This is a genomic window from Amycolatopsis tucumanensis, from assembly GCF_021654135.1.
In the GTDB taxonomy this organism is placed as follows: domain Bacteria; phylum Actinomycetota; class Actinomycetes; order Mycobacteriales; family Pseudonocardiaceae; genus Amycolatopsis_E; species Amycolatopsis_E tucumanensis.
Window position 1 is genome coordinate 1 of sequence record NZ_JAKGSD010000046.1, and the last position, 56,694, is coordinate 56,694.

At 72.6% G+C, this 56,694-nt stretch carries 53 protein-coding genes (1 of these 53 only partly in view); 35 read left to right on the plus strand and 18 right to left on the minus strand.

From position 1 onward, the window contains the following. Positions 1-71: 71 nt before the first annotated feature. Positions 72-863 (minus strand): serine hydrolase, encoded by a 792-nt coding sequence (locus L2C96_RS33070; RefSeq protein ID WP_237338988.1) that lies wholly within the window; start codon positions 861-863, stop codon positions 72-74. A 102-nt stretch (positions 864-965) separates the two neighbouring features. On the opposite strand from L2C96_RS33070, the gene L2C96_RS33075 reads away from it, so the two are divergent. From L2C96_RS33075 to L2C96_RS33090, 4 genes are all read left to right on the plus strand, one after another. Continuing rightward, complete coding sequence (locus L2C96_RS33075; RefSeq protein WP_237338989.1) at positions 966-1,640, plus strand: response regulator; 675 nt, start codon at positions 966-968, stop codon at positions 1,638-1,640. Beyond that, the gene (locus L2C96_RS33080; RefSeq protein ID WP_237338990.1) at positions 1,637-3,043 is read left to right on the plus strand and encodes an ATP-binding protein; all 1,407 of its coding nucleotides are present in this window, start codon (positions 1,637-1,639) and stop codon (positions 3,041-3,043) included. Before L2C96_RS33075 ends, L2C96_RS33080 begins: the two co-directional genes overlap by 4 nt. Next, complete coding sequence (locus tag L2C96_RS33085; protein ID WP_237338991.1) at positions 3,037-3,573, plus strand: GerMN domain-containing protein; 537 nt, start codon at positions 3,037-3,039, stop codon at positions 3,571-3,573. The genes L2C96_RS33080 and L2C96_RS33085 overlap by 7 nt, the downstream gene beginning before the upstream one ends. A gap of 152 nt (positions 3,574-3,725) precedes the next feature. Continuing rightward, positions 3,726-4,754 (plus strand): glucosyl-3-phosphoglycerate synthase, encoded by a 1,029-nt coding sequence (locus L2C96_RS33090; protein ID WP_051123659.1) that lies wholly within the window; start codon positions 3,726-3,728, stop codon positions 4,752-4,754. 4 nt (positions 4,755-4,758) lie between these two features. Here L2C96_RS33090 and L2C96_RS33095 read toward each other — a convergent pair whose 3' ends face one another. Together L2C96_RS33095 and L2C96_RS33100 are read right to left on the minus strand one after the other, a co-directional pair. Continuing rightward, positions 4,759-5,460, minus strand: coding sequence for a 2OG-Fe(II) oxygenase (locus L2C96_RS33095; RefSeq protein WP_237338992.1), 702 nt, complete (start codon positions 5,458-5,460; stop codon positions 4,759-4,761). Positions 5,461-5,503: 43 nt separating this feature from the next. After that, positions 5,504-5,941: a PPOX class F420-dependent oxidoreductase gene (locus L2C96_RS33100; RefSeq protein WP_020422326.1), complete on the minus strand. Its 438-nt coding sequence runs from the start codon at positions 5,939-5,941 to the stop codon at positions 5,504-5,506. Positions 5,942-5,975: 34 nt separating this feature from the next. Between L2C96_RS33100 and L2C96_RS33105 the strand changes: the two genes are divergently transcribed. From L2C96_RS33105 to L2C96_RS33120, 4 genes are read left to right on the plus strand one after another with little or no spacing between them, the layout of a single operon-like run. After that, on the plus strand, positions 5,976-6,437 hold the full coding sequence (locus tag L2C96_RS33105) for a MarR family winged helix-turn-helix transcriptional regulator (protein ID WP_237338993.1): 462 nt from the start codon (positions 5,976-5,978) through the stop codon (positions 6,435-6,437). A 14-nt stretch (positions 6,438-6,451) separates the two neighbouring features. Next, a complete protein-coding gene (locus L2C96_RS33110) occupies positions 6,452-7,927 on the plus strand; it encodes a hypothetical protein (RefSeq protein ID WP_237338994.1) in 1,476 nt (491 codons plus the stop codon). Then, positions 7,924-8,724: a hypothetical protein gene (locus L2C96_RS33115; RefSeq protein WP_020422323.1), complete on the plus strand. Its 801-nt coding sequence runs from the start codon at positions 7,924-7,926 to the stop codon at positions 8,722-8,724. The genes L2C96_RS33110 and L2C96_RS33115 overlap by 4 nt, the downstream gene beginning before the upstream one ends. A 10-nt stretch (positions 8,725-8,734) precedes the next feature. Further along, complete coding sequence (locus tag L2C96_RS33120) at positions 8,735-13,174, plus strand: hypothetical protein (RefSeq protein WP_237338995.1); 4,440 nt, start codon at positions 8,735-8,737, stop codon at positions 13,172-13,174. 82 nt (positions 13,175-13,256) lie between these two features. Here the strand turns inward: L2C96_RS33120 and L2C96_RS33125 are convergent, their stop codons facing one another. Next, positions 13,257-13,742, minus strand: coding sequence for a YybH family protein (locus L2C96_RS33125; RefSeq protein WP_237338996.1), 486 nt, complete (start codon positions 13,740-13,742; stop codon positions 13,257-13,259). 42 nt (positions 13,743-13,784) lie between these two features. Here L2C96_RS33125 and L2C96_RS33130 point away from each other — a divergent pair, with 42 nt between their 5' ends. After that, the gene (locus L2C96_RS33130; protein ID WP_027928726.1) at positions 13,785-14,132 is read left to right on the plus strand and encodes an ArsR/SmtB family transcription factor; all 348 of its coding nucleotides are present in this window, start codon (positions 13,785-13,787) and stop codon (positions 14,130-14,132) included. Here L2C96_RS33130 and L2C96_RS33135 read toward each other — a convergent pair. Then, positions 14,113-14,757: a LysE family translocator gene (locus tag L2C96_RS33135; RefSeq protein WP_237338997.1), complete on the minus strand. Its 645-nt coding sequence runs from the start codon at positions 14,755-14,757 to the stop codon at positions 14,113-14,115. The two genes, L2C96_RS33130 and L2C96_RS33135, sit on opposite strands and share 20 nt — an antisense overlap. Before the next feature lie 73 nt (positions 14,758-14,830). On the opposite strand from L2C96_RS33135, the gene L2C96_RS33140 reads away from it, so the two are divergent. The 7 genes from L2C96_RS33140 (at position 14,831) to L2C96_RS33170 (ending at position 20,424) form a co-directional block, all read left to right on the plus strand. After that, positions 14,831-15,334 (plus strand): DUF6069 family protein, encoded by a 504-nt coding sequence (locus tag L2C96_RS33140; RefSeq protein ID WP_020421301.1) that lies wholly within the window; start codon positions 14,831-14,833, stop codon positions 15,332-15,334. A gap of 32 nt (positions 15,335-15,366) precedes the next feature. After that, positions 15,367-16,533 carry a winged helix DNA-binding domain-containing protein gene (locus tag L2C96_RS33145; RefSeq protein WP_237338998.1) on the plus strand — a complete coding sequence of 389 codons (1,167 nt, stop codon included), beginning with the start codon at positions 15,367-15,369 and terminating at the stop codon, positions 16,531-16,533. Positions 16,534-16,680: 147 nt separating this feature from the next. Continuing rightward, positions 16,681-17,685, plus strand: coding sequence for a type I glyceraldehyde-3-phosphate dehydrogenase (gap, locus tag L2C96_RS33150; protein WP_027936337.1), 1,005 nt, complete (start codon positions 16,681-16,683; stop codon positions 17,683-17,685). Positions 17,686-17,689: 4 nt separating this feature from the next. Next, the gene (locus L2C96_RS33155; RefSeq protein ID WP_020421298.1) at positions 17,690-18,928 is read left to right on the plus strand and encodes a phosphoglycerate kinase; all 1,239 of its coding nucleotides are present in this window, start codon (positions 17,690-17,692) and stop codon (positions 18,926-18,928) included. Then, entirely contained in the window at positions 18,928-19,713 is a 786-nt protein-coding gene (gene tpiA, locus L2C96_RS33160) for a triose-phosphate isomerase (RefSeq protein ID WP_020421297.1), read from the plus strand. Before L2C96_RS33155 ends, tpiA begins: the two co-directional genes overlap by 1 nt. A 75-nt stretch (positions 19,714-19,788) precedes the next feature. After that, positions 19,789-20,019, plus strand: coding sequence for a preprotein translocase subunit SecG (gene secG / locus L2C96_RS33165; RefSeq protein WP_017983033.1), 231 nt, complete (start codon positions 19,789-19,791; stop codon positions 20,017-20,019). Positions 20,020-20,082: 63 nt separating this feature from the next. Continuing rightward, a complete protein-coding gene (locus L2C96_RS33170) occupies positions 20,083-20,424 on the plus strand; it encodes an RNA polymerase-binding protein RbpA (RefSeq protein WP_026153205.1) in 342 nt (113 codons plus the stop codon). A gap of 315 nt (positions 20,425-20,739) precedes the next feature. Here L2C96_RS33170 and L2C96_RS33175 read toward each other — a convergent pair whose 3' ends face one another. From L2C96_RS33175 to tkt, 7 genes are all read right to left on the minus strand, one after another. Then, positions 20,740-21,933: a sensor histidine kinase gene (locus L2C96_RS33175; protein WP_237338999.1), complete on the minus strand. Its 1,194-nt coding sequence runs from the start codon at positions 21,931-21,933 to the stop codon at positions 20,740-20,742. 186 nt (positions 21,934-22,119) lie between these two features. Next, positions 22,120-22,899, minus strand: coding sequence for a 6-phosphogluconolactonase (gene pgl / locus L2C96_RS33180; protein ID WP_020421295.1), 780 nt, complete (start codon positions 22,897-22,899; stop codon positions 22,120-22,122). Then, positions 22,899-23,885, minus strand: coding sequence for a glucose-6-phosphate dehydrogenase assembly protein OpcA (opcA, locus tag L2C96_RS33185; RefSeq protein ID WP_020421294.1), 987 nt, complete (start codon positions 23,883-23,885; stop codon positions 22,899-22,901). The genes pgl and opcA overlap by 1 nt, the downstream gene beginning before the upstream one ends. Next, positions 23,882-25,414, minus strand: a complete 1,533-nt coding sequence (zwf, locus tag L2C96_RS33190; protein WP_020421293.1) for a glucose-6-phosphate dehydrogenase — start codon at positions 25,412-25,414, stop codon at positions 23,882-23,884. Before zwf ends, opcA begins: the two co-directional genes overlap by 4 nt. Next, entirely contained in the window at positions 25,411-26,964 is a 1,554-nt protein-coding gene (locus L2C96_RS33195; RefSeq protein ID WP_237339020.1) for a phosphoglucose isomerase-related protein, read from the minus strand. Before L2C96_RS33195 ends, zwf begins: the two co-directional genes overlap by 4 nt. Before the next feature lie 67 nt (positions 26,965-27,031). Next, positions 27,032-28,141, minus strand: a complete 1,110-nt coding sequence (gene tal, locus L2C96_RS33200; RefSeq protein WP_237339000.1) for a transaldolase — start codon at positions 28,139-28,141, stop codon at positions 27,032-27,034. Positions 28,142-28,164: 23 nt separating this feature from the next. Continuing rightward, positions 28,165-30,270 (minus strand): transketolase, encoded by a 2,106-nt coding sequence (gene tkt, locus L2C96_RS33205; RefSeq protein ID WP_020421290.1) that lies wholly within the window; start codon positions 30,268-30,270, stop codon positions 28,165-28,167. 297 nt (positions 30,271-30,567) lie between these two features. Here tkt and L2C96_RS33210 point away from each other — a divergent pair, with 297 nt between their 5' ends. From L2C96_RS33210 to L2C96_RS33235, 6 genes are all read left to right on the plus strand, one after another. Then, complete coding sequence (locus L2C96_RS33210; protein WP_027936336.1) at positions 30,568-31,545, plus strand: heme o synthase; 978 nt, start codon at positions 30,568-30,570, stop codon at positions 31,543-31,545. Between the two features lie 87 nt (positions 31,546-31,632). Then, the gene (locus L2C96_RS33215; RefSeq protein WP_237339021.1) at positions 31,633-33,921 is read left to right on the plus strand and encodes an AAA family ATPase; all 2,289 of its coding nucleotides are present in this window, start codon (positions 31,633-31,635) and stop codon (positions 33,919-33,921) included. Positions 33,922-33,930: 9 nt separating this feature from the next. Next, positions 33,931-34,518, plus strand: coding sequence for an FKBP-type peptidyl-prolyl cis-trans isomerase (locus tag L2C96_RS33220; protein WP_020421287.1), 588 nt, complete (start codon positions 33,931-33,933; stop codon positions 34,516-34,518). Positions 34,519-34,620: 102 nt separating this feature from the next. Next, a complete protein-coding gene (locus tag L2C96_RS33225; protein WP_020421286.1) occupies positions 34,621-35,382 on the plus strand; it encodes an SDR family NAD(P)-dependent oxidoreductase in 762 nt (253 codons plus the stop codon). 42 nt (positions 35,383-35,424) lie between these two features. After that, complete coding sequence (locus L2C96_RS33230) at positions 35,425-36,402, plus strand: DMT family transporter (RefSeq protein WP_020421285.1); 978 nt, start codon at positions 35,425-35,427, stop codon at positions 36,400-36,402. Between the two features lie 146 nt (positions 36,403-36,548). After that, on the plus strand, positions 36,549-37,199 hold the full coding sequence (locus tag L2C96_RS33235; protein WP_020421284.1) for a DUF3159 domain-containing protein: 651 nt from the start codon (positions 36,549-36,551) through the stop codon (positions 37,197-37,199). 522 nt (positions 37,200-37,721) lie between these two features. On the opposite strand, the gene L2C96_RS33240 is transcribed toward L2C96_RS33235, so the two are convergent. Next, positions 37,722-38,174 carry a winged helix-turn-helix transcriptional regulator gene (locus tag L2C96_RS33240; RefSeq protein WP_237339001.1) on the minus strand — a complete coding sequence of 151 codons (453 nt, stop codon included), beginning with the start codon at positions 38,172-38,174 and terminating at the stop codon, positions 37,722-37,724. 101 nt (positions 38,175-38,275) lie between these two features. Between L2C96_RS33240 and L2C96_RS33245 the strand changes: the two genes are divergently transcribed. Both L2C96_RS33245 and L2C96_RS33250 read left to right on the plus strand, forming a co-directional pair. Then, positions 38,276-38,854 carry a dihydrofolate reductase family protein gene (locus tag L2C96_RS33245; protein ID WP_237339022.1) on the plus strand — a complete coding sequence of 193 codons (579 nt, stop codon included), beginning with the start codon at positions 38,276-38,278 and terminating at the stop codon, positions 38,852-38,854. A gap of 75 nt (positions 38,855-38,929) precedes the next feature. Further along, the gene (locus L2C96_RS33250) at positions 38,930-40,891 is read left to right on the plus strand and encodes a bifunctional phosphatase PAP2/O-acyltransferase family protein (protein ID WP_237339002.1); all 1,962 of its coding nucleotides are present in this window, start codon (positions 38,930-38,932) and stop codon (positions 40,889-40,891) included. 4 nt (positions 40,892-40,895) lie between these two features. Here L2C96_RS33250 and L2C96_RS33255 read toward each other — a convergent pair whose 3' ends face one another. Then, entirely contained in the window at positions 40,896-42,113 is a 1,218-nt protein-coding gene (locus L2C96_RS33255; RefSeq protein WP_235716248.1) for a PucR family transcriptional regulator, read from the minus strand. Positions 42,114-42,249: 136 nt separating this feature from the next. Between L2C96_RS33255 and hpnC the strand changes: the two genes are divergently transcribed. From hpnC to hpnH, 7 genes are read left to right on the plus strand one after another with little or no spacing between them, the layout of a single operon-like run. Beyond that, positions 42,250-43,146, plus strand: coding sequence for a squalene synthase HpnC (gene hpnC, locus L2C96_RS33260; RefSeq protein ID WP_084506185.1), 897 nt, complete (start codon positions 42,250-42,252; stop codon positions 43,144-43,146). Further along, positions 43,143-44,003, plus strand: a complete 861-nt coding sequence (gene hpnD, locus L2C96_RS33265; protein WP_237339003.1) for a presqualene diphosphate synthase HpnD — start codon at positions 43,143-43,145, stop codon at positions 44,001-44,003. Before hpnC ends, hpnD begins: the two co-directional genes overlap by 4 nt. After that, positions 44,000-45,355, plus strand: a complete 1,356-nt coding sequence (gene hpnE, locus L2C96_RS33270) for a hydroxysqualene dehydroxylase HpnE (RefSeq protein ID WP_237339004.1) — start codon at positions 44,000-44,002, stop codon at positions 45,353-45,355. The genes hpnD and hpnE overlap by 4 nt, the downstream gene beginning before the upstream one ends. After that, positions 45,352-46,362, plus strand: coding sequence for a polyprenyl synthetase family protein (locus tag L2C96_RS33275; RefSeq protein WP_020421277.1), 1,011 nt, complete (start codon positions 45,352-45,354; stop codon positions 46,360-46,362). Before hpnE ends, L2C96_RS33275 begins: the two co-directional genes overlap by 4 nt. Then, positions 46,363-48,264, plus strand: a complete 1,902-nt coding sequence (gene shc / locus L2C96_RS33280) for a squalene--hopene cyclase (protein ID WP_237339005.1) — start codon at positions 46,363-46,365, stop codon at positions 48,262-48,264. Further along, positions 48,261-49,733 carry a 4-hydroxy-3-methylbut-2-enyl diphosphate reductase gene (gene ispH / locus L2C96_RS33285; RefSeq protein WP_237339006.1) on the plus strand — a complete coding sequence of 491 codons (1,473 nt, stop codon included), beginning with the start codon at positions 48,261-48,263 and terminating at the stop codon, positions 49,731-49,733. Before shc ends, ispH begins: the two co-directional genes overlap by 4 nt. A 3-nt stretch (positions 49,734-49,736) precedes the next feature. Beyond that, positions 49,737-50,741, plus strand: a complete 1,005-nt coding sequence (hpnH, locus tag L2C96_RS33290; RefSeq protein ID WP_020421274.1) for an adenosyl-hopene transferase HpnH — start codon at positions 49,737-49,739, stop codon at positions 50,739-50,741. A 37-nt stretch (positions 50,742-50,778) separates the two neighbouring features. Here hpnH and L2C96_RS33295 read toward each other — a convergent pair whose 3' ends face one another. Beyond that, a complete protein-coding gene (locus L2C96_RS33295) occupies positions 50,779-51,180 on the minus strand; it encodes a hypothetical protein (RefSeq protein WP_237339007.1) in 402 nt (133 codons plus the stop codon). 49 nt (positions 51,181-51,229) lie between these two features. Continuing rightward, positions 51,230-51,877, minus strand: coding sequence for an ArsR/SmtB family transcription factor (locus L2C96_RS33300; protein WP_237339008.1), 648 nt, complete (start codon positions 51,875-51,877; stop codon positions 51,230-51,232). A 90-nt stretch (positions 51,878-51,967) separates the two neighbouring features. Here L2C96_RS33300 and L2C96_RS33305 point away from each other — a divergent pair, with 90 nt between their 5' ends. The 3 genes from L2C96_RS33305 to L2C96_RS33315 are packed head-to-tail and all read left to right on the plus strand — an operon-like array spanning position 51,968 to position 54,834. Then, the gene (locus L2C96_RS33305; protein ID WP_237339009.1) at positions 51,968-52,258 is read left to right on the plus strand and encodes a hypothetical protein; all 291 of its coding nucleotides are present in this window, start codon (positions 51,968-51,970) and stop codon (positions 52,256-52,258) included. 6 nt (positions 52,259-52,264) lie between these two features. Next, complete coding sequence (locus L2C96_RS33310; protein WP_237339010.1) at positions 52,265-53,620, plus strand: MBL fold metallo-hydrolase; 1,356 nt, start codon at positions 52,265-52,267, stop codon at positions 53,618-53,620. Further along, the gene (locus L2C96_RS33315; RefSeq protein ID WP_237339011.1) at positions 53,617-54,834 is read left to right on the plus strand and encodes an MFS transporter; all 1,218 of its coding nucleotides are present in this window, start codon (positions 53,617-53,619) and stop codon (positions 54,832-54,834) included. Before L2C96_RS33310 ends, L2C96_RS33315 begins: the two co-directional genes overlap by 4 nt. Here L2C96_RS33315 and L2C96_RS33320 read toward each other — a convergent pair whose 3' ends face one another. Then, complete coding sequence (locus tag L2C96_RS33320) at positions 54,835-55,806, minus strand: quinone oxidoreductase family protein (RefSeq protein WP_237339012.1); 972 nt, start codon at positions 55,804-55,806, stop codon at positions 54,835-54,837. A 78-nt stretch (positions 55,807-55,884) separates the two neighbouring features. Here L2C96_RS33320 and L2C96_RS33325 point away from each other — a divergent pair, with 78 nt between their 5' ends. Beyond that, a complete protein-coding gene (locus L2C96_RS33325) occupies positions 55,885-56,190 on the plus strand; it encodes a hypothetical protein (protein WP_237339013.1) in 306 nt (101 codons plus the stop codon). A gap of 3 nt (positions 56,191-56,193) precedes the next feature. On the opposite strand, the gene L2C96_RS33330 is transcribed toward L2C96_RS33325, so the two are convergent. Continuing rightward, positions 56,194-56,694, minus strand: the 3' portion of a protein-coding gene (locus L2C96_RS33330) for an acyl-CoA desaturase (protein WP_020421266.1). Its footprint extends 414 nt past the window's final position; 501 of the gene's 915 nt are visible here — the last part of the coding sequence; its start codon lies off the right edge, out of view; the stop codon is at positions 56,194-56,196.

A 56,694-nucleotide genomic window follows, 5' to 3' on the forward strand; every position in this document is an offset into this window, starting at 1 on the left:
TGGATCGGGGGCGGGGGAGGTCTGGTTGGGGTAGTCGGCTGCTTTGCGTTGCCGGCTTGCCGTTTTGTTTGTCAGTTCAACAGATCTTCGATTGTCGCTGTTGTCTCGGTGACTTCTCGCATTGCGGTTTCCAGCGCCGTTCCCCCTGGCCGGTGGCTCAGCACCACCACGACATACCGGTCCCCGGTTCCGACCACGCCGCTGGTGTGCGCGTCGACCCCACCACGGCCTGCCGCCCAGCCCTGTTTGATCGCCCACGGCCTGCCCGGTAGCGCGTCCGGGATGCCGAAGTACTGGTCGACCCCGTCAGCCGCCACCTGGTGCGCGTCCCGGAGCGGGTCGAGTATCAGTTGCCGCTCGCGGGACGGCATGGCCAGCACCGCCCGGTAGATCTTGACCACGTCATCGGCCGACAGGAGTGTGTCGCCCCAGCGGCCTGGGTCCGTGGGGGGCTCGGTGGCCGTCAGACCGAGCGAGGTCGCCGTGCGGCGGACGATGTCGGGGCCGCCGCCGGACTCCCACAGCTGGTTGGCGATCGCATCGTCGCTGTACGACAGCATTCTCGTCACCCGCGGGCTCGGCCGGTCGGGCGTCACGTGCCCGCGCTGCACCAGGTCGACCGCGATCAGCAGCTTCACCAGCGACGCCGACCGGTAACGCGTGTCGGCGCCCTCCTGGCGCAGCGGGCGGTTCTGCTTGCGGTCGTAGACGACAACGCTCGTCGCCGCGGAGTCGGCCGGTACCGGCTCGGCGGCGCTGCCGCGGAGGGCGAGCGCGGCGCCGAGGGCCAGTGCGATCACGACGACGGCGACGACGAGGACGACGATCGGGCCACGGCGGAGTGGCCTGGTCTGCACGGACATGGTGATCAGCCTCGGCCGCGGATGTCCCCGTCCCGTCGTCGTCGTGTCATGGTTTTGCTACAGAGTCGCGGGAGTTGGTGAAACGCCGCCATAATCGGCCGAGTGCCGACATTGCTGTTGATCGAGGACGACCCGGCGGTCCGGGAGGGACTGTGCCTTGGCCTGCGCCGGCACGGTCACGACGTCGAACCGGCCGCGGACGGGGAAGCCGGCCTGCGGCTGCTCGACGCCCGCCGCCCGGACCTCGTGCTGCTCGACCTGATGCTCCCCGGCATCGACGGGTTCGAGGTGTGCCGCCGCATCCGCGCCACCGGCCCGGTCCCGATCATCATGCTCACCGCCCGCGGCGACGACATCGACGTGGTCGGCGGGCTCGAAGCCGGCGCCGACGACTACGTGGTCAAACCCGTGCAACCCCGCGTCCTCGACGCGCGCATCAAGGCGGTCCTGCGCCGCGGCGGCGCGGCAGGCCAGGCCCGCGAACAACACGGCGCCCTCACCATCGACCGCGCCGCCTGCGAGGTCACCAAGAACGGTGAACCCGTCCACCTCACCCCCACCGAACTGCGGCTGCTGCTCGAACTGTCCCGCGTGCCCGGCCGCGTGCTCAGCCGCCAGCAACTGCTCGAACTGGTGTGGGAACACGACTACCTCGGCGACTCGCGGCTCGTCGACGCGTGCGTGCAGCGGCTGCGGGCGAAACTGGAAGACCAGCCCGCGGCGCCGGTGTACGTCCGCACCGTGCGCGGCTTCGGCTACCGGTTCGGTCCACTGTGATCAGACGGCTTCTCGCGCGGCTGCGCGGAATCCGGGCGCGGCTGGTGCTGATCATCAGTCTCGTCGCGGTGCTGGCGACCGTCGGCGCGACCGGCGCCAACTACGTCACCGCGCGGCGCACCGTGCTCGCCGCCACCCAGGACCAGGTGATGGCCAAGCTGCGCGACGACGTGGACGCCATCGCCCCCACCCTCCGGATGCCGCCCGACGTGGCGACCCTCAACCAGCTCGTGCGGTCGGTCCCGTCGGCCGCCGTCGCCCGCTACGGCTCCCTGTCCTCGGATGTCCGCGGGTCGATGGGGCTGGTGCCGCCCGAACTGGTGGCCCGCGTGGGCGCCGAGCAGCGGCTGATGTTCCAGCGCATCGACATCGGCAGGCCCGAACTCGTGGTCGGCATGCCCGTCATGACCGTCGACACCGGGTTCAACCGCGTCCCGTCCGGGCTGGAGGTGTACGGGTTGTTCTCGCTGAGCGCCGAACAACAGCAGATCAGCGAGTTCGCGCTCAACGGGTGGCGCACCGCGGCCGTCGCGGTGCCGCTGGCGGTAGTCCTGGCGTGGCTGGCCGCCGGCGCGGTGCTGCGACCGGTGCGCCGCCTGCGGGACGGCGCCCGCCAGCTCGCCCACGGCCGGCTGTCCACCCGCCTGCCCGAGCGCGGCGGGGACGAACTGGCCGAACTGGCGCGCACGTTCAACGAATCCGCCGCGAGCCTGGAGAAGTCGGTGGGGGAGCTGCGCCGCATGGAGGCCGACGCGCGCCGGTTCGTCGCCGACGTGTCGCACGAGCTGCGCACCCCGCTCGCCGCGATGACCGCCGTGACCGAAGTGCTCGACGAGGAGGGGGCGCGCCTGCAGGGCGACGCCGCCACGGCCACCCGGCTGGTGAGCGAGGAAACCCGCAAGCTGACCCGGCTCGTCGACGACCTCATCGAGATCTCCCGCTTCGACAACGGCCGTGCCCGCATGGACCGGCGCGAGGCCGACCTCGGCGAGCTGATCGCCGCGAGCCTGCGCACGCGGCAGTGGACCGAGCGCGTCGAGGCCGATCTGCCGCCCGGCATCATCGCCGCGGTGGACGCGCGGCGCTTCGACGTCATCGTGGCGAACCTGGTCGGCAACGCGCTGCGGCACGGCGAGCCGCCGGTGCGGGTGCGGCTGTCCGCGTCGGGCGCGGACGCCGTCGTCGAGGTCACCGACCACGGGCCGGGCCTGCCCGACGACGTGCTCCCGCACGTGTTCGCCCGGTTCTACAAGGCCGACACCGCGCGATCGCGGTCGGAGGGGAGCGGACTGGGGTTGTCCATCGCGGAGAAGAACGCCGGACTGCACGGCGGCACGATCGAGGCCGGCAACGACCCGGGCGGCGGCGCCCGGTTCGTGCTGCGGGTGCCGGGGCGGTGGTGACCGTGCGCTGGACCTGGCTGTTGCTCGTGCTGGTGCTCGCCGGCTGCGGGGTGCGCCCCACCGATCCGGTTTCCGCGGGCGATCCGCCGGTCGGGGCCGCGCCGGGGCCGATCCTGTTCTTCCTCAAGGCGGGCAAGCTCGCGCCCGTCGTCCGGCAGACCGGTCACCTCGGCACGGTGCCCGACGCGGTCACCCTCCTCCTGGCCGGGCCGAACCCGCAGGAGGCCGCCGCCGGTTACGCCACCATGCTCCCCGCCGGCGCGCTCGGCGCCTCGGTCGGGGCGCTGGACCAGGGGGTCGTCTCGGTGAGCCTCAGCGCGCCGCTGGAAACCCTGCCCGAACTGGCGAAGGACCAGATCGTGTGCACGGTGACCGCGGTGCACGCCCAGACCGGCGCGCGGGCGGCCAACCTGCTCGTGCGGCTGACCGGGCCGCCCAGCGCCACGCAGGTGGACGGCTACCCCACGGTCACCGCGCGACCCGAGACGCAAGCCCCCGCGCAGGGCCGGTCCTGTCCGCTGCTGCACTGAAGTTCAAACGCGACGGATGTGCAAGGTGTGTTACGACCGCCCGTTGCCGGGTACGAACTCGTAACCTGCCGGTTTCATCCCGGAGCGATCGGCGAAACCCGTCTGCCGAAGCATCGATCACGCCGATGTCCGGTTCGGGGAAGGGGATGCGCATGCGAGGCTTCAGGGCGAGGAAGGTGGCGGCGCCGCAGGTGTCCGCCGACGTCGGCTCCTGGCTGCCCCGGCGCAGCAGCCAGGCGGGTGACTGGCCGGTGGCCGATCTGGTCGCCGCCAAGGGGGACACGACGGTCAGCGTGGTGATCCCGGCCAGGGACGAGGAGGCGACGGTCGGCGACATCGTGCGCACGATCCGCCGCGACCTCGTCGAGCGCCACCAGCTGGTCGACGAGGTCATGGTCGTCGACTCGCGTTCGCAGGACGCGACCGCCCGGGTGGCCGCGGAAGCGGGCGCGACGGTGGTGGCCCAGGATTCGGTCCTGTCCGCCCTGCCCGGGCTGCAGGGCAAGGGGGAGGCCCTGTGGAAGGGGCTGGCGGCTTCCACCGGGGACATCGTCGTGTTCGTCGACGGCGATCTGTACGACTTCACCAGCGACTACGTGACCGGCCTGCTCGGCCCGCTGCTGACCGACGACTCCATCGCCTACGTCAAGGGCTTCTACCACCGGCCGCTGGTCGGGGCGGTGAGCACCGACGCCGACGGCGGCGGCCGCGTCACCGAGCTGGTTGCGCGCCCGCTGCTCAACCTCTACTGGCCCGAACTGGCCGGGTTCGTGCAGCCGCTGGCAGGCGAGTACGCCGGGCGGCGCGAGGTGCTGGAACGGGTGCCGTTCGTGGCGAACTACGGCGTCGAGGTCGGGCACCTGATCGACATCCTGGAGACCTACGGGCTGGACGCGCTCGCGCAGGTCGACCTCGGCAAACGCACCCACCGGCACCAGAACACGCAGGCGCTGGGGCGCATGTCCGGCCAGATCATGCTGACCGTGTTCGACCGGCTGGAACGCTACGGCCGCTTGGTCTCGGCCGAACCGCCCGCGACGATGCTCGCGCAGTTCCGCCGGGGCGAGTCCGGGCACGGTGTCGACCGCGAGCTGGTGGTCACCGACCTGGCGTGCGAGCAGCGCCCGCCGCTGGCGACGCTGCGCGCGGCGGACGGCTCGGGGCTGCGGGAGATCGCCTGACGCCTCACGTGGCGTCGTGGAAGACCAGGCCCAGGGTGTGGCGGATGCCGGTGCGGACGGTGCTCACACCGTGCCGCACCGGCGCCGCCGACCAGCCGCGGGTGGACCGCACCGGCCGGTCCCGCGTGGTGAAGATCAGCGCGTGGCCCTGCGGCAGCTGGGTCACCGTGCCGCGTGACTGCGCGCGCGGCCGCTGCTCGACCAGCAGGAACTCGCCACCGGTGTGGTCGGTGCCGGGCGCGTCGAGCCCGATCACCACCTGCAGCGGGAACACCAGCTCGCCGTAGAGGTCGCGGTGCAGCGCGTTCCAGTCGCCGGCGCCGTAGCGCAGCAAGATCGGCGTCGGGCGGACCTGGCCCGCCCGGTGGCACCGGTCGAGCCAGGTCTCCAGGTCGTCCGGCCACGGCGCGTCCCACCCCAGCTTCGCCGCCCAGTCCCGCGCGATCGGCAGCAGGTGCGGGTAGAACGCCGCGCGCAGGCGGGCGACCGGATCCGGCAGCGGGTAGGCGAAGTAGCGGTACTGGCCGGAACCGAACCGGAACCGCGCCATGTCGATCGTCGACCGGAAGCGGCCCACGTCGTCGTACAGCGCCGACAGCTCCCGGCACTTCCGCGCGCTCAGGAGCGGCGGGGTGAGGGCGCAGCCGGTGTCGTTCAGTTCTGCCGTGAGGGCGGGCCAGTCGAAGCCCGCGACGTCCGAGATCACCCCGCCCAGTCTGCGCGCCCGGACGGCCGCGGGCTGGCGGAAATCAGTCGGCGAGACCGCCGTACGCGATCACCTTCGTGATGCGCGCCCGGACCAGCAGCTCGCCGGGCACGGCGTTGCGCTTGCCGAACTCGTCCGCCCGGTCCTCGCCCATGTAGCGCGCGCCGATGCGGGTGGACCAGTGCAGCATCTCGTCCAGGTCCTCGTGCAGCGTCGCCTCGGCGGTGAACTGGACGAACGCGAACGGCGGCTCCTGGTCGTCCACGCACAGCGACAACCGCGGATCCCGCCGCAGCGCCCGCCCCTTCACCGACTCCGCGCCGGTGTTGAAGATCAGCTCGTCGGCGCCGTCGCCGGTGCCGACGACGAACCAGATGGGGGTCACGTGCGGGCTGCCGTCGGCGCGTGTGACGCCCAGCTTCCCGGTGCGCGTGCCGGTGGAGGCGAACTCCAGCCACTCGTCCCTGCTCAGTGCGTGCATGGGGCGACCTTAGCGACGTGGGATCATGACGGGCATGGCGAGCGACGCACCGACCGCCGACGAGGCCGTCCGCACCATGCTGCTGCTCCTGCCGCGGCTGGTCGGCCGCGCCAAGAAGCTGCCGGTGCCGGAGCGGCTGCGTGACTTCAACCTCGCCCCGCGGCACCTGTCGCTGCTGTCCTACCTGCTGTTCGACGGGCCGATGACGGTCAACGAGCTGGCCGCGCGGCTCGAAGTCGCGCCCACCACCGTCAGCCTGATGGTCGGCGACCTCAGCCGCCGCGGGATCCTCGACCGCACCGAGGACGAGAGCGACCGGCGCCGCACGATCGTCAGCATCGCCGCGACCTACCGCGCCGAGGTCGAGGGCTGGCTCGCCGCCGGCGCTCGCGCCTGGCGCACCGCCTTCGATCCGCTCACCCCCGAGCAGCGGCGCCTGGTGATCGACACGCTGCGCACCTACGAGCGTGAAGTCGAGCGGGAGCGGACCCCCTAGTAGTCTGGCGCGCTGTGCGTGACTCGGACCTGATCAGCGGGGGGCTGGTGGACGAGGGCCTGGCCCGGCGGCTCAAGGCGCTCGCCTGCACCGCGCCCCTGCACGACCTGGACGCGCGCAAGTCCAAGCTCGACTGGGCCGACGCCACGGTCTACCAGATGGCCGAGATCGCGTTGCACACGATCGACCTGGTCACCATCGCGATGGACTTCGACACCGGCGCCAACCACGACGACGTCGTCCGGCGCCTGCAGCCGTTCATCGCCGCGCAGGCCCCGCGCCGCCCGGCCGAGGAGCACCTGCGCGTCGCCCGCTGGGTGCTGGACAACCTGATCAACGTCGGCACCACCGACCGCGGATTCCGCCGCGTCTACGGCAGCCTCGACGCGAACGGCACCTACCGGCGCCGCGCGTTCGACTTCAAACTGCTCGTCGAGCTGGCCGCGCCCGACGGTGAGGTGTACCTGCGCGCCAGCGACGAGGCGATCAACGTGCTGGTCGGCGCGCTGGACACCGACGTGGAGTCCGCGCAGATCGCGGCCGAGGTCAAGCTGGAGAACCTGATCAGCCGCGGCCGCCTCGCCGACGCCAAGCTCGCCGCCGAGCAGGCCCGCTACCGCACCGTCCAGTACGGCGAGACGCTGCGCGCCAAACTGGACGCCACCCGCCGCGACGTGCGGGCGGTGGACTGGGACCGCGAGATGCCCGAGCTGCTGGACTCGGCGCTGACCCACATCGAGGCCCGCTTCCGCGCGGAGAACGCGATCCTCCGCAACATCACCGCGGCCCGCGACGAGGCCGAGGACGTCGACCACAAGCGCCGCGCCGCCGAGCTGGTGGACATCGTCAGCGACTGCATCAGCCGCCACACCCAGCTGCAGGCCCGGCTGCAGGCCGCCGGCGCGGTGTTCCGCGCCGAGCAGGACCGCCAGCAGTTCTCCGGCCCGCCGCAGCGCGCCACCGTCGACCTGTTCGGCCAGATCCTGATGCCCGCGCTGGAGCTGCCCATCGCCGACGCCGTCGTGCCGCTGGAGTCCTGGTTCCACGCGTCGGCGGGCCTGGTGGTGCCGACCGTGCCCGCGCTGCCGTCGCTGGTCTCGCTGCTGTTGCGGCCCGCGCCGGAGCGGGACAAGGTGGTCGGCGAGGTGCCGGAGCCGGAGCTCGTCCCACCGGAAAGCCTCGACCACTACAGTGACGAGCAGTGGCGGCGGGCCGACGAGCTGCTGGACCTGCCGGAGGTGCCGCGGCGGCTGTCCGGTGTGCTGGCCGAGGCCCGCGAGCTCGATCCGGAGCTGCCGCGTCTGGTGGCGCTGCGGGCGCTGCACTCCTACAGTCCCGAGGTGGGCGCCGCCGTCCGGCAGGGGGACGATCGGGCGCTGCTGGCCGTCGACGACGGCACGCTGCTGGAGGACCCTGAGTTCGGGGGAGCCGACCTGTTGCTGAGCACGGCCCGGCTGGAACGCGAGGAAGACGAAGAGGGGGCGGCATGACGCGTCCGGTCACCACCGGCGACGCCGAGAACGCGGCACGGCTGATCTCGTTCGGCATGCGGCCCAAGCACCTGCCCTCGCGCGATGTGGTCTACGCCGATCTCGTGCGCCGCTACGGCGAGGACAGCGCGTTCAAGCAGCTGACCAACTCGGTCGCCGCGGGGCTGGGCCTGATGGTGCTCGACGTGAGCCACCAGGCGGGCGCGGTGCTGGCCGCCACCGACGAGTCGGTGTTCGAGGTCAAAATGGACAGCTACGCGCGGCAGAGCAAGATCCGCGAGCGCCGCGACACCGAGAAGGTGCTGCACGGCCTCGTGCACCTCGCCACCGCGGCGCTGGGCTACCCGCGCCCGGACGACCTGGCCAACGACACCTACATCGGCCGGGTCAGCGTCGACCAGGTGGACGGCGTGGTGCGCGAGGCGTGCCGGATCCTCGACGAGCGCGCCGCGAAGGCCGAGGCCAACAACGACCCGCTGTCCGACTCGCCGGAGCTGGAACAGGCCTGGCGCGCCTACGCCCGCCGCCCCGAAGCCGCGGCGACCAAGGACGGCCGCCTGGCTTCGGACACCACGCGCGGCATGGTCTCCCGCGCGCTGCGGTTCCTGGCCGACCAGGGGTTCCTGGTGCAGGTCAGCGGCGAGCAGGGCGGCACCTACCGGACCACGCCGCGCTACCAGGTGCAGGTGCGGGAACTGGCCGCGGACAGCGCGTTCGAGGAGCTGCTGGCCCTCGGCGTGGTCGCGGTCTCCGACGGCGAGGGCACGCTGCGCCCGTCCATTTCGGACACTCTGTAGGGGGAGATCGGTGTACGAGCTTTCGCGGGTGCGCCTGCACTCCGTCGGCCCGGCGGGCGCGCGCTACCAGAACGTGCTGCTGGACTTCAGCGGCGTCGGCCCGCTGGTCAAGGCGCCGGCGCAGGACGCGTTGTTCACCGCCGGGATCCACTCCGCCGACGGCAGCCTGCCGCGGCGGCCGTCTCCGGCGAGCGTGCTGTTCCTGGAGAACGGCGGCGGCAAGTCCGTGCTGATCAAGCTGATCTTCTCGGTCATGCTGCCCGGGCGGCGCCAGGTGGTGGGCACCACCAGCACGCGCGTGCTGGAGAAGTTCGTGATGGCCAAGGACGTCGCGCACGTCGTCCTGGAGTGGCAGCACACCGAGACCGGGCAGCGGGTCATCACCGGCAAGGTGTCGGAGTGGCGCGGGCACGTGGTGTCCAACGACCCCGCGAACCTGGTCGACTCGTGGTACTGCTTCCGGCCCACCGCCGCGCTCGGACTGGAGTCGCTGCCGTTCACCGAGGACGGCCGCCTGCTGACCATGTCCGGGTTCGCCGAGCAGCTGGAGCGCGCGCACAAGGCCGAGCCGGAGCTGGAGCTGTTCACCACCCGCCGCCACCACGAGTGGACCGAGCGGCTGGACACCCTCGGCCTGGACACCGAGCTGTTCCGCTACCAGCGCGCGATGAACGCCGGCGAAGGTGAGGCGGCCGACGCGTTCGCGTTCACCTCCGACGAGGCGTTCGTCGAGTTCCTGCTGCGCGCGGTGATCCCCGAGGACGACCCGAAGGACCTGGCCGAGGTCGTGCAGACCTACGCGCACAACCTCGGGCAGCGCGGCGAGCTGATGTCCGAGCGCGACTTCGTGGCCGGGGCGCTGGACCTGCTCACGCCGCTCACCGAGGAGGAGTCGCTCGCCGCCGCGTCCCGCAAGCTCGCCGCGGTCGCGCGCGAGGAGGCCCGCGCGCTCGCCGGATCGGTGATCGCGCGGCACCAGCTGGAGGCCGAGCGCCTCGACGGGTTGAAGTCCTATGTGGACGAGACGCGGGACGCGGAGAAACTGGCCGAGGGCGACTGCCGCCGCCGCAACGCCGTCGTCACCGAGCTGCGCCGCGTGGTCGGGGAGATGCGCCTGGCCGACGCGACCGCGCAGAAGACGCGGATCGACGAGGAGCTGGCGAAGGCCCGCGAGGCCGCGGCCGCGTGGCGCGAGACCGGCACCGTTCTGGCTCACGTCAACGCCGCGCGCAAGGCGACCGACATCCGCAAGCTCGTCGGCGACCGCGAGCAGAGCGCGAAACCGGCCCTGGAAGCCAAGAACGCGGCCGCCACCGCGCTCGCCCGCGGCCTGCTCGCGCTGGCGCGGGAGGCCGAGGAGCAGGCGCAGGCCGCCGAGGCCCGCGCCGAGACCGCCCGCACCGCCGCCGCGGCCGCGCAGGACCAGCGGGACGCGGCCACCGCCACCGCCGCCGGGCACCGCGCCGAACTGGGACAGCTGACCCGCCGCATCGAGGAGGTGCGCGCGCAGGTGCAGCAGGCCGTCCGCGACGGGCTGCTCAGCGACGGCACCCAGGTCGCCGCCGCCGCGCAGGAGGCCCGCACCCGCGGCGAGAACGCGACCACCGAGCTGGCCGCGCGGGAGAGCGAACTCGAAGGCGTCGCCGAGGACCACGCCCAGGCGCAGGCCGCTCTGCACGCCGCGCAACAGCGGGCCGCGACCGCGCGGTCCCGGGCCGCGCACGCTGCCGAGGAGCTGGCCAAGGCGCACCGGCGGTCGGACAGCCTCGCCGCGCACCCGCGGCTGCTGGAGCTGCTCGGCGGCGACAACGTCCAGCTGGAGACCGACACGCCCGCGCTGCTGACCCGGCTGCGCGAGGCGCGCGCCACCGCCGAACGTGAGCAGACCGCCCTGCGCATGGAGGAGTCGGTGGACGAGCGGGCGCTGGCGGCGCTCGGCTCCGGCGGGCTGCTGCCCGCGCCGCCGGAGGTCCAGTCCGTTTTGGACGTTCTGGAGGCGGCGGGGATCACCGCGTGGTCGGGCTGGCGCTATCTGTCCACGATGGACGCCGCGGGCCGCGAGCGGGTGCTGCGGGACCTGCCGCACCTGCTCGGCGGGGTGCTCGTCAACGACGCCGCGCAGCTGGACCGCGCGCGGCAGGTGCTTGCCGACGCCAAGCTCCTGCCGAGCGTGGTGCTGCCGGTCGGCACCACGCAGGCGGTGCGGGCCGAGGGCGCGGCGCCCGGCGTGGACTTCCTGATCCCGCCCAACCCCGCGATGTACGACGAGGAGGCGGCCGACACCGAGCGCCAGGCCATCGCCGCCCGGCACGCCCGCCGCCAGAAGCAGCTCGAAGCGCTCACCGAAGCGATCGGCGACGACGCCGCGCTGGAGTGGAAGCTCACCACGTGGCGCGAGGACTACCCGCCCGGCGCGCTGGCCACCCTCGCTGAGGAGGCCGAGGCTGCGGCCACCGAGCAGACCGAGGCCGAAGCCGCGGTGGTCGCCCAGGAACGCGCCCTGGCCGATCTGGCCGCGCGCCGCACCCGGCTGCGGGAGGCGATCCCGGCCCTGCGTGCCGAGGCGCGCGGCAGCGAGGAACGCGCCCGCAAGCTGGCCGAGCTGGCCGAGCGCGTCGCGTTGATTCCACAGTGGACCGAGACGGTCGAGCGCGCGCAGGAGATCGTCACGCGCGCCGAGGCCGAGGCCGAGCAGGCGACGTCGCGCGCGGCCCGGCTGCGCGAGGAAGCGGCCGAGGAGCAGCGCACCGCCGACGGCCACCGCCGCACGGTCACCCACGCCCGCGCCGAGCTGGCCGAGGTGCCGGGCGGGGGATCGGTGTCCGAGGACGAGCCGGTGCCGAGCGAACCGGTCGACGCGCTGCGCCGGGCGTTCGCCGTGGCCAGCGACGCCTACGCCCGCGTCGAGGTCGGCAGCGACCTGCGGGCGGAGCTGGACCAGGCGGAAAGCGCCGAGTCCACGGCGCGGGCGGCGCTGGAGGCGCTGGAGCCGGCGGTGCGGGAGCAGGCCGCGCGCCTGCTGGAGACCCCGGACGGGTCGGACGCCGCGACCCGTGCCGCTGCCCTGGCGCGTGCCGGCCGCACGGTGTCCGCGCTGGAGGCCGAGCACAGCGAGGCGATCGGCCTGGTCGCGACCTGCAAGGCCGAGCTGGACCAGCTGCCGAAGCAGAACGCCTCACTGGAGACCCGGCCGCGCGACGTCGAGCACGGCCGCGAGCTGATCGACGAGGCGGTCGAGGAGGCGTCGGCCGCGGCCCGCGCGCTGGAGGAAGCGCAGGCGCGGCGCGCGGAGGCCGAGCGCACGCTGGAGGCGGCCACCGCGTCGGCGGCCGGGTTCAAGATGCTCGCCGAGTCGATGGCGCACCTGGCCCCCGAGGGCGAGCCGGAGACCGTGTTCGACGGCGACGTGGAAGCCGCGCAGGCCCGCTACCGCAAGCTGAACACGACGCTGACCGACGCCGAGGCGGCCGTCGACAGCGCGGAGAAGCGGGTGCGGGCGGCGGCGGACGCGCTCGCCCAGTACGCGACCGACAAGCGGTTCGAGAAGCTGACCAGCCCGGTGCGGCAGCAGATCGTGTCGGTGCGCCGGGACAGCCTGCCGGCGCACGCGCGGGAGTGGTCGGCCGCGCTGAAGCCGCGGCTGCGCACGCTGACCGACGACCTGGCGCAGATCGACCGGCACCGGTCCGGGATCGTCGCGCGGCTGCAGGGCATGGTCGAGGGCGCGCTGCGGATGCTGCGGTCCGCGCAACGGCTGTCGCGGCTGCCGGAGGGGCTCGGCGGCTGGTCCGGGCAGGAGTTCCTGCGGATCCGGTTCGGCGACCCCGAGGAGCCGCAGCTGTCGGAGGCGCTCGGGCAGGTCGTCGACGAGGCGGCGGTCGGCAAGACCAGCGACGGCCGCGACGTCAAGCGCGACGGGATGTCGCTGGTGCTGCGCGGCGTGCGGGCCGCGGTGCCCAAGGGGTTCCGGGTGGACATCCTCAAGCCGGACTCGGTGCTGCGCACAGAACGCCAGCGGGTGTCGGAGATCCGCGACGTGTTCTCCGGCGGGCAGCAGCTCACCGCGGCGATCATCCTGTACTGCACGCTGGCCGCGCTGCGGGCCAACAACCGCGGGCTGGTGCGCAACCGGCACTCCGGCGTGTTGTTCCTGGACAACCCGATCGGCCGCGCGTCCGCCGGGTACCTGCTGGAGCTGCAGCGGGTCGTCGCGGAGGCGCTCGGGGTGCAGCTGATCTACACGACGGGCCTGTTCGACGCCGGCGCGCTGTCCGAGTTCCCGCTGATCGTCCGGCTGCGCAACGATGCGGACCTCCGGGCGGGCCGCAAGTACCTCTCGGTCGACGCGACGATCCGCAACCACCTCGACGACCTGGGCGAACCGGACGGCACAGCGCGCATCTCGGCGACGCGGCTGTTCAGCAAGCCAGGGGAGCAAACCCCCGCCTGACGCGAGTCCCACGCTCCCGCGCGAGTTCCACGTTCGCGGGCGCGAGTTCCACGTTCGGCGTGCGCTGTCGCGTGAGGAGCGGTCAGCCCCGGACAGCCGACTGGTACGCGGCCAGCTCCGCCGCGTCGTCGATGCTGCCGTGGTGGTGGAACTGCGCCCAGCGGCCGTCCTCGTAGCGGAAGTAGCGGCTGGTGCGGATCCGCAGCGGCACCTCGCGGCCGTCGACCACGTAGGAGCCCGTCTCACGCCCGGCGAACAGCGCGTGCCCGTCGCCGGCGTACTCGACGACGTCGCCGAAGGTGACCGTCACGCGCGCGGGGCCGTGGAACACCTTGTCGTACAGCGCCGAGATGGCCTCGCCGCCGCGGAGGATGCCGCCCAGCGGGTTGTTCAGCTGGGCCAGCGCGTCCTGCGTCCAAACCCGGGCGAAGACGTCGGAGTCCCGCTGGTTGAAGGCGAAGTAGAACGTTTCCAGCGCGGCGAGCGCCCCTTCGATCCCCGGTCCGGTGGCCGCGTCCAGGCGATTGCGGGAGTCCGGGCCGAAGGTGGCCGCGAGGCGTCGGGTCATGTCCGCTCCTGGCGTCTAGAGTGTTCGATGGAGGTCGACCACATGAGTGTACGACAAGCATCGAACACAGCGCGAGCGCGCGGCCTGACCCACGTCCACCCGAAGGACGTGCCGCTGCAGGACGCGCTGACCGCCGTCGCCGATCCGGTGCGCCGCGCGATCCTGCGCGAGCTGGCGGAGCTGCCCGACTGGACCAAGGCGTGCGGCACGTTCGACCTGCCGGTCACGAAGGCCACCCGCAGCCACCACTTCGCCGTGCTGCGCGCGGCCGGCCTGATCGAACAACGCGACGAGGGCCCGCGACGGCTGAACCGCCTGCGCCGCCCCGAGTTCGACGAGGCGTTCCCGGGCCTGCTCGACCTGGTGCTGTCTAGTCCTTCCGACCGTTGAGCGCGAGTCCCGCGCCCAGCCCGATCATCACCAGCCCGCCGGTGCCGCCGACGAGTTCGAGGCGCTTGGGGGACCGGGCGAACCACGCGCGGGCCGTGCCGGCGACCAGGGCCCACGCGCTGTCCGACACGACCGCGATCACCGGCAGCGCGATGCCCAGCACCAGGATCTGCGCGACCACCCCGCCCGCCGCGTGGTCGACGAACTGCGGCAGCACCGCGGCCAGGAACACGATCGACTTCGGGTTGGCGAACCCGACCACGAACCCGTCGCGCAGAACGGCCAGAGTGCGGCCGCGCGTGGCGGGCGTCGCGCTCGTCAGCGCCTCGGACAGCTTCCGGCGGTGCCGCACCGCCTGCACGCCCAGGTAGACCAGGTACGCGGCCCCGGCCAGCTTGATGACCGTGAACACCGTGGCCGACGTCTGCACGATCGCGCCCAGCCCGAACGCGATCGCCACCACCTGCGTGTACACGCCGGCGGCGTTGCCGAGCACGGTGATCAGCGCGTCCCGCCGCCCCACGGTCAGCGCGCGGCTCACGGTGAACAGCACGCTCGGTCCGGGCACGACGACCATCAGGAACACCAGGGCGGCGAACGCCGCGAAATGGCTGGGCGAGACCATCGGCCGAGGGTATCGCCGCCGCCGCACGGGTGACCAATGTTTATCCGCCCGCCGGCCCGCCAACCCCGGGACGGTGACCGGATACCCGCCCAGTGACCCGACCGAGCCCGACTACGGCCGGCTGTGGGCCGGCGGGGTGGCGACCGCGGTCGTCGCCGCGCTGGTGGCCGTCGTCGGCCTGCTGATCGCCCGCGGCCTGTTCGGCGTCGCCGTACTGGCTCCCAAGGGCAACGGCATCTGGGGCAACGCCAACACCGTCACCTACGCCCTGTGCGCGGCGGCCGCGGCGCTGCTCGCGACCGGGCTGATGCACGTGCTCAGCCTCGGCACCTCGGCGCCCGCCCAGTTCTTCGGCTGGATCATGGTGCTGATCACCGCGATCGCGATCGTGCTGCCGCTGACGCTGGCGGTGAAGGTGGACGCCAAGATCGCCACCGCGCTGATCAACCTCGCGATCGGCGCGGTGATCGCGATGCTGGTGACCACCGTGGCCGGCACGGCCCGCCGCCGTCGCCGCGAGCGCGAAGCCCCCACGGCCACGCTCAAGTGGGACCAGGGCCCGCACTACTACTCCTGAAAACTGTCGGTGCCCGGTGGTAGAACCGCCGGGTGAGCACGAAACTGGGGAACGACCAGCGCCGCGCCCGTCTGGTGACGCGGCACCACCTCCACGCGCCCGCCGGGGATCCGGTCGCGGTCGCGGAGAGCCTGGTCGCCCTGCACGCCACCGATCCGGCCACCGTCCACCTCTCGGTGCTGGCGCGGTCCGAGGCGGGCACGGCCGACGTCGAGCGCGCCCTCTACGACGACCGCTCGCTGGTCCGGATGCTGGGCATGCGCCGCACGATGTTCGTCGTGCCGGCCGCGCTCGTGCCGGTCGTGCAGGCCGCCTGCGCCGACGACATCGCCGTCAAGCAGCGCAAGCTGCTGCTCCAGCACCTGGCCACCGCCGAACTCGACGGCGACCTGAGCGAGTGGCTCGCCGAGGTCGAGGAGGGCGCCTACGCCGCGCTGAAGGCCCGCGAGCCCGCCTTCGCCCAGCAGATCGCCGACGGTGAGCCGCGCCTGCGCACCGAGATCGTCATGGCTGCGGGCAAGCCGTACGAGGCGCGCGGCTACATCACCAACCGCGTCCTGTTCCTGCTCGCCGCGTCCGGCCGGATCGTCCGCGGCCGCCCCCGCGGCACCTGGCTGTCCACCCAGTACGCCTGGTCCACCACCGAGACCTGGCTGCCCGGGCTGGAGCCGGTGGACGCCGGCACCGCCCGGGTCGAGCTCGCCCGCCGCTGGTTGCGCGCCTTCGGCCCGGCGCCGGTCGCCGACCTGAAGTGGTGGACCGGCTGGACGGCGGGGCAGGTGAAGAAGGCGCTCACCGCGATCGGGCCTGCGGAGGTGGACCTCGAGGGCGGCCCCGGCATCGCCCTGCCCGGCGACGACGAGCCGGTTCCGGAGCCGGAGCCGGTCGCCGCGCTGCTCCCGGCGCTGGACCCGACCCCGATGGGCTGGCAGGAGCGCGGCTGGTTCCTGGGGGAGCACCAGCCGCTGCTGTTCGACCGCACCGGCAACATCGGCCCGACCGTGTGGTGGGAGGGCCGGGTCGTCGGCGGGTGGGGGCAGCGCCCCGACGGGGAGATAGCGATCCGTCTGCTGGAGGACGTCGGGGCCGACGGAACGGCGGCCGTGGAGGCCGCCGCCGAACGGTTGCACGGCCGTCTCGGCGGGGTCGCCGTCATACCGAAATTCCGCACTCCCGTCGAGCGAGATCTGTCATCTTGATCGTCGTCTTGATCGATTCCCCACGGTGGTGCACATCTCGTTAGGGTGTGCGAGTAGACGCAGGCCAGCCCAGCTAGGGTTGGCCTGAGCCCGAAGATGTGTGCCCGGTTCCGCGGAGCCGGGACGGACCCGAGGAGAGAAGCAGCAGTGACGGTTCGCGTAGGTGTGAACGGCTTCGGTCGGATCGGCCGCAACTTCTTCCGCGCCGTGCAGGCCGCGGGCCATGACATCGAGGTGGTCGCGTTCAACGACCTCGGCGATGTCGCGACCATGGCGCAGCTGCTCAAGTACGACAGCGTCCTGGGCCGCTACCCCGACGAGGTCAAGGTCAGCGACGACGGCATCGTCGTCGGCGGCAAGACCATCAAGGCGCTCGCCGAGCGCGACCCGGCGAACCTGCCCTGGGGCGACCTGGGCGTGGACGTCGTCGTCGAGTCCACCGGCTTCTTCACCAACGCCGACGCCGCCAAGGCCCACATCGCCGGTGGCGCCAAGAAGGTCATCATCTCCGCGCCCGCCAAGGGCGAGGACCTGACGGTCGTGCTGGGCGTCAACGACAACCTCTACGACGGCTCGCAGACGATCATCTCCAACGCGTCCTGCACCACCAACTGCCTCGGCCCGCTCGCCAAGGTCCTCCACGAGGCCTTCGGCATCGAGAAGGGCCTGATGACCACCATCCACGCCTACACGCAGGACCAGAACCTGCAGGACGGCCCGCACAAGGACCCGCGCCGCGCCCGCGCCGCCGCCCTGAACGTCGTGCCGACCTCCACCGGCGCCGCCAAGGCCATCGGCCTCGTGCTGCCCGAGCTGAACGGCAAGCTGGACGGCTACTCGCTGCGTGTCCCGGTGCCCACCGGCTCGATCACCGACCTCACCGTCGACCTGGCCAAGAAGGCCTCCGTCGAGGAGATCAACGCCGCCTACAAGGCTGCCGCCGAGGGCCCGCTGGCCGGCATCCTGCGCTACAGCGAGGACCCGATCGTCTCCAGCGACATCGTCAACGACCCGGCCTCGTGCATCTTCGACGCGCCGCTGACCAAGGTCATCGACAACCAGGTCAAGGTCTTCGGCTGGTACGACAACGAGTGGGGCTACTCGAACCGCCTCGCGGACCTGGTCAAGCTCGTCGGCTCGAAGCTCTCCTGAGGCCATGGCAGTCAAGACTCTCGAAGACCTGCTGTCCGAGGGTGTCTCCGGGCGGCGCGTTCTGGTCCGGTCGGACCTGAACGTGCCGCTCGACGGCTCGGTCATCACCGACGACGGCCGGGTGCGGGCCGCGCTGCCGACCATCAAGCGGCTGGCCGAGGCCGGCGCGAAGGTGATCGTGGCGGCCCACCTCGGCCGCCCGAAGGGCACCCCCGAGGCCAAGTACTCGCTGCGCCCGGTCGCCGACCGGCTCGGCGAGCTGCTCGGCAAGGAGGTCCGCCTGGCCGGTGACGTGGTCGGCGAGCAGGCCCGCGCGGTCGTCGCCGGCCTGGCCGACGGCGACGTCGCCCTGCTGGAGAACGTGCGGTTCGACCCGCGCGAGACCAGCAAGGTGGAGGACGAGCGGGCCGAGCTGGCCCGCGACCTCGCGGCCCTGACCGGCGACAGTGCTGATGCCTCTGGCGCCGGCGGGCGCGGGGGTGCGTTCGTCTCGGACGGCTTCGGCGTGGTCCACCGCAAGCAGGCCTCGGTCTACGACGTGGCCCGCGCGCTGCCCGCCTACGCCGGCGGCCTGGTGCTCGCCGAGCTGGAGGTGCTGAGCAAGCTGACCGGCGACCCGCAGCGGCCCTACGTGGTCGTGCTCGGCGGGTCGAAGGTGTCGGACAAGCTCGCCGTGATCGAGGCGCTGCTGCCGAAGGTCGACCGGCTGCTGATCGGCGGCGGCATGGCCTTCACGTTCCTGGCCGCCCAGGGCCACAGCGTGGGCTCCTCGCTGCTGGAGCAGGACTACGTGGAGACCGCGCGCAAGCTGCTGGCCGAGCACGCCGACAAGATCGTCGTGCCCTCCGACGTGGTGGTGGCGGACAAGTTCGCGGCCGACGCGGCCACCGACACCGTCGCGGCCGAGAAGATCCCGGACGGCTGGATGGGCCTGGACATCGGCCCGCGGACCACCGAGCACTTCGCGGCCGAGGTCGCCGCGGCGAAGACGGTGTTCTGGAACGGCCCGGCCGGTGTGTTCGAGATGGCCCCGTTCGCGGCGGGCACCAAGGGTGTCGCGCAGGCGATCGCGGACTCCGGCGCGTTCAGCGTGGTCGGCGGCGGCGACTCGGCGGCCGCGGTGCGCGTGCTGGGCCTGCCGGAGGAGAAGTTCTCGCACATCTCGACCGGTGGTGGCGCTTCCCTGGAGTACCTCGAGGGCAAGGAGCTGCCGGGCGTCGCGGTGCTGGAAGGTGGTGCCTGATGGCGCGCAAGCCGTTCATCGCGGGCAACTGGAAGATGAACCTCAACCACCTCGAGGCCATCGCCCTGGTGCAGAAGATCGCCTTCTCGCTGCCGGAGAAGTACTACGCGAAGGTGGACGTCGCGGTGCTCCCGCCGTTCACCGACATCCGCAGCATCCAGACCCTGGTCGACGGGGACAAGCTGCTGCTGACCTACGGCGCCCAGGACCTCTCGCCGCACGACTCCGGGGCCTACACCGGTGACGTGTCCGGTCCGATGCTCGCCAAGCTCGGGTGCTCCTACGTGACGGTCGGGCACTCCGAGCGGCGCGAGTACCACCACGAGGACGACGAGCTGGTCGGCAAGAAGGTGCGGGCGGCGCTCAAGCACGGCATCAAGCCGATCCTGTGCGTCGGGGAGAAGCTGGAGGTCCGGGAGGCGGGCGGCCACGTCGACCACTGCCACCAGCAGCTGCTCGCCGCGCTGAAGGGGCTCAAGGCCGAGCAGGTCAAGGACGTCGTGGTGGCGTACGAGCCGGTGTGGGCCATCGGCACCGGCAAGGTCGCGACGGCGACCGACGCCGAGGAGGTCTGCAAGGCGCTGCGCGGCGCGCTGGCCGACAAGTACGGCGCCGAGGTGGCCGACGAGGTCCGCGTGCTGTACGGCGGGTCGGTCAAATCGGGCAACATCGCCGAACTGATCGCGTGCGACAACATCGACGGTGCGCTGGTCGGCGGGGCGAGCCTGCAGGCCGACGAGTTCACCAAGCTCTGTGCGCTGGCTGCCGGTGGGCCGCTGCCGTAACCAGGGGGTCGGCGAGTAGTCTGGCAACCTCAGACCGTCACACGATCAGGCAACTGCCGAACACCAGAGGATGAGATGAAGCTGTTCCTGCAAATCCTGCTGATCGCGTCCAGCGTGCTGCTCGTGATCGCCGTGCTGCTGCACCGCGGGCGCGGTGGCGGGTTGTCCTCGCTGTTCGGCGGTGGCATGCAGTCGAGCCTCGCGGGGTCGAGCGTGGCCGAGAAGAACCTCGACCGCATCACCCTGCTGCTGGGTGCCATCTGGCTGATCAGCATCGTGGGCCTGGGCCTGCTGCTGAAGGTGTGACGGACACTGAACGCACGGGCGTGCCTATGGGGGGTGCGCCGCCTATCCACACTGTGAGGATTCATGGTTGGCGGTAACGCAATCAGAGGCACCAGGGTCGGTGCCGGTCCGTCCGGCGAGTCGGAGCGCGGCGAGGCCGCTCCCCGCCGCCGGGTGTCGTACTGGTGTGCCAACGGGCACGAGTCCAAGCCGTCGTTCGCCATGGACGCGGAGGTGCCGGACGAGTGGGACTGCCCGCGCTGCGGGCTGCCCGCCGGCCAGGACGAGAAGAACCCGCCGGCCGCGCCGCGGACCGAGCCCTACAAGACCCACCTGGCGTACGTGAAGGAGCGGCGCAGCGACGCCGACGGTGAGGCCATCCTCGCCGAGGCGCTCGAGCGCCTGCGTCAGCGCCGTCAAATCTGAGGAAGCGCTTTCTCAGAACGGACCCTGCAAGCCGACTCCAGTCGGCAGGCGGGGTCCGTTCGTGCTTTCAACGCCGCAGACCACTACAAACCAGGCAGCCGGCAACAAAAGCCACATCCCCGCCGAACCACCCCTCTCCCCAACCCGATCCCCAGCCTTCTTTGGCGGTCGACCAGGCGTGTCAAGGCACGCTTTCCCGCCTTGACACGCCTGCTCGACCGCCAAAACACCGAAAGATCGGGTTCGGGAGGGCGCGATCCGGGCGTAGCGAAGCGAAGCCCGGCGCCCGAACCACCCGCGTAGCGGCTACGGAACTCAAACCTCAAGGGGATACCGAGCGAGAACCCGAAACCCTCCATCCTCCGTGGAGCAGGTCTCCAAACTCCCACCCAGCAACCGGGCCCGCTCAGCCAGCCCAGTCAGCCCGTACCCGCCAGAAGGCAGCTCGGCCACAGCCTCGTACGGCGGCCGCTCGTTGCACACCTCGACGCGCAACGCTCCGTCCTCGCCGCGCACGAGCACCGTCGCCGTAGCGCCGGGCGCGTGCTTGCGGACGTTGGTCAGCGCCTCCTGCACCGTCCGGTACGCCGCGGCCGAGACCTTCGGCGGCACTTCCTCCGGCACCTCGTCCATGGTCAGCCGCACCGCGACCGCGCTGTTGTGCACCAGCCGCCCGAGCTCGGCGATGCCCGGTTGCGGGCCTTCGTCCACCAGCCCGGACCGCAGCACCCCCACCAGCGACCGCAGTTCCTCCAGCGTGCGGGTGGACAGTTGCCGGATCACCTCGGCGGTCTGCCGGGCCGACGGCGATTCCTGGGCGGTGAGCACCCCGGCCTGCATCGCGATCAGCGTGATGTCGTGGGAGACCACGTCGTGCATCTCGCGCGCCAGCCGGGCCCGTTCCTCGGCGCGCACGGCGTCCGCGGTGAGCTTGCGTTCCCGGTCGCGGCTGGCGGCCAGCTCACCCAGCTTCTGCGACAGCTGCGCGCGGGCGCCGATCAGCAGCCCGATCGCGATCGGCATCCCGGCCACCAGGACGCCGTAGATCCCGTCCAGCACGTGCTCGCGCCAGCTCAGCTGCGCGAAGTCGCTCAGCGGCCACTGCACGAACCGGCACATCCACACCAGCGCCGCGCCGACCCACACCTGCCAGTGGGTCTGCTTGCGGGTGGCGAGCATGCCCAGCGCGATCATCGCGGCCAGCTGCGACCAGCCGGTGAGGAACCCGGGCACGGTCAGCAGCACCACGCCGAACGGCATCCAGCGGCGCCCGGCCAGCGCCAGGCAGGCGAGCCCGGACAGGTAGATCGAGTACGGCGGCGCCTTCTCGGGGATGACGAGCCAGACGTCGAGCACGGCGATGAGGATGGCGGTGGCGTCGATCGCCAACGGCGCCCACACCGCGCGGCGAGCCAGAGCCGCCCGGCGCGAGCCGCGGTGCGCCCGGTCGGCGGCCCCCGCGCCTGGGCCGCCGACCGAAATCCCGATGGAGAGTCCCTCGGTGCTCATGGTTTGGACCTCACTCGTCTTGTGGACTGCCTATGAGAGTCCGAGATCACCCGATCGGGACGCGAGTGGCCGCAACAATGTGCGGATGCTAACGGCAACCTCACACGGTTCGGGAAGCGCGAAGGCCCCGACAGAAACGAAGGCCCGCCGGCGAGCGCGCCGGCGGGCCTTCGTTTCTGCCTCAGATCACGCCGTGGGCGGCTGGTACACGTTCGACAGCTTGCTCGCCGCCGTGCGGTCCAGCAGCCACAGCGTCCGCCGCTGGCCGCGGGCGCCCGCCACGGGCACCTGCACCTCGCCCGCGCCGGACAGGGCCAGCGCGACGGCGTCGGCCTTCGCCTCACCCGTCGTCATCAGCCAGACGTCGTGCGACCGCCGGATCGCGGGCAGCGTCAGCGACACGCGGGTGGGCGGCGGCTTCGGGCAGTTGCGCACCGCCACCACCGACCGCTCCGTCTCGTACACCGCCGGCGACTCGGGGAACACCGACGCGGTGTGCCCCTCGCCGCCGAGACCCAGCAGGCAGATGTCGAACTGCGGCACGTCGCCGTGGTCCTCCGGCCGCGCGTTGTCCGCCAGCACCTGCGCGTACGCCGCCGCGGCCGCGTCCACGTCGTCGCCGAACTCGCCGTCCGAGGCCGCCATCGCGTGCACCCGCTTCGGATCGACGGGCACGTGGTCCAGCAGCGCCTCGCGGGCCTGCTTCTCGTTGCGCTCGTCGTCGTCCGCGGGCACGAACCGCTCGTCGCCCCAGTAGAGGTCCAGCCGCGACCAGTCCACCGCGTCCCGGGCGGGGGAGCGGCGCAGCTGCTCCAGCACCGCGATCCCGGTGCCGCCGCCGGTCAGCACCAGCGACGCCGAACCCTTCGCGGCCTGCAGGTCCACCAGCCGCGTCACCAGCCGGGCCGCCGCGGCGGCCGCCAGCAGCTCGCCGTTGGCGTAGACCACCACTTCGGAAGAGGCCATCACGCGCTCGCCTTCGCCGACTTCGCCGGCTTCTTCGCGGGCGCCTTCTTCTTGGCGGCGCCCGCCGAACCCGAGGCCAGCTTGTCCAGGCCCTGCAGCGACGCCTCGAACACCTCGTCCGGGTCGAGCCGCCGCAGCTCCTCGATCAGGCAGTCCTTGGTGTTGCGCCGGTGCAGCGCGATCCGCCGCGTCGGCTGGCCCGGCTGCATGAGCGTGCCCACCTTGCCGTCCGGCCGGTGCAGCGCGATCGCGCCCGACCGGCGCTCCAGCTCCACCGACACGATGCCCTGCGCCGTGGTCGTCTTGACCCGGCGCACCGGCACCTTCAGGTATTCGGCGAGCCAGCCGGCGAGCAGCTCCGTCGACGGCGAGTCGGCCTCACCGGTCACCGTGGCGCCGGTGACCTTCTCGTACGGCGGCAGGTCCAGCGCCGCGACCAGCTGGGCGCGCCAGTTGGTCAGCCGCGTCCAGGCCAGGTCCGTGTCGCCCGGCACGTACGCCTTCCGGCGCGCCGCCAGGGCCCTTATCGGGTTGCGCTCCGCCGCCGAGTCGGTGATGCGGCGCTGCGCCAGCTCACCGATCGGGTCCTGCGCCGGCACCTTCGGGCCGGAGCTGGGCCACCACGCCACGATCGGTGCGTCGGGCAGCAGCAGCGGGATCACCGCGCTCTGGCCCTGCGACGCCAGCGGCCCGTACAGCCGCAGGATGATGACCTCGCTCGCGCCGGCGTCGCCGCCGACGCGGATCTGCGCGTCGATGCGGGCCGCGGCCGTGCGCGACCCGCGGGCCAGCACGATCACCCGGCACGGGTGCTCGCGGCTGGCCTCGTTGGCCGCGTCGATGTGCTCCTCCAGGTGCTCGCCGTCGTCGTCGACGATCACCAGCGTCAGCACCCGGCCCAGCGCGACGGCGCCACCGCGCTCGCGCAACTCGACCATCTTGCGGTTGACCTGCGAGGTCGTGGTCGAAGGCAGGTCGATGATCACGGGCGCCTCCAGTTCCGGCCGCTGCGCTCCAGGACCTCGTCGGCCGTGTCGGGGCCCCAGGTGCCCGGGGCGTAGGGCTCCGGAGCGCCGTTCTTGGCCCAGAACTCCAGGATCGGGTCGAGGATCTGCCAGGACAGCTCGACCTCTTCGTTGACCGGGAACAGCGACGGCTCGCCGAGCAGCACGTCCAGGATCAGCCGCTCGTAGGCCTCCGGCGAGGACTCGGTGAACGCATGCCCGTAGCCGAAGTCCATCGTGACGTCGCGGACCTCCATCGTGGTGCCCGGCACCTTCGAGCCGAACCGCAGCGTCACGCCCTCGTCCGGCTGCACCCGGATCACCAGGGCGTTCTGCCCCAGCTCCTCCGTCGAGGTGTAGTCGAACGGCAGGTGCGGCGCCCGCTTGAACACGACGGCGATCTCGGTGACGCGGCGGCCCAGCCGCTTGCCGGTGCGCAGGTAGAACGGCACCCCGGCCCAGCGGCGGTTCTGCACCTCCAGCGACACCGCGGCGTAGGTCTCGGTGGTCGAGTCCTTGGCGAACCCGGCCTCCTGCAGCAGGCCCGGCACCTTCTTGCCGCCCTGCCAGCCGCCGGTGTACTGGCCGCGCGCCGTCGTCTCGGCGAACGGCTGCATCGGCTTGGTGGCCCGCAGGACCTTGATCTTCTCCGCCCGCAGCGCCCGCGGCTCGAACGACAGCGGCTCCTCCATCGCGGTGAACGCGAGCAGCTGGAGGAGGTGGTTCTGGATCACGTCCCGCGCCGCGCCGATGCCGTCGTAGTACCCGGCGCGACCGCCGAGGCCGATGTCCTCGGCCATGGTGATCTGCACGTGGTCGACGTAGTTGGCGTTCCAGATCGGCTCGAACAGCTGGTTCGCGAAGCGCAGCGCGAGGATGTTCTGGACCGTCTCCTTGCCGAGGTAGTGGTCGATGCGGAACACCGACTCCTCGGGGAAGACGTCGTTGACGATCGCGTTGAGCTCCTTGGCGCTGGCCAGGTCGTGGCCGAACGGCTTTTCGATCACCACGCGGCGCCACGACTCGTCGTCGGACTGCGCCAGGCCCGAACGGGCCAGCTGCTTGGTCACCACCGGGAACGCGCTGGGCGGGATCGACAGGTAGAACGCGGTGTTGCCACCGGTGCCGCGCTCAGCGTCCAGCTCGCGCACGGTCTGGGCGAGCCGGTCGAACGCGTCGTCGTCGTCGAACGTGCCCTGCACGAACCGGATGCCCTCGGCGAGCCGGTTCCACACCGACTCGCGGAACGGGGTCCGGGCGTGCTCGGCGACCGCGTCGTGCACGAGCTGCCCGAAGTCCTCGTTCTCCCAGTCCCGCCGCGCGAAGCCGACCAGCGAGAACCCGGCGGGCAGGAGCCCGCGGTTGGCCAGGTCGTAGATGGCCGGCATCAGCTTCTTGCGGGAGAGGTCACCGGTGACGCCGAAGATCACCAGGCTGGACGGCCCGGCGATCCTCGGCAGCCGCTTGTCGCGGGGATCCCGCAGCGGGTTGCTCCACCCCTTCGTGCTCACTCAGCCTCCTGTACCGCGCGCATGAGCTCAGCCAGGCCCGCGGCCCGGTCGGTCAGGTGCAGCCGCAGCACCGGACGGCCGCGCTCGGTCAGCACCTGGCCGTCGCCGAGCGCCTGCGCGTGCTGCAGCTGGCCCAGGGTGTAGGGCCGGTCCGGCACGTCGAGGTCGTCCTCGTTCGCGCCGGTGATCTGCAGGAAGATGCCGTTCTGGTGACCGCCCTTGTGGTACTGGCCGGTCGAGTGCAGGAACCGCGGCCCCCACCCGAAGGTGGTCTGCAGCCCGGTCCGCTTCGCCAGCTCGGGACGCAGCAGCGCCGCCGAGGCGTCGTCGAGCCGGTCCAGGTAGGCCTGCACCGCGAGGTAGCCGCCCTCCGGCGCGGTCGCCAGGAACTCCCGCAGCACGTCGGACAGCGAGCCGTCGCCCGAGACCCCGGCCGGGGCGAAGATCTCCACCGCGTCGTCCACCGCGGTCGGCGTCTCGCCGCCGGTCAGCTTCGACGGGTCGTCCAGCAGCGAGCGGGCGGCCTTCTTCGCGGCCTCCACGTCCGGCTGGTCGAACGGGTTGATCTTCAGCAGCCGCCCGGCGATCGCGGTGGCGAACTCCCACAGCAGGAACTGCGCGCCGAGCGAGCCGGTGGTGGCCACCTTGGCGGCGCCGGTGACCGGGCCGATCGCGACCGGGGTCGCGTCGGCGCCCGCGTCGGCGAAGCCGGGCGCGGCCGGGCCGTCCACGGCGACCGGCAGCAGGCCGGTGCCGAGCTTGCCGGTGGACTCCGCGATCAGCTGCTCCGCCCAGTCGGCGAAGCCGGTGATGCCGGAGCCGGTGTCGGCCAGCACGACCTTCTCCGCACCGGCGTTGTGCGCGGCGCCCCACGCGGCGGCCAGCTTGACCGCCGGGTTGTCCGCGCTGTCGGCGCCGAGGACCTGCGCGGCGGCCGCGGCCTGGTCGAGCAGCCTGGCGATGTCCGCCCCGGCCAGCCCGGCCGGCACCAGCCCGAACGCGGTGAGCGCCGAATAGCGCCCCCCGACGTGCGGGTCGGCGAGGAACACCTTGCGGTACCCCTCCTTCTCGGCCAGCTCCGACAGCGGCGAACCGGGGTCGGTGACCACGACGATCCGCCGCGCCGCGTCGATCCCGTTGTCCGCGAACGCCTTCGCGAAGATCCGGCGGTGGCTGTCGGTCTCCACCGTGCCGCCGGACTTCGACGACACCACCAGCACCGTGCGCTGGAGGTCGCCGGCGAGCGCGTCGGCGACCTGGCCGGGGTCGGTGGTGTCCAGCACGGTCAGCGCGACGTTCTCGGTGGCCGCGATGACCTCCGGCGCGAGCGACGAGCCGCCCATGCCGGCCAGGACGATCCGGTCGACGCCTTCGCTCCGCAGCTCCTCGCGCAGCGCCTCGATCTCGCCGATCAGCGGGCGCGACGACTTGTGCAGCGTGGTCCAGGACAGCCGGATCGAGGCCTCGGACTCGGCGTCGGCGCCCCACAGGGTGGGGTCCTGCGCCGCGACCTTGGACGCGACCTGGTCGGCGACGAGCTCGTCGACCATCGGGGCCGCTTGCGCGGCCAGCTCCTCGTCGCTGATCGTGACGGTCAGCTCTTCCCCCACCACGGCGTCAGCCCTTCGCCTTCTCGAGCTGCCCGGTGACGGTCTCCAGCAGCTCGGCCCAGGACTTGTCGAACTTCTCCACGCCCTCGTCCTCCAGCGTGCGGAAGACGTCCGGGATGTCGATGCCCACCGCGGCGAGCTTGTCGAACACCTCCTGCGCCTGCGCGCCGGTGCCGGTGACCTTGTCGCCCTCGACCTTGGCGTGGTCGGCGGCGGCGAGCAGCGTCTTCTCCGGCATGGTGTTGACCGTGCCGGCCACGACGAGCTGGTCGACGTAGCGGGTGTCCGAGTACGACGGGTCCTTCACGCCGGTGGAGGCCCACAGCGGGCGCTGCGGCCGGGCGCCCGCGGCGGCCAGCGCCTGCCAGCGGTCGGTGGCGAACAGCTCCTCGTAGGCGGCGAAGGCGAGGCGGGCGTTGGCGATGGCGGCCTCGCCGCGCAGCGCCTTGGCCTCGTCGGTGCCGATCGCGTCCAGCCGCTTGTCGATCTCACTGTCCACACGGGACACGAAGAACGAGGCGACCGACTCGATCGTCGCGAGGTCGTGGCCGTTGGCCTTGGCCTGCTCCAGCCCGGCGAAGAACGCCTCGATCACCTTGCGGTAGCGCTCGACCGAGAAGATCAGCGTGACGTTGACGCTGATGCCCTCGGCCAGGGTCTTGGTGATCGCGGGCAGGCCCTCCTCGGTGGCCGGGATCTTCACGAGGATGTTCGGCCGGTCGACGGTCTTCCACAGGTCCTGCGCCTCGGCGGCCGTCTTGTCGGCGTCGCGGGCCAGGCGCGGGTCGACCTCGATCGACACGCGGCCGTCCACCCCGTTCGTGCGGGTGTAGACGTCGCGGAACAGGTCCGCGGCGTTGCGCACGTCGGTGGTGGTCAGCTCGCGGACGGCGGCGTGGACGTCCGCGCCGCGGGCGGCCAGCTCGCGGACCTGGGCGTCGTAGGACTCGCCGTCCGCCAGCGCGTTGGCGAAGATCGTCGGGTTGGTGGTCACGCCGGTGACGTGACGGTCGCGGATGAGCTCGGCCAGGTTGCCGGAGTTCAGCCGTTCGCGCGACAGGTCGTCGAGCCAGATGGACACGCCGGCCTGCGACAGCTGAGCAAGGTTGTCGCTCATGACTTCATCCCCTTTGCGGTGATTCAGGAGTTCTTGGTCTTGGCGAGCGAGCGGCGCGCGGCGTCGACCACGGCGTCGGCGGTGAACCCGAACTCGCGGAACAGGGTCTGGTAGTCGGCCGAGGCCCCGAAGTGCTCGATCGAGACGATCTCACCGGCGTCGCCGACCCAGCGGTACCACGGCTGCGCGATGCCGGCCTCGACCGACACGCGGGCCTTCACCCCGCTGGGCAGGACCGACTCGCGGTACGCCTCGTCCTGCGCCTCGAACCACTCGACGCACGGCACCGACACGACCCGGGTGGGCACGCCGTCGGCCTCGAGCGTCTTGCGGGCCTCGACGGCCAGCTGGACCTCCGAACCGGTCGCCATCAACACGACCTCCGGAGTGCCGGAGGAGGCGTCGGCGAGCACGTAGGCGCCCTTGGCGACCTTGTCCGCCGCGGTGCCCTCGAGCACCGGGACGTTCTGGCGGGTCAGCGCCAGGCCCGACGGGTGGCGCTTGTCCTCCAGCGCGGCCTTCCACGCGCCCGCGGTCTCGTTGGCGTCCGCGGGCCGGACCACGTTCAGGCCCGGGATGGCGCGCAGCGAGGCCAGGTGCTCGATCGGCTGGTGCGTCGGGCCGTCCTCGCCGAGGCCGATCGAGTCGTGCGTCCACACGTAGATGACCGGCGCGTGCATCAGCGCGGCCAGCCGCACCGGCGGGCGCATGTAGTCGCTGAACACCAGGAAGGTGGCGCCGTAGGGCCGGGTGCCGCCGTGCAGCGCGATGCCGTTGAGGATCGAGCCCATGGCGTGCTCGCGGACACCGAAGTGCAGCGTGCGGCCGTAGGGGTTGGCCTGCCACATGCCGGTGGAGGCCTTCTCCGGGCCGAACGAGTCGGCGCCCTTCATGGTGGTGTTGTTGCTCTCGGCCAGGTCGGCCGAACCGCCCCACAGCTCCGGCAGCACGTCGGCCAGCGCGTTGAGCACCTCGCCGGAGGCCTTGCGGGTCGCGATGCCCTTGGCGTCGGGCTCCCAGCTCGGCAGCTTCTCGGCCCAGCCCTCGGGCAGGTCGCGGGTGGCCAGCCGGTCGGCGAGCTTCTTGCGCTCCGGGTTGGCGGCGGCCCACGCGTCGAAGCGCTCCTGCCACGCGGCGCGCTCCTGCTTGCCGCGGTCCAGTGCCTTGCGCGTGTGCGCGATCACCTCGTCGTCGACCTGGAAGCTGCGCTCCGGGTCGAAGCCGAGGATCTCCTTGACCGCGGCGACCTCCTCGGCGCCCAGCGCGGCGCCGTGCGCCTTGCCGGTGTTCATCTTGTTCGGCGCCGGGTAGCCGATCACGGTGCGGAGCAGGATGAACGACGGGCGGGTGGTCTCCGCCTTGGCGGCCGCGATGGCCTCCTCGATCGCGACGACGTCCTCGCCGCCCTCGACGACCTGGACGTGCCAGCCGTAGGCCTCGTACCGCTTCGCGGTGTCCTCGGACAGCGCGATGTTGGTGTCGTCCTCGATCGAGATCTTGTTGTCGTCGTAGATGACGACCAGGTTGCCCAGCTCCTGGCGGCCCGCGATGGACGACGCCTCGGAGGTCACGCCCTCCTCGATGTCGCCGTCTGAGGCGATCACGAAGATGTGGTGGTCGAAGATGCTCTCGCCGGGCGCGGCGTCCGGGTCGAGCAGGCCGCGCTCGCGGCGGGCGGCCATCGCCATGCCGACCGCGTTGGCCAGGCCCTGGCCGAGCGGGCCGGTGGTGGTCTCCACGCCCTTGGTGTGCTGGTACTCCGGGTGGCCCGGGGTCTGCGAGCCCCACTTGCGCAGCTGCTTGAGGTCCTCGAGCTCGAGGCCGTAGCCGGCGAGGTACAGCTGGATGTAGAGCGTCAGGCTGGAGTGCCCGGCGGACAGGACGAACCGGTCACGCGCCGGCCACTCCGGGTCGCTCGGGTCGTGGCGCATGATCCGCTGGAAGAGCGAGTACGCCACCGGCGCCAGGCTCATCGCGGTGCCGGGGTGACCGCTGCCGCAGTTCTCGACCGCGTCGGCGGCCAGCACCCGGACGGTGTCGACCGCACGGGTGTCGAGGTCGGTCCAGTCGGCGGGCAGGTTCCGCCGCAGCAGTGGGTTGTTCTCGCTGATGGAGGCGATATCGGACACTGAACTCGAACTCCCCGTCCTTCTCGGTGGCAACTCTTCTGTTCGTGGGGGTCTTCGCGCGCGCAGGCTCCACTCATCTCAATCGATCCCGAAGAGACGATATTCCTGCTAGCGGGCGTGCGCACGACCACAAGCGCAACCCCCGGCGCCAGCCTAGTAGGTCGGGTACCCGGCGCCTCCGGGGCCGACACACGCGGCTGGCCCACCCCGGTGCGCGCGGGGTGCGAACCCGGCGATTACGATCGGTTGCGGTGCCGGGCTGCCCCGGTGCCCCCGAATCTGACTCAGGGAGCGGAATTGTCGTTGGTGAACGCTGCGCACGGGCGCAGTGACAGCACCAGCGCTGTCGACCCCGGAGGCGAGCGCCCGCGTGGTCTGCGGCGCGTGAGCCGGATCGTCGGCGCCTACGTCGCCCTGACCAAGCCTCAGGTCATCGAGCTGCTGCTGGTCACCACCATCCCGGCGATGTTCCTCGCCGCGCGCACGATCCCGTCGCCGTGGCTGATCCTGGCGACGCTGGTCGGCGGCACCATGGCCGCGGGCAGCGCGAACGCGCTGAACTGCGTCATCGACGCCGACATCGACAAGGTGATGAACCGGACGAAGCGGCGCCCGCTGGTCCGCGACTCGGTGCCGCGGCGCAACGCGCTGGTGTTCGCGCTGGCGCTGGGCGCCGGTTCGTTCGCGATGCTGTACTTCACGGTGAACCTGCTGGCCGCCGTGCTGGCGATCGCGACGATCCTGTTCTACATCTTCGTGTACACGCTGGTGCTCAAGCGGCGCACGGCGCAGAACGTGGTGTGGGGCGGCGCGGCGGGCTGCATGCCGGTGGTGATCGGCTGGGCCGCGGTCACCGGCACGGTGCAGTGGCCCGCGTTCGTGATGTTCGCCGTCATCTTCTTCTGGACGCCGCCGCACACCTGGGCGCTGGCCATGAAGTACCGCGACGACTACGAGCGCGCCGGCGTGCCGATGCTGCCGGTGGTCGCCACGCCGGAGCACGTGGCCCGCCAGATCCTCATCTACTCGTGGGTGATGGTCGGCTGGACGCTGCTCCTGCTGCCCGCGACGAGCTGGCTGTACGCGAGCTTCGCGGTGCTGGCCGGGTCCTGGTTCCTCTTCTACGCGCACCGCCTCTACTCGGGCGTCAAGCGCGGCGTGGAGACCAAGCCGATGGCCCTGTTCCATCGGTCGAACACGTACCTGATGATCCTGTTCTGCGCGCTCGCGGTCGACTCGGCGATCGGTCTGCCCACGCTCGGCCTGCCGTTCTGACGCGCGGCCGGGAATCTTCCGGCGCTCGCCTTCGTTGGGTTCCAGGCCGACTTGTCACCCGATGCCGAAAGCAGGTTGCTCTTGTCCGTGGCTGAGGACCGGGAACCCCAGAACACGACCGACCTTCAGCACGAGCAGGACTACGTGTCCATGCTCTACCGCAGGCTCGACGCCGAGCGCACCACCGCCGAGCGGCGCCTGGAGCGGGCGCTGCGCTCGCACGGCGAAACCCCGCAGGAGAGCGCCGAGCGGGACGCCGCCAGCAGCCTCCACCACGAGCGGCTCGCGCAGCTCGGCTCCGTCGAGCAGGGCCTGTGCTTCGGCAGGCTCGACTTCCACGACGAACAGGCGCCCGCCTACATCGGGCGGCTCGGCCTGTTCGACGAGGAGGGCGACTACGAGCCGCTGCTGCTGGACTGGCGCGCGCCGGCCGCGCGGCCGTTCTACCTGGCCACCGCCGCCTCGCCGGAGGGCGTGCGGCGCCGCAGGCACATCCGCACGCTGAGCCGCAAGGTCGTCGGTCTCGACGACGAGATCCTCGACCTGCGCGCCGTCGACGGGCAGCAGGCCGACCTGGGCCTGGCAGGCGAGGCCGCCCTGCTGGCCGCGCTGGAGCGCAAGCGCACGGGTGAGATGAGCGACATCGTCGCCACCATCCAGGCCGAGCAGGACGACATCATCCGCGACGACCTCGGCGGCGTCGTCGTGGTCCAGGGCGGGCCGGGCACCGGCAAGACCGCCGTGGCCCTGCACCGGGCCGCCTACCTCCTCTACACCTACCGCCAGCAGCTCGCCTCCCGCGGCGTGCTCGTGGTCGGGCCGAACAGCACGTTCCTGCACTACATCGGCCAGGTCCTGCCGTCGCTGGGCGAGACCGGGGTGCTGCTGTCCACGATCGGGCAGCTGTTCCCCGGCATCCGGGCGCGCGGCGCGGACAGCCGCGCGGCGGCCGAGGTCAAGGGCAGGCTGGCCATGGTCGACGTGCTCACCAGGGCCGTCGCCGACCGCCAGCGGGTGCCGGAGGAGCGGTTCGAGGTCGCCTTCGACGACGACGTGCTGGTGCTCGACCGCGCGGTCGTCGAGCGGGCGCGCGCCAAGGCCCGGCGCACCCGCCGCCCGCACAACCTGGCGCGCCGCGTCTTCGTCGACGCGATGCTGGACGCGCTGACCGAGCGGGCCGCGGTGCGCATGGAGGTCGACCTCTTCGAGGGGGTCCCCGACATCCCGCTCGCCGAGGGCGAAGACGCCGACGCGCCGGTGCTGGACGCGGGGGACCGGGTCGAGATCCGCAAGGAGCTCGCCGAATCCGAGACCGTCGCCGCTGCGATCGACGAGCTGTGGCCGAAGATCACGCCGCAGCGGCTGCTGCGCGACCTGTTCGCCGAGCCGGACCGCCTGCTGTCCGCGTCCGAGGGGCTGCTCTCCGACGCCGATCGCGCGGCGCTGAAGCGCCCGGCCCGCTCGCCCTGGACGCCGGGCGACGTGCCGCTGCTCGACGAGCTGGCCGAGCTGCTCGGCGAGGACGACGAGGCCGAGCGCGCCGCGCGCGAGCGGCGCGAGCGCGAGGAGCGCGCCTACGCCGAAGGTGTGCTCGACATCATGGACCAGGACGAGGAGCTCCTGGACGAGGACCAGATCAACATCGCCGACATCCTGGACGCCGAGCTGTTCGCCGAGCGGCAGGAACGCAGCAGCCACCTGACCGCGGCGCAGCGCGCGGCCCGCGACCGCACCTGGACGTTCGGGCACGTCATCGTCGACGAGGCGCAGGAGCTCTCGGCGATGGACTGGCGGCTGCTGATGCGCCGCTGCCCGAGCCGGTCGATGACCGTCGTCGGGGACGTCGCCCAGACCGGCGCGCCGGGCGGGGCGTCGTCGTGGCGGGACATGCTCGGCCACTACGTCGGGGACCGCTGGCGGCTGCGTGAGCTGACCGTCAACTACCGGACCCCGGTGGAGATCATGAACCGCGCCGCCGAGGCGCTGCGCGAGGTGGACCCGGACCTGCGGGTGCCGACGTCGGTGCGGGAAACCGGTGTCGAGCCGTGGGGCGCGCCGCTCGGCGAGCGCCCGCTGGCGTCCATCGTGGACGAAGAGGTGGCTGCCGCGGACGGCGGCACGGTCGCGGTGCTGGTCCCGGCCGCCAGGCTGGGCGCGGTCCGGTCCGAACTGGACGGTCACGGCGACGCGGTGTCGGTGCTCACCGTCGCCGAGGCCAAGGGGCTCGAGTTCGACGGTGTCGTGGTGCTGGCGCCGGAGGAGATCGTGGCGGAGTCGCCGCGCGGCTGGAACGACCTCTACGTCGCCTACACCCGTGCCACGCAACGGCTCGGCATCTTGTACTCCGCCGGACGGCCGACGTCAACGCCCGGTTAAGGTGTCGCCATGCGTAACGCTGGCAAGATCGTGCTCGCGGCGGCAGCCGCCCTCGCTCTCGGGGCCTGCGCGCCCGACCAGGAACCGTCGTCCTTCCCGCCCGGAGGCGGCCCGACCTACCCGGCTCCCGAGCCGGCGGGGGCGTCCGCGAGCGCTTCGGCGGGGCACGACACGGGCAGCGCCGCGCACGAGTGCACCGCGGACGACATCACCGTGACCGGTGACTTCGGCGCCAAGCCGACGATCACGATCCCGGACACCTGCAGCGCGCCGACCAGGCTGCTGACGAAGGACCTGAAGCCGGGTACCGGCGCCACCGCCCACGCGGGCAGCACGCTGCAGATGGACTACGACCTGGTGACCTGGTCGGACAAGGTCGACCAGCAGAACTCGTTCGGCTCGGCGCCGTTCTCGTTCGCGCTGGGCGAGGGCACCGCCATCCCGGGCTGGGACCAGGGGCTGGAAGGCATCAAGCAGGGCGGCCGCCGCCTGCTGGTCATCCCGCCGGACCTCGGTTACGGCGCCCGCGGCAACGGCCCGATCAAGCCGAACGAGACGCTCGTCTTCGTCGTCGACGCGGTCCAGGTCGCCGGCTGACGCCCGGTGGCAGCCGCGGGGGAGCCTGACCGGCGGCAGCCGGGCTCGTCCCTCGCGGCGGGCTCGGCGGGCAGGAACGCCGCCCGGATCGGAGGCTGACCCATGGACGTCCGCGGAGCGGTCGCGGTGGTCACCGGCGCCTCGTCGGGCATCGGGGCGGCCACCGCGCTCCGGCTGCACGAGGCAGGTGCTCGCCTCGTGCTGCACGGGCGTGACGGCGACCGGCTGGACGCGCTCGCGGAGCGCACCGGCGGCGTCGCCGTCCGCGCCGACTTCGCCGAGCCCGGCGCGGTCGAGGCCGCCGCGGAGGAGATCGCCGCGCGGGCCGGGCGGGTGGACGTTCTCGTCAACAACGCCGGGATGGGCTACGCCGGCCCCGTGTCCGGCATGTCCGGTGCCGACGTGCGGCGGTTGCTCTCCGTGAACTTCGCCGCACCCGTCGAACTGACCCGTGCCCTGCTGCCCGCGCTGCTCGACCGGCCCAGGGCGGCGGTGGTCTTCGTCACATCCATCGCGGGCCGGGCCGGGGTGGCGGGGGAGTCGGTGTACTCGGCGACCAAGGCGGGGGTGGACGTTTTCGCCGAGAGCCTGCGGCTGGAACTGGCCGGTACCGGGGTGCGGGTCGGGGTGGTCGTGCCCGGGGTGGTGGACACCGAGTTCTTCGCCCGCCGCGGCCGTCCCTACCAGCGGCGCAGCCCCAGGCCGGTGCCCGCGGACAAGGTGGCCGCGGCGGTGCTGGCGGCGATCACGGCGGACCGGGCCGAGCAGTACGTGCCGCGCTGGCTGAGATTGCCAATTGCGGTGCGGGGGACCGTGCCCTCGGTGTACCGTGCACTATCTGCCCGGTTCGGGGGTTCGGACTGAGTTCCCGGAATCTTTCCGCCACTGGAAGCGCTGACAAGTGACGTGTTAGTCCCGGTATTCCTCGGATTCGCCGCGGCGTTCCTGTTCGCGGCGTCAGCCGCGCTGCAGCGACGCGCGGTGATCGAGGTTGCCGACAGTGACGTCGAGGGGCGCGCCGCGCGACATCGCGTCCCCGTACTGTGGCTGATCCGCAAGCTGTTGCGCAAGAGGGTGTGGCTCGCGGGATGGGCCACGAACCTGTTGGGCTTTTTCAGCCAGGCCGCCGCGTTGCACTTCGGGTCGATCGCGCTCGTGCAGCCGCTGCTGGTCACCGAACTGCTCTTCGCGCTGCCGATGGCCTCGGCCGCGATCCGCCGCTGGCCGCCGCTGCGGGACTGGCTGGCCGGGCTCGCCATCACCGGCGGGGTGGTGGTGTTCCTCGCGGTCGAGGGCACCGCGCCGCTGGGCGGGTCGCCGGACCAGGGCCGCCTGCTGATCGCGGTGCTGATCGCCGCGGCCACCGTCGTCACCCTCGTGCAGGTCGCCCAGAACCGGGGCCCGCTGCTGCACAGCGCGCTCATCGCCACCGCGGCAGGCATCTGCTACGCGATCAGCGCGGCCATGATGAAGGTGACCACCGACCTGCTGTTGAACGAGGGTGTCGCTCACACCGCGCTCACCTGGCCGGGGTACGTGCTGGCGCTGTCGACCTTCTCCGGGCTGCTGCTCGGGCAGCAGGCGTACGGGTCGGGTTCGCTGTCCGCGGCGATCGCCGTGATGTCCATCGTGAACCCCGCGGCCAGCTATTTCCTGGGACTACTGGCGTTCAACGCGACGCTGGTGACCGAGCCGGGCCCGCTCGCGGCGACCGCCGGCGCGGCCCTGTTGTTGATCCTCGGCGTGTTCGGGCTCGCGCACTCGCCGAGCGTGCAGGCGGAGACGACCCGGTCGGCCCAACACGGGGTTTATCCCGGAAGTGGTAAATTCTCGGGAACCGTTCCCTCCCGGTCCCGTTCTTCGGACTCCTTCGCTCAGGATTAATTCAGGTATCCGGCGTAGGTTTCGGGCCCGGCGGGCGGTGGAACCTACAGAGCCTGTCGAGAGTGCGCTGCCCCCGCGCACCCAGGGCAGACCCTTGGAGGCTGGAGCCCGTGCACCACCGAGCGTCGTCCGGCGACCGCCATTTGGTGATCGAAATACCGCACCTGCGGAAAACGATCAAGGATGCGGCGATCCTGTTGCTGGAAACGGTCGTCGTCCCGTCGGTTCTGCTGGCGTTGTTGTTGCATTTCGTCGGCCTGGTCCCCGCGCTGTGCGCGGTTCTGGGCTGGGCGGCCGTCGTGATCGGCGCGCGCCGCCTGATGAAGCGCGACATGCCCCGCACACTGCTGCTGTGCACGGCGATGCTGGTCGGACGCGCGGCGTTCGCGCTGGTCACGTCCAGTGCGGTGGTGTACGTGCTGCAACCGGCCGTCGGCTCGGTGCTGATGTTCCTGATCTTCGTCGGCAGCGCGATGATCGGGCGCCCCATCACGGCGCGCCTGGCGAAGGACTTCGTGCGGCTGCCCGCGGAGCTGTTCAAGCACCGCACGGTGAACCGCGTGTTCATCGAGGTGGCACTGCTCTGGGGCGGCTCGCGGCTCATCGACGCCGCGATGACCATCGGGTTCCTGCACTGGGGCGTCGAGGCGGGCCTGATGTCGCGCGGCATCCTCAGCGGGCTGCTCACCGCGCTGACCGTCGCGGCCTGCGTGGGCCACGGATGGCGCAAACTCCGCCGCGACGGCGTGACGCTCCGGCTGGCCGGCCGCCACAGCCCCGCACCGGCTGCCGCCTGACGCCGCCGTCCGCTCGGGGGCAGTTCGGCGCTCCCGCGGACGAGCCGCGCCGGTGCGCGAGAGCCGCGCGCTCGGGTGGGTGAGGCCCACCCGCCCGCGGGCGAGGTTGCCGGGCGAGAGGCCCCGCGCCCTGTGGGCGAGCCGCATGCCCGGGCAAGGCCTGGCGCCCCTGTCGGCGAGCGCACGCTCCCACCGCGAGCTCCACCGGCGCGAGAGGGCCACGCGCGCGAGAGCCCGCGCTCCAGCGGCCGAGCCCCACGCCCCAGGGTGCCGAGCGCCGTGCCCCCGCCCGCGAGTTCCGCGTTCCCGCACGCACGCGCTCCGCGCGCGAGCCCCACGCCCCCGCGCGAGCCCCACGCCCCCGCGCGAGCCCCACGCCCCCGCGTGAGCCCCACGCCCCCGCGCCAGCTCCCCGCTCCTGCGGCCGAGCCCCGCGCTCCAGGGTGCGAGCCCCGCGCCCCCTCGCGGCAGCCCCGAGCCCACCCCCATTGTGCGGGCCACGGTCCGCCCGGCGGTACCCGGTCAAGCCGCCGCGCCGGGGCCGGGCAGCAGGTCGACGTCCTGGGCGTGCATTGCCTCGCCGCAGTGGTCGCAGCGCAGTCCGGCGCCGCTGACCGACCCGCACGTCCGGTGCCGGTACACCACCGGCGGCCCGGCCTCGCCCGCCAGCCACCGGTCGCCCCAGTGCGCCATCGCCATCAGGACCTCCACGAGCTCCGCGCCCCGCTCCGTCAGCACGTACTCGTAGCGCGGCCGCCGGTCGTACGGCCGTCGCTCCAGCACCCCGCGCTCCACCAGGTGGTTCAGCCGCTCGGTCAGCACCTTCCGCGAGATGCCCAGGTCGGCCTGGATCTGCTCGAACCGGGTCATCCCCGCCCACACGTCCCGCAGCACCAGCGGTGACCACGGCTCCCCGATGACGTCCAGCGTGCGCGCGATCGAGCACGCCATCCCGCCGAAGTTCGTCCGCTGCATGGACCCGACTCTAGCAATTGGGGTTCCCTGAAGGAACTCAGACTGCTACCGTCGGAGTCTCTTGAAGGAACCCCGTAAGGAGCGCCGAGAGGAGCAAGGTCATCGCCGCCCACGCCGTCTCCGTCGACGGCTTCATCACCGGCCGCGACCCGCGCCCCGGCCACGGCCTCGGCGACGGCGGGATGCTGTTCGACTGGTACTTCGACGGCGACACCCCGAGTGGCGTCTTCGACGGCTTCCGGCTGAGCGAGCCCAGCGCCCGGGTGTTCGACGCACTCGCCGGCCGGGTGGGCGCCATCGTCGCCGGGCGCACCACCTACGAGGACTCCGACCGCTTCGGCGGCGGCAGCCCGCACCCGAAGGCGCGGCTCGTCGTTCTCACCCACCGGCCCGCGGAAACCAGCACCCGGCAGACCCTCGTCACCACCGGGATCGAGGACGCGATCGCCCAGGCCCGCGACGCCGCAGGCGGCCGGGACGTCGGCCTCATGGGCGGTGGCGTGGTGACCTCGGCGCTCGCGGCCGGCCTCGTCGACGAGATCGTCCTCCACCAGGTCCCGGTCCTGCTGGGCGCGGGACGGCCCTACTTCCGGGAACTGCCCGCGCACGTGCGGCTCCGCCTCGTCGAAGCCGTCCCGGCGCCGGGCGTCACCCACCTGCACTACGCGGTCGAGCGGTGATTCGCGCGAGCGCTCCGGCCACGAAGCGTGGTATATGACGGTGTGCTCACCGTCGGTTCCACCTCACGGTCCCCGGTGGTCCCGGACGCCCGCGCGGCGGCCGTCCAGCGTCCGGGCTGGTGGGGTGAACTGCTGCTCGGGCTCGGCTTGTTCGGGATCTACCTGCTGGTCGAGGCGTTCCCGCTGCCGGGCCGCGAACCGCGGGCGCACGCCAACGGCGAAGCGCTGCTGGCGTTCGAACGCTGGATGCACCTGGACTTCGAGCTCCCGGTCAACCTGTGGCTCGCCGAGCAGGGCTGGATCCGCGTCTTCGCCAACTACGAGTACGCGATCACCTACATCGCGAGCGCGATCATCCTGCTGATCTGGGTGCACGCCCGGCACCCGGTCCACTACCGCTCGGTGCGCAACAGCTTCGTCTGGCTCAACCTGTTCGCGCTCGCCTGCTTCTGGCTCTACCCGGTCGCGCCGCCGCGGATGCTCGACGGCGCCGGGTTCGTCGACACCGTGCGGCTCGGGAACACGTTCCTGTCCTGGGGCTCGCCGATGCTCCAGGGGGCCAACCAGCTGGCCGCGATGCCGTCCCTGCACGTCGGGTGGGCGCTGTGGGTCTCGGTGGTCCTCGCGCGCATCCGCGGCGGCTGGGTCGTGCAGATCGTCAGCGCGGTGCACGTCGCCATCACGTTCGCGGTCATCATCGCCACCGGCAACCACTACTGGATCGACGCGGCCGCCGCCGTGGTGTTCATCGCCGCGGCCACCTGGCTCGCGCAGGTCGCCCGGCCGGTCGACCGGGTGTCCGCCTCCGACACGTTCTTCCTGCACGTCGAGACCCCGGCGTACCCGCAGCACGTCGGCGGGCTCATCATGCTCGACACCACCGCCCACCCCGCCGGGCCGACCCGGGAGTGGGTGCAGCAGGCCATCCGCGACAAACTGCCCGCGATGCCCCGCTACGCGCAGCGCCTGTCGGACTACTCGCCCTGGCGCCGCCAGCACTGGGTGCCGCACCCGGACATCGACTGGGACTGGCACGTCCCCGACTTCGACCTGACCCGCCCGGACGGCACGCCCGGTGGCATGGGGGAGCTGCACAAGCTCGTCGCGCGGTTCCAGAGCGAGCCGCTGCCGCGGGACCGGCCGCTGTGGCGGTTCGCCGTCGTGCGCGGCGTGGAGGAGAACACCGCGGCGGTGATTTCGCTGGTGCACCACGCGGTGGCGGACGGCATCGGCACGATCAGCCTGATGCTGGAGCTGTTCGACTCGCCCAGCCTGCTCGAGGGGCTCAACGAAACCAAGCGGCCCAACGCCCTGCAGAAGGCCGCCGCGGGCGCCGTCGGCCTGGCGCAGCTGGCCACCGACGGGCGCCCCAAGACGCGGCTGCCCGCGGGCGACCCGCCGGACCGTCGCTACGCCACCCTGCAAATCCCGCTCGACGACGTGCGTGAGCTGGCGCGCAAGCACGGCGTGCGGGTCACCGACCTGCTGCTGGGCGGGGTGGCCGGCGCGCTGCGGCGGGTCGCGGTGGCGCCGCTGCCGGAGTCGATGCTGACCTCGGTCACGTTGATGGCCGCCGAGCCGCGGCCCGGCGCGGAGGGCAACGTCACCGCCGCGGTCATGGTGGACATCCCGCTGGGGGACATGCCCGAAGCCGAGCGCCTGAAGAGGATCGCCAAGGCCACCAAGCGGTTGCGCACCGGCACGAGGGTCATCGCGTCCCGGTTCGTGCAGCACACGCTGGCCGGGCTGATGCCGGCGTTCTTCCACCGCTGGTTCGCCCGGACCGTCTACAACGAACGGTTCTTCAACGGCACCGTGTCCAACATGCCCGGTGCCGCGTGGCAGGTGGACTTCGGCGACTTCCCGCTGCGCACGGCGTTCGCCATCATTCCGCTCGCGCCGGGCACCCCGTTCACCATCGGCGTGCTGGGGTGGTACGGATCGTTCTCCATGAGCGCCACCGTGGACGCGGCGCTGGTGGACAGCGTGGACGGCTTCCTCGCCGAATTCCGCGCGGTGCTGGCGGAACTGGACTGACGCGTCACACGTCGCCGGGGTCCGAAGTGCCCCAGGCGAGCGCGAGGGTGAGGCGGCGGCGGTTGTCCGGATCGTCCAGGCTCTCGCCGAACAGCTCGCGCAACTGGGCCATCCGGTAGCGCACCGTTTGCGGGTGTATGTGCAGTTCCTCCGCCATGGCGCGGCGGTCGCCGAGGTGCCGCAGCCAGCAGGCGAGCGTCTCGCACAACCGCTTGCGCGTCACCGGCCCGAGGTGCGCCAGCGGAGCGAGACACTGGTGGCGCATCGCGTCGAAGAGCTTCGCGTCGCGGTGCACGATGATCGAGTCCAGGTGCTCGTCCACGAACACCGGATCGTCCTCCAGCACGTGCGTGCGGCGCAGCTGCGCGGCCAGCTCGGCGACGTGCATGCTGGCCGGCAGGCGTTCCAGCGGCACCGCGTGCCCGACCACCGCGCCCGCGCCGCGCAACGCCGACGCCAGCCGCTCCCGCCGCTGCGGTCCGTCCGGATCGGGCACGATGGCGCAGACCAGCCGCTGCCGCCGGACGTGCAGCGACGAGTTCCCGAGCCGCCCCAGCAGCGCGCTGCCGACCGGATTGTCCGGCTCCACCAGGACGACCGCCGCCTGCCGCGGCAGCGGCCAGTCCACCCTGGCCGCGGCGGCGCGGATCGCGGCGGAATCGGATCGGTCGGACAGCAGCATGTCCGCCAGCTCGTCGCGCAACCGCTCCCGCATCGCGGCGGATTCGGACTGCTCCAGCACGTAACCGCGAGCCGACGCCGAGGACAGCTGGTCCACGAAGATGAACACCGCCTCGGCCAGCGAGGCGAACATGTCGGAGGGGACACCGACCTCGAGCGCGACCTCGGCGACGTGGTGCCACGCCACCCGCGCGCCGATCTGGTAGGCCGACAGCAGGCTCGTCAGATCGCGGCCCTGCTGCCACTGCGCCCGCCCGATCTCCTCGAACAGCGGCTGCTCGCCGAACCGGTCCGCGCCGTGGTCGGTGATGCCGGACAGCTCCGCGATGTCCCATTTGGCCATCCGCAGCAGCCGCTGCAGGAACATGTTGGCGGAGACCAGGACCTCGTCCCGTTCGGTGACGATGAACTCCGCGTAGTCCGGCCAGTGCTCGTTCAGCAGCCGCGCCACGTCGTCCAGCATGCGCGGCAACCGTTCCGAGGTCGCCTTCGCCAGATCCGCCAGCGTGCCGTCGCTGGTCTCCGTTCGTCTGCCCGCCATGTCGTGGACCCCCACTCGCCTGCCCGCGTGCCGTCCATCGTCCGGGTCAATACTGTCAGCTCGTGACAACCGTGGCTTCTCCATTTTTGTTTCCGGAGCGAAGAATCGAACGCGGCCGCGGAGTGATTATGAGGCGATGGCTCCCGCACCCCCTGGTCCCGGCACGGTCGGCGACCGCGTGCTGCGTGAAAAGGAGCGGGCCGAGAACTTTCCGGTAGCACTGCGGATACTTCCCCGTGACCTGCGCGCGGACCTGGTGGCGGTGTACGACGTCGCCCGGGTCATCGACGATCTGGGTGATGAGTCAGCAATCGAGGACCGCACGCCCGGGTTATTGCGATTCCAGCGCGATCTGGAACGCGCCTTTCGGGGGGATCAACCACACGAACGGGTATTGCGTGATCTTCTTCCCGCGATTCACCGGCGGGATCTGGAACTCGACCCGTTCAATCGCCTCGTGCGGGCGAACCTCCAGGACCAGCGAGTCGCGTCCTACGCCACGCAGGCCGAACTGGAGGACTACTGCGTGCTCTCCGCCGATCCGGTCGGGCGGATCGTGCTGCGCGTCTTCGGCGTGCGCGACCCGGTCGCCGAGCGCCTGTCCGACCGGGTGTGCACCGCGCTCCAGCTGATCGAGCACTGCCAGGACGTGGCCGAGGACCGCCGCAACGGGCGGGTCTACCTGCCGCGAACCGGCCTGGCCGCGTTCGGCGCCACCGAGGCCGACCTGGACGCCACCACGACGAGCCGCCCGGTGCGGCTGGCCGTCGCCGCCCAGACCGCCCGCGCGCTCGACCTCCTCACCGAGGGCGCGGCGCTGCTGGACCGCCTGCACGGCTGGGCGCGGCTCGCCGTGGCCGGCTACATCGCCGGGGGGCTGGCCACCCTCGACGCGCTGCGCCGCGCCCGCTGGGACGTCCTGGCAGGCACCCCGCGCCCGCGCAAGACCGACGTCCTGGCGCACCTGACCGCCCTGCTGGTGCGCCCGTCCGCCCATGTCCGACGGATCCGGGAAGGTGGTCGGCTCACATGACGACACCCACGATCGACCAGGCCTACGCCACCTGCGAGGACATCACCAGGACGGAGGCCCGCAACTTCTACTGGGGCATCCGGCTGCTCACCCGTCAGCGCCGGTCGGCGCTGTGCGCGGTGTACGCGCTGGCGCGGCGCGTCGACGACATCGGCGACGGCGACCTGCCGGTCGAGGAGAAGGCCGCGCAGCTGGAGATCGTGCGCAAGGAGCTGGCCGCGCTCGACCGCAGCACCGACCCGGTGATGGTCGCGGTCGCCGACGCCGCCCACCGCTACCCGGTGCCGCTGGAGGCGTTCGAGGAGCTGCTCGACGGCGTGTGGATGGACATCGAGGGCCGCCGCTACGGCACCTTCGACGAGCTGACCGAGTACTGCCGGTGCGTGGCCGGGTCGATCGGGCGGCTGTGCCTGGGCGTGTTCGGGCACAAACCGCACCCGCAGGCCGCCCGCTACGCCGACGCGCTCGGAATCGCCCTGCAGCAGACGAACATCCTCCGCGACATCCGCGAAGACCTCCTGGGCGGCCGGATCTACCTGCCGAAGGAGGACCTCGACGCGTTCGGGGTCGAGCTGCGGATCACCGACGGCGCGCTGGCCGACCCGGACGGCGGCCTGGCGAACCTCATCCGGCACAGCGCGGCCCGCGCCCGCGAGTGGTACGCCGACGGCATGCGGCTGGGCCCGCTGCTGGATCGCCGCAGCGGCGCGTGCTGCCTGGCGATGGCCGGCATCTACCGGCAGCTGCTGGAACGGATCGCCGACGACCCCGCCGCGGTGTACGACAAGCGTCTTTCCTTGTCCGGCAGGGAAAAGCTGGGCGTGGCGGTCCGCGCGCTGGGCGGGCGGGCGGCATGAGGCAGCGGGTCGCGGTCGTCGGTGGCGGTCTCGCCGGGATCACCGCGGCCCTGCGCTGCGCCGACGCCGGGCACGAGGTGACGCTGCTGGAGTCCCGCGGCCTGCTGGGCGGCCTGACGCACTCGTTCACCCGCGGCGGCCTGCACGTCGACAACGGGCAGCACGTGTTCCTCCGCTGCTGCACCGCGTACGTGAATCTCTTGCGGCGGCTCGGGGTGATGGACCGCGTGCACCTCCAGCCGCGGCTGGAGATCCCGGTGCGCTCGCCGCGGCTGCGCCGTCCGGTGTGGCTGCGCCGCAACCCGTTGCCCGCGCCGCTGCACCTCGCGGACTCGGTGCTGCGCTACACCCCGCTCGGCCTCGGCGACCGGATGCGCTTCGCCGGCGCCGCGCTCGCGCTGAAGTCGGTCGACCCGGCCGCGCCCAGCTCCGACCGGCGCACGTTCGGCGAATGGCTGTCCGCGCACGGGCAGAGCCGTGAGGCGATCACCAAACTCTGGGACCTGGTGGGCATCGCGACGCTGAACGCCCCCGCGGAGCGGGCGTCGCTCGGCTTGGCCGCGACCGTCTTCCAGGTGGGCCTGCTGACCGACGCGGACGCGGCCGACATCGGCTGGGCCACCGTCCCGCTGCGGCGGCTGCACGGCGAGCCCGCGCTGGCCCGGCTGACCGAGGCGGGCGTCACCGTCCGGCTCAACGCCAAGGTGACCGGGCTGTCCCGTGCGGACGGCTCCTGGCGGATCGGGACCGGCGAGCCGGTCGAGGCCGACCAGGTCGTGCTGGCCGTGCCGCCCCCGGTCGCGGCGAAACTGCTGCCCGCGGGCGCGGTCCGGCTGCCCGCGGACTTCGCCGACGCGCTGGGCAGCTCGCCGATCGTCAACGCGCACGTCGTCCTCGACCGCCCGGTCACGGACGAGCCGTTCTTCGCCGTCGTGGACTCGCCGCTGCAGTGGGTGTTCGACCGCACCACCTCCGCCGGCCTCGACCGCGGCCAGTACCTCGCGATCTCGCTGTCCGCGGCCGAGGAGGAGATCGACCTGCCGGTGCGGGCGCTGCGGGAACGCTTGCTGCCCGCGCTGCGCGAAGTGCTGCCCGCCGCACGCGACGCGGAGGTGCTCGACTTCTTCGTGACACGAGAACGGCACGCCACGTTCCGTCCCGCGCCGGGCAGCGCGGGGCTGCGCCCACAGGCCCGCACCCGCGCCCCGGGGCTGGTTCTGGCCGGCGCGTGGACCGCCACCGGGTGGCCGGCGACCATGGAAGGCGCCGTGCGCAGCGGTGAGGCGGCCGCCCAAGCCGTGCTCGGGACCCCCGCGGGGGCGCCGGGCCGATCGGAAGGGATACCCGCATGACCGCTGTACTCGATTCCCTGCAGCAGGGCAGGCAGGCCGTCCTGCCCGCGATGCGGGCCGCCGTCGACCGGCTCGACCCGGCCAGCCGCGCCATCGCCTACTACCACCTCGGCTGGACCGACCTGGACGGCAACCCGACCTCCGGCGGCGGCAAGGCCGTGCGTCCCGCGCTGGCGCTGCTGTCCGCCGAGGCCGCGGGCGCGCCACCGGCCACCGGGCTGCCCGGCGCGGTCGCGGTGGAGCTGGTGCACAACTTCTCGCTGTTGCACGACGACCTGATGGACGGCGACACCGAGCGGCGGCACCGGCCGACCGTGTGGGCGGTGCGCGGCGCGGCCAGCGCCATCCTCACCGGCGACGCGATGCTCGCCCTGGCCAACGAGGTCCTGCTGGACGCCGAGGGACCGGGCGCGGTCGCCGCGGCGCGCCTGCTGTCCGAGGCGGTCGGCGAGCTGATCCGCGGCCAGGTCCTCGACGTGGCCTTCGAGCAGCGCGACGACGTCACCCTCGACGAGTGCCTGGACATGGCGGGCGGCAAGACCGGCGCGCTGCTGTCGGCCAGCTCCGCGATCGGTGCCGTGCTCGCCTGCGCGCCCGCCCGCACGGTCGAGGCGCTCGCCGGGTTCGGCGCCGACCTGGGCCTGGCCTTCCAGCTGGTCGACGACGTGCTCGGAATCTGGGGCGAGCCGTCGGTCACCGGCAAGCCGGTGCACTCCGACCTGCGAGCCCGCAAGAAGAGCCTGCCGGTCACCTACGCCGTCACCCACGGCGGCGCGCCCGGCCGGGAGCTGGCCGCGTGGCTGACCGGCGGCGACGTCGCCGACGACGCGGCCGTGCGCCGCGCCGCCGACCTGGTCGACCTGGCCGGCGGGCGGGCGTGGGCGCTGGAGGAAGCCCACCGCCGGATGGCGGCGGGACGGCAGAAGCTCGAGGACGCCGAGGTCCCGGGACGGGTGCGCGAGGAGCTGCTGGCCCTCGCGCGGTTCATCGTGACCAGGGAGGCCTGAATGACGCAGACCGCGGACCCGGCGGCCAGATCCGCCGCCGGCGCCGCCGAGACGCTGGACCGTGCGGTCGCCCACCTCAAGGGGCTGCAACGCGACGGCGGCTGGTGGAAGGGCGAGCTGCAGACCAACGTCACCATGGACGCCGAGGACCTGCTGATGCGGGAGTTCCTCGGCATCCGCACCGCGCGTGAGACCGAGGAGGCCGCGCGCTGGATCCGCTCGCAGCAGCGCGCGGACGGCACCTGGGCCACCTTCCACGGCGGCCCCGGCGACCTGTCGACCACGCTGGAGGCGTGGGTCGCGCTGCGGCTGGCCGGGGACTCGCCGGACGAGCCGCACATGCGGCGGGCGGCGGAGTTCGTCCGCGCGGGCGGCGGGGTCGAGGCCAGCCGCGTGTTCACCCGGATCTGGCTGGCGCTGTTCGGGCTGTGGTCGTGGGACGACCTGCCGAACATGCCGCCCGAGCTGGTGCTGCTGCCGTCCTGGGTGCCGCTCAACGTCTACGACTGGGGCTGCTGGGCGCGGCAGACCGTGGTGCCGCTGACCGTGGTCAGCACCCTGCGGCCGGTCCGCCCGCTGCCGTTCGGCATCGACGAGCTGCGCACCGGCGTGAAGCGCGGCGGCGGGCTCGTCGCGCCGTGGACCTGGTCCGGCGCCTTCCACTACCTCGACAAGGCCCTGCACCTCTACGCCAAGGTCGCGGTCAAGCCGGTGCGGGAGTTCGCGATGCGGCAGGCCGCGGAGTGGATCCTGGCCAGGCAGGAGGCCGACGGCGGGTGGGGCGGCATCCAGCCGCCGTGGGTGTACTCCCTGCTCGCGCTGCACCTGCTCGGCTACTCGCTGGACCACCCGGCGATGCGCGCGGGCCTGCAGGGGCTGGAGGGGTTCCTGATCCGCGAGGAGACGCCCGAGGGCACCGTGCGGCGGCTGGAGGCCTGCCAGTCGCCGGTGTGGGACACCGCGCTGGCGATCACCGCGCTGCTGGACGCGGGCGCGCCCGCCGACGACCCGCACGTGCTCAAGGCCGTCGACTGGATGCTCGGCGAGGAGATCACCGTGCGCGGCGACTGGGCCGTGCGACGGCCCGACCTCGACCCGGGCGGCTGGGCGTTCGAGTTCGCCAACGACCTCTACCCGGACACCGACGACACCGCCGAGGTCGTGCTCGGCCTGCGCCGCGTCGCGCACCCGGACCGGGAGCGGCTGTCCGGGGCGCTGGACCGGGCCGTGGCGTGGGTGACCGGCATGCAGTCCCGCGACGGCGGTTGGGGCGCGTTCGACGCCGACAACACCCAGGAACTGACCACCAAGCTGCCGTTCTGCGACTTCGGCGCGGTCATCGACCCGCCGTCCGCGGACGTCACCGCGCACGTGGTCGAGATGCTGGCCAAGGAGGGCAGGGCGGGCAGCCGGGAGTGCCGCCGCGGCGTGAAGTGGTTGCTGGACCACCAGGAACCCGACGGGTCTTGGTTCGGCCGCTGGGGCGCCAACTACGTCTACGGCACCGGCGCCGTCTTGCCCGCACTCGTCGAGGCCGGGGTGCCGGCGTCGGCCACCGCGATCCGGCGGGCGGTGCGGTGGCTGGCCGAGCACCAGAACGCCGACGGCGGGTGGGGCGAGGACCTGCGGTCCTACCGCGACCCGTCGTGGGCCGGGCGCGGCGACTCGACCGCGTCGCAGACCGCGTGGGCGCTGCTGGCGCTGCTCGCGGCGGGGGAGCGGGACTCGGAGGTGACCGCGCGCGGCGTGCGGTGGCTGGCGCAGACCCAGCGCGCCGACGGCACCTGGGACGAGCCGCAGTTCACCGGCACCGGCTTCCCCGGCGACTTCTACATCAACTACCACCTGTACCGGCTGGTGTTCCCGGTGACCGCGCTCGGCCGGTACCTGGAACGGTCATGACCGGCGTCGTGGTCGCGCCGATGCGCGTCGAGGCCTCCGCGCTGCGGACGCCGGGCCTGGTGGTGCTGCGCGGCGGGATGGGCCCGCGCCGCGCGGCGGAATCGGCGCAGCGGCTGGCCGAGGCCGGACGGCCGGTTCTGGTCGCCGGGGTCGGCGGGGCGCTCGTGCCGGAGGTGCGGCCGGGCGACCTGGTGGTGGCGACCGAGATCGACGGCCCGGACGGGCGGGTGCCGCTGCACTCGGCGCCGGTGCTCGCCGCGGCGCTGCGGCGGCTCGGGCTGACCGTCCACCTCGGACCGATCGCGTCCGCGCCCTCCGTCGTGGACGGTGCGGAACGGGCCAGGTACGCGCGAAACGGCGCGCTGGCTGTCGACATGGAGTCCGCGGAGTTCGCGTCGCTGCCCGGTCCGGTCGCGGTCGTTCGGACCATTGTGGACACTCCGGATCAGCCGCTGTGGCGGCCGGGCACGGTGCTGCGTGGCCTGAGCGGACTGCGGTCGCTGCGGGCCGCGGTCCCGGCGCTGCGCGAGTGGTGCGAGGCGGCGGGGGAGGGCGAACTGCTGCTCGCCAGCCCGCGCTCGTTCTGCGCCGGCGTCGAGCGCGCCATCGAGATCGTCGAGCGGGCGCTGGAGCGGTACGGCGCGCCGGTCTACGTGCGCCGCCAGGTGGTGCACAACGCGCACGTGGTGCGGCGGCTGGAGGCGCTGGGCGCGGTGTTCGTGCAGGAGGTCGAGGAGGTGCCGCGCGGCGCGACGACGGTGCTGGCCGCGCACGGCGTCGCCCCGGCCGTGCGGGCCGCGGCGCAGGCACGGGACCTGCGCGTGATCGACGCGACCTGCCCGCTGGTCATGAAGGTGCACACCGAGGTCAAGCGCTACACCGGACGCGGCGACACGGTGTTCCTCATCGGGCACGCCGACCACGAGGAGGTCGAGGGCACGGTCGGGGAGGCGCCGGAGCGGATCGTGGTGGTCGAGGACGCCGAAGCGGCCGCGCACGTGCGGGCGCCCGAGGGCGGCGTGGCCTACGCGATGCAGACCACGCTGGCCGTGGACGAGGCCGACGAGATCGCCTCGGTGCTGCGCTCGCGGTTCCCCGGGATCGAGGGCCCGCGACGCGACGACATCTGTTACGCCACCACCAACCGCCAGCGCGCGGTGACGGCGGTGGCCGAGGAGGCGGACCTCGTTCTCGTGGTCGGCTCGGCGAACTCGTCCAACTCGGTGCGCCTGGTGGAAGTGGCGCGGCGGCGGGGGACCAGGGCCAGGCTCGTCGACGACGTGTCCGAAGTGGACCTGTGCTGGCTGGCCGGGGTGAAGCGGATCGGGATCACCGCGGGCGCCTCGGCCCCACCGGACCTGGTGGCGGAGCTGGTGCGGTGCCTTCGCGGGCTGGGCAGGTCGACGGTGACCGAGCGCGCGGAGGCCGATGAAGACGTGGTTTTCACACTACCCCGGGAGGTGAGCTAGACCATGGGCATGCCACTACGCCAGTCGATCCGGCTGGGTGCGTTCCTGGCCAAGCAGAAGCTGCTGCGCAAGGAGAAGTTTGCGATCCTGGTCGAGCTGGAACCGTTGTTCGCGTGCAACCTCAAGTGCGGTGGCTGCGGGAAGATCCAGCAGCCCGCGCACCTGCTGAAGCAGCGGATGCCGGTGCAGCAGGCCGTGGGCGCCGTGGAGGAGAGCGGCGCGCCGATGGTGTCCATCGCCGGTGGTGAGCCGCTGATGCACCCGCAGATCCACGAGATCACGCGGATCCTGCTGGAGCGCAACAAGATCGTGTTCCTGTGCACGAACGCGCTGCTGCTGCCCAAGCACATCCACAAGTTCAAGCCGCACCGCAACTTCACCTGGATGGTCCACATCGACGGGCTCGAGGAGAAGCACGACGCGTCGGTGCGCAAGGAGGGCGGTTTCCAGGCCGCGGTCGACGCGATCCAGCTCGCGAAGTCCAAGGGCTTCAAGGTGATGACGAACACCACGTTCTTCAACACCGACACCCCGCAGGACGTCATCGACGTGCTGGACTACCTCAACGACGTGGTCAAGGTCGACAACATGCAGCTCTCGCCCGGGTACGCCTACGAGAAGGCCCCGGACCAGGAGCACTTCCTCGGGGTGCAGCAGACGCGGGAGCTGTTCTCCAAGGCCTTCGCCGACGGGCGCCGCAAGAAGTGGCGGCTCAACCACTCGCCCGTGTTCCTCGACTTCATCGAGGGCAAGCGGGACCTGGAGTGCACGCCGTGGGGGATCCCGTCGTACTCGCTGCTGGGGTGGCAGCGGCCGTGCTACCTGCTCGACGACGGCTACGCCAAGACCTGGCGGGAGCTGATCGAGGAGACGGAGTGGGACAAGTTCGGCCGCGGCAAGGACCCGAGGTGCGCGAACTGCATGGCGCACTGCGGCTACGAACCGACGGCCGTGATCGCGACGACGAGCAGCCTGAAGGAGACGATCCGCGCCGCCGTGAGCGTCTGAGCTGGTCCGGCCCCGCCTCCTCGTCCGGGGGGCGGGGTCAGCTCTCGAAGAACTGGTGGTCCACGGCGATGCGCCCGTCCGCGGCGAGGGTCAGGATCTCCAGTCCCGCGCTGCGCGCCTGCCCGGTGTCGTCGGCGAGCTCCCAGTTGAACTTGACGGTGTCGCCGAGGCGGTCGGTGTTGCCGAGGGCTCTGAGCGTGACGCCGGCGGGCGCCAGGAAGTCCTCTTGGCCGCGGCGCACGCGCTGTTCGATGGCGGCGTGACCGCGGGCCGCCAGGACCGCCTGGCCGAATCCGAGGGCGGCCGCCCGGTCCCGCATCTCCCGGGGCGGTTGCAGCAGGTGCACGCCGTCCTCGGACCACAGCAGCTCGATCAGCTTCCGGCGCGCGCTCGCGTCGGTTTCGTTCCACAGCGCGACATAGCGTTCGACGAGATCCATGGCGGAAGCTTCGCCGGAGCCGGGATTGCGGACAATTCCCGCGCGGGTATCAGCCGTGCGCCGCGGCCCACTCGGGGTAGCCGTCCTCCAGGCGCGCCGCCCGGCGGCCCGCCTCGGTGAGCAGCCGGACCGCCTCGTCCGCGTAGACGCAGTACGGGCCGCGGCAGTAGGCGACCACCTGGCCGCCGTCCGGGACCTCCGTCAGCCGCGCCCGCAGCTCGCCGATCGGGATCGACACCGCGCCCGGGATGTGGCCCGCCGCGAACTCCGGAGCCGGGCGCACGTCGAGCACCACCACGTCGCCGTCGCGGAGCCGCCGGTCCAGCTCGTCGCGCGTGATGGTGTCCAGGCCGGACCGGTCGCCGACGTAGTCCTCCGCGAGCCGGGCCAGGCCCTCGACGTGCTGCTCGGCCGCCGCGCGCATCGCCAGCCACAGCTGCGCCACCGCGGCGCCGGCCAGTGAGTAGAACACGCGCGTGCCCTCCCGGCGGGTCCGCACCAGGCCGGACCGCAGCAGCCGCTGCAGGTGCTGGGAGGTGTTGGCCACCGACTGGCCGATCTCGGCGGCGAGCTCGTCGACCGGCCGCTCACCCTGCACGAGCACGTCCACCAGCTCCGCGCGCCGCCCGCTGGCCAGCGCCTTCGCAGTCTCGGCCAGCGCGTCGTACAGCTCGGTCTTCGCCGCTCGGTCACCCACGCGACCAGCATATTCAAGAGAACTCTTGACAAGCAACCGGGCGCGGGTCTCTTATTCAAGAACTCACTTGAACAAGCGCGGAGGTGCGCGATGACCACCGGCGTGGACACCCGGGCCCTGGAGACCCGGGTCAAGCGGATGTACGAACTGGTCGCGACGGAGCCGGGCGCGGGGTTCCACTTCGAGCTCGGGCGCAAGGACGCCGTCTTCACCGAGGCCGCCCGGGTGCTGAGGCCGGCCGTCGCCGACATCGTCAGCGAACCGCCGCTGCCGGAATCCGTGGTGGGCAACGCCGCCGCCGCACGGGACCGCCATCGCGACGCCGGCGCGAACTACGGCGTGCGCAGCGTTTCCGTGCTGGCCACCAAACCGCGGCGGTGACCGATCATGTCCACTGTAGACGTCCTGCCCCTCGTGGACGAAGGGCTCGGCAACTCGGCCTACCTGGTCGACCTCGGTGACGGCCGGGCGCTGGTCGTCGACGTGAGCCTGGACCTGCGGGCCGCCCGGCGCGCGGCCGCGCGCCGTGGTTTGCGGCTCGCCTTCGCCGCCGACACGCACCTGCACGCCGACTTCGTCTCCGGTGCCCGGCAGCTCGCGGCCACCGACGGCGCCCGCGTCCTCGCCTCTGCCGCGGGGCACCGCGAGTTCACCCACGACGGCCTGCGCGATGGCGACGAAACCGACCTGGGCGGGCTGCGCCTGCGCGCCCTGTTCACCCCGGGCCACACCCACGAGCACCTGTCGTTCCTCCTGCTCGACGGCGCCGCCCCGGTCGGGGTGTTCACCGGCGGCTCCCTGATCGTCGGGGCCGCGGCCCGCACCGACCTGGTCGACCCGGCCCGCACCGACGAGCTGGCCCGCCGCCAGTACGCCTCCCTGCGGCGGCTGGCGACCCTGCCCGACGAGGTCGCGGTGTGGCCCACCCACGGCGCCGGCTCGTTCTGCTCCGCACCACCCGGCGCGCGGCGCACCAGCACCATCGGCGCCGAGAAGGCGAGCAACTCCTTGCTGCGCGCGGAAAACGAGGACGCCTTCGTCGCCGCGCTGCGGGGATCGCTGGGCAGCTTCCCATCCTACTTCCGGGAACTGGCCGACACCAACCGCCGCGGGGTGGTCCTGCCCGGTGATCCGGTCCTGCCCGGCCTCGACGTGGACCGGGTGCGCGCGCTGGCCGCCGACGGCGCGGTGGTGGTCGACGCGCGTCCCGCCGCCGACTTCGCCGCCGGGCACGTGCCGGGTGCGCTGTCGATCCCGCTGCGCCCGGCGTTCGCGTCCTGGCTCGGCTGGCTCGTGCCCTCCGATCGCCCGATCGTCGTCGTGCGCGGCGGCGACCAGGACCCGGCCGAAATCGCCTGGCAGGCGGTCAAGATCGGCCGCACCGGCCTGGCGGGCGAGCTCGACGGCGGGCTCGCCGCGTGGACCGCCGCCGGGCAGCCGGTGCGGCGCACGCGGGTCGTCACGGCCGACGGGGTCGGCGGGCGGCCGGTGCTCGACGTGCGCCAGGACGCCGAGTTCGCCGCCGGTCACCTGCCCGGCGCCCGGCATCGCGAGCTGGGCCGCCTCGACGGGCGTGAGCTGCCGCGGGAACCGCTGGTGGTGATGTGCGGCCACGGCGAACGGGCGATGAGCGCCGCGAGCCTCCTCGAACAGGCCGGCCACCGGGACATCTCGGTGGTGCTGGCGGGCGGCCCCGCCGAGTGGGCCCGCGCGACCGGGAACGCCCTGGTGACCGGCGCGTGACGGTCCGGCTGGGCCTGCGCGCCAACCTCGCCCAGTTCAGCCTCCTGGTCGCGGTCAACGCGCTGGTCGGCGGCGTGCTGGGCCAGGAACGGACCGTCCTCCCGCTGCTGGCGGGGCCGGTGTTCGGCCTGACCGGCTACACCGTCCTGCTCACCTACGTGCTCGCGTTCGGCCTCACCAAGGCCGCCGCCAACTACCTCGCCGGCACCCTGTCCGACCGCTACGGGCGCAAACCCGTGCTGCTCGCCGGGTGGCTGATCGCCGTGCCGGCGCCGGCGCTGCTCGCTCTCGCCCCGGACTGGGGCTGGATCGTCGCCGCCAACGTCCTGCTCGGTCTCAGCCAGGGGCTGACCTGGTCGACCACCGTGATCATGAAGATCGACCTCGCCGGCCCGCGGCGGCGCGGACTGGCGATGGGGCTCAACGAGGCCGCCGGGTACGGCGCGCTGGCGATCACCGCGGCCGCCACCGGCTACCTCGCCGCGCACTACGGCCTGCGCCCCGCCCCGTTCCTCCTCGGCGCGGCCTACGTCGCGCTCGGCCTCGGCCTGACCGCGGTGTTCGTGCGGGAGACACGCGGCCACGCCCGCTTCGAGTCCCGCGCCCACGCCGCCACCGGAGAACTGAGCGGCTGGGCCGTGTTCGCCCGCACCAGCGTGCGGGACCGCGCGTTGTCCGCGGCCAGCCAAGCCGGATTGGTGAACAACCTCAACGACGGCCTCGCGATGGGCCTGTTCCCGATCCTGTTCGTCGCCACGGGGCTGTCCGTGGCCGGCGCCGGCGTGCTCGCCGCGCTCTACCCCGCGGTCTGGGGCGCCGGGCAGCTCGTCACCGGCCCGTTGTCGGACCGCTGGGGCCGCAAGCACCTGATCACCGCGGGCATGCTGGTGCAGGCCGCCGCGCTCGGGCTGACCGCGCTCGCCACCGGTTTCGCGACCTGGGCGGTGGCGATGGTGCTGCTCGGCGCGGGCACCGCGATGGTCTACCCGACGCTGCTCGCGGTGGTCGGCGACGTCGCGCATCCCGCGTGGCGGGCCCGCGCCGTCGGTGTCTACCGGCTCTGGCGGGACAGCGGCTTCGCGGCGGGGGCGGTGATGTCCGGGCTCGCCGCCGATCTGTGGGGCTTGCGGGCGGCGGTGGCGCTCGTCGCCGTGCTCACCGCCGCCTCCGGGATCGCGGTCGCGATCCGCATGCCCGAAACCCGCCCCGGTTGACTACGGGATCAGCAGCACCTTGCCCGTCGTGCGGCGGCCCTGCAGGTCCTCGTGCGCCTTCGCGGCGTCGGACAGCGCGTACTTGGCGCCCACGCGGACCTTCAGTGCGCCCGAGGTGACCGCCTCGAACAGCTCGCCCGTGCGCCACTCCAGCTCCTCGCGCGTGCGCACGTAGTGGGCCGACGTCGGGCGCGTCAGGTAGACCGAGCCCGCCGAGTTCAGCCGCTGCGGGTCGACCGGCGGGACCGGCCCGCTCGCCGCCCCGAACAGCACCAGGAAACCCCGCACCCGCAGGCTCGCCAGGCTTCCGTCGAAAGTGGACTTGCCGACCCCGTCGTACACCGCGGCCACACCCTCGCCGCCGGTCAGCTTCCGGGCCTCCTCGGCGAAATCGACCTGGTCGTACCGGATCACCTCGTCCACACCGGCTTCGCGGGCCAGCGCCGCCTTCTCCTCGGTCGACACCGTGCCGATCACCCGCGCGCCCCGCGCCTTCGCCAGCTGCGTCAGCAGCAGCCCGACGCCGCCCGCGGCCGCGTGCAGCAGGATCGTGTCGCCCTCCTGCACCTCGTACGTGGACCGCACCAGGTAGTGCGCGGTGATGCCCTGCAGCATCGTCGCCGCGGCGGTCTCCAGCGACACGCCCTCGGGCACCGCGACCGCCGCGCTCGCCGGGATCCGGGCCCGCTGCGCGTACCCGCCGAGCACGCCCTGCCACGCCACCCGGTCACCGGCCGAGAAGCCCGTCACGCCCTCGCCGACCGCGGCGACCGTCCCGGCGCCCTCCATGCCCAGCGTGACCGGCAGGTCGATCTTGTAGATCCCGCTCCGCTGGTAGGTGTCGATGTAGTTCACGCCCGCGGCGGCCACGTCGACCAGCAGCTCGCCCGGCCCGGGATCGCCGACCTCGACGTCACCGGCCTCCAGCACCTCGGGTCCGCCGGTCTGCCGAATCTGCACTGCCGTGGGCATCGCCTGTGTCCTCCTGACGTGGTCGGGTTCACCTCGCACAACCGGGTGGGCCGCGCGGATCTTCCCTAAGATGCCGACATGGCTGAAGAGACCGAGGCACCGGCGCCCACCGCCAAGCAGCTTACGACCGCCCGCCGCTTCGTCGCCGAGCACGGCAAGCCGGCCAAGGCCGTCGTGGAGAACATCGGCCGCGCCGGGGCGCGCGTGGTGCTCGTCGGCCACGACGGCGCGATGGGCGACGTCGTCGTCCCGTCCGTGGAGACCGGCCAGAAGCTCGTCGAGGCCGTGGAGGACCTGGAACCGGCCGAGTGGGACGCCGAGACCGTCAACTCCACGCAGATCGGGCCCGGCCACCGTCGCCGGATGGCCGGGCACGCCCTGTAGGAACTAGGAGGCGGGTTCGAGCCGCTTCGCGGCGAGGCGTTCGGCGCGCGGCCACCGCACGTCGCGCGCCCAGCCCAGCTTCTCGAAGATCCAGATCACCCGCGCCGACACGTCCACCTGCCCGCGCAGCACGCCGTGCCGGGCGCACGTCGGGTCCGCGTGGTGGGAGTTGTGCCAGGACTCGCCCATGGACAGGATCGCCAGCGGCCAGAAGTTCGCCGCCTTGTCCCGGCTGGCGAACGGCCGGTCGCCGATCATGTGGCAGATCGAGTTCACCGACCACGTCACGTGGTGCAGGAACGCGATCCGCACCAGCCCGGCCCAGAAGAACGCGGTCACCGCGCCCCACCACGACCAGCTCAGCAGCCCGCCGAGCAGCGTCGGCAGGCCCAGGCTCAGCACGATCCACAGCCAGAACAGCCGGTTGACCACGCGCAGGTCGTCGTCGGCCAGCAGGTCCGGCGCGAACCGCTCGTAGTTGGTCACCTCACGCTGGAACATCCA

Coding starts and splice junctions, on each gene's coding strand:
- hpnC (WP_084506185.1), top strand. CDS start 42,250: ATGGCTCCCGCACCCCCTGGTCCCGGCACGGTCGGCGACCGCGTGCTG.
- tal (WP_237339000.1), bottom strand. CDS start 28,141: ATGAGCGACAACCTTGCTCAGCTGTCGCAGGCCGGCGTGTCCATCTGG.
- L2C96_RS33310 (WP_237339010.1), top strand. CDS start 52,265: ATGTCCACTGTAGACGTCCTGCCCCTCGTGGACGAAGGGCTCGGCAAC.
- hpnE (WP_237339004.1), top strand. CDS start 44,000: ATGAGGCAGCGGGTCGCGGTCGTCGGTGGCGGTCTCGCCGGGATCACC.
- L2C96_RS33320 (WP_237339012.1), bottom strand. CDS start 55,806: ATGCCCACGGCAGTGCAGATTCGGCAGACCGGCGGACCCGAGGTGCTG.
- L2C96_RS33155 (WP_020421298.1), top strand. CDS start 17,690: ATGGCAGTCAAGACTCTCGAAGACCTGCTGTCCGAGGGTGTCTCCGGG.
- L2C96_RS33240 (WP_237339001.1), bottom strand. CDS start 38,174: ATGCAGCGGACGAACTTCGGCGGGATGGCGTGCTCGATCGCGCGCACG.
- L2C96_RS33115 (WP_020422323.1), top strand. CDS start 7,924: ATGACGCGTCCGGTCACCACCGGCGACGCCGAGAACGCGGCACGGCTG.
- hpnD (WP_237339003.1), top strand. CDS start 43,143: ATGACGACACCCACGATCGACCAGGCCTACGCCACCTGCGAGGACATC.
- L2C96_RS33130 (WP_027928726.1), top strand. CDS start 13,785: ATGAGTGTACGACAAGCATCGAACACAGCGCGAGCGCGCGGCCTGACC.
- L2C96_RS33090 (WP_051123659.1), top strand. CDS start 3,726: ATGCGAGGCTTCAGGGCGAGGAAGGTGGCGGCGCCGCAGGTGTCCGCC.
- tpiA (WP_020421297.1), top strand. CDS start 18,928: ATGGCGCGCAAGCCGTTCATCGCGGGCAACTGGAAGATGAACCTCAAC.
- L2C96_RS33275 (WP_020421277.1), top strand. CDS start 45,352: ATGACCGCTGTACTCGATTCCCTGCAGCAGGGCAGGCAGGCCGTCCTG.
- pgl (WP_020421295.1), bottom strand. CDS start 22,899: ATGGCCTCTTCCGAAGTGGTGGTCTACGCCAACGGCGAGCTGCTGGCG.
- L2C96_RS33105 (WP_237338993.1), top strand. CDS start 5,976: ATGGCGAGCGACGCACCGACCGCCGACGAGGCCGTCCGCACCATGCTG.
- L2C96_RS33195 (WP_237339020.1), bottom strand. CDS start 26,964: ATGGTCGACGAGCTCGTCGCCGACCAGGTCGCGTCCAAGGTCGCGGCG.
- L2C96_RS33255 (WP_235716248.1), bottom strand. CDS start 42,113: ATGGCGGGCAGACGAACGGAGACCAGCGACGGCACGCTGGCGGATCTG.
- L2C96_RS33225 (WP_020421286.1), top strand. CDS start 34,621: ATGGACGTCCGCGGAGCGGTCGCGGTGGTCACCGGCGCCTCGTCGGGC.
- L2C96_RS33125 (WP_237338996.1), bottom strand. CDS start 13,742: ATGACCCGACGCCTCGCGGCCACCTTCGGCCCGGACTCCCGCAATCGC.
- L2C96_RS33325 (WP_237339013.1), top strand. CDS start 55,885: ATGGCTGAAGAGACCGAGGCACCGGCGCCCACCGCCAAGCAGCTTACG.
- shc (WP_237339005.1), top strand. CDS start 46,363: ATGACGCAGACCGCGGACCCGGCGGCCAGATCCGCCGCCGGCGCCGCC.
- L2C96_RS33135 (WP_237338997.1), bottom strand. CDS start 14,757: ATGGTCTCGCCCAGCCATTTCGCGGCGTTCGCCGCCCTGGTGTTCCTG.
- L2C96_RS33175 (WP_237338999.1), bottom strand. CDS start 21,933: ATGAGCACCGAGGGACTCTCCATCGGGATTTCGGTCGGCGGCCCAGGC.
- L2C96_RS33100 (WP_020422326.1), bottom strand. CDS start 5,941: ATGCACGCACTGAGCAGGGACGAGTGGCTGGAGTTCGCCTCCACCGGC.
- L2C96_RS33220 (WP_020421287.1), top strand. CDS start 33,931: ATGCGTAACGCTGGCAAGATCGTGCTCGCGGCGGCAGCCGCCCTCGCT.
- secG (WP_017983033.1), top strand. CDS start 19,789: ATGAAGCTGTTCCTGCAAATCCTGCTGATCGCGTCCAGCGTGCTGCTC.
- ispH (WP_237339006.1), top strand. CDS start 48,261: ATGACCGGCGTCGTGGTCGCGCCGATGCGCGTCGAGGCCTCCGCGCTG.
- L2C96_RS33070 (WP_237338988.1), bottom strand. CDS start 863: ATGTCCGTGCAGACCAGGCCACTCCGCCGTGGCCCGATCGTCGTCCTC.
- L2C96_RS33170 (WP_026153205.1), top strand. CDS start 20,083: ATGGTTGGCGGTAACGCAATCAGAGGCACCAGGGTCGGTGCCGGTCCG.
- L2C96_RS33295 (WP_237339007.1), bottom strand. CDS start 51,180: ATGGATCTCGTCGAACGCTATGTCGCGCTGTGGAACGAAACCGACGCG.
- hpnH (WP_020421274.1), top strand. CDS start 49,737: ATGGGCATGCCACTACGCCAGTCGATCCGGCTGGGTGCGTTCCTGGCC.
- L2C96_RS33305 (WP_237339009.1), top strand. CDS start 51,968: ATGACCACCGGCGTGGACACCCGGGCCCTGGAGACCCGGGTCAAGCGG.